The organism is Salmonella sp. NW645 (genome assembly GCF_051703725.1).
In the GTDB taxonomy this organism is placed as follows: Bacteria; Pseudomonadota; Gammaproteobacteria; order Enterobacterales; family Enterobacteriaceae; genus Salmonella; species Salmonella enterica.
Genome location: NZ_JAMMKR010000011.1, coordinates 1 through 57,671 on the forward strand (window position 1 = coordinate 1; position 57,671 = coordinate 57,671).

Sequence of the window (57,671 nt, forward strand, 5' to 3'; positions counted from 1 at the left end):
AATCGGTGGAGCTGCATGACAAAGTCATCGGGCATTATCTGAACATAAAACACTATCAATAAGTTGGAGTCATTACCGCTTATGTGTTGGCTACGGATTATTTTGGGTATAAACGCGGATGTCTCTTTGCAATAACCTGCCCTATTTGGTTAACCATGACCGCTAACCCACGGTGGCATGACAGATAACGACGTTACTGTTTATAGAGCAATATCTCTTGTATCGACGCGTTACCAGCCCCCTTTAAATAGGGGGGATAACTGAATATCCCAATAATAATTGAATGTTATGTGAATAATAATAAAATCAGGTCTATGCCTGATTTAATATATCCCCCACTAACAATAATATTTTTACAAATAATTATAAATTACATCATATTCGCTACTTTCACCTACCAGGAAACAGAGCAAAATGAATATATGTGTAAATTCACTTTACCGATTGAGCACACCGCAATTTCACAGTTTATATGCAGAAGAGGTGAGCGATGAGACGCTTGCGTTGTTGATTGGCGAAGTAGAGAATGGTAATCAGAATTGTATTGATCTGTTATGCAATCTTGCGTTACGCAACGATGACCTGGGACATAAAGTTGAGAAATTACTTTTTGATCTCTTTAGCGGAAAAAGATCGGGATCACCAGATATAGACAAAAAAATCAATCAGGCTTGCCTTGTATTACATCAAATCGCCAATAACGATATAACAAAAAATAATACTGAGTGGAAAAAGCTACATGCCCCTTCCAGATTACTTTATATGGCCGGTTCCGCGACAACCGACCTTTCTAAAAAAATAGAAATAGCACATAAAATTATGGGCGACCAGTTCGCTCAGACAGATCAAGAACAGGTAGGAGTTGAAAATCTTTGGTGTAGTGCGCGAATGTTGTCGTCAGATGAGCTGGCAGCTGCAACGCAAGGCCTGGTTCAAGAATCACCTTTTCTCTCGGTAAACTATCCTATTGGGCTTATTCATCCTACCACCAAAGAAAATATATTAAGCACTCTGCTACTTGAAAAGATGGCTCAATCAGGATTATCTGAAAATGAAGTCTTTCTGATAAATACAGGAGATCACTGGCTTATCTGTTTATTTTATAAACTTGCAGAAAAAATAAAATGCCTTATATTTAATACTTATCATGATTTAAATGAAAATACTAAGCAAGAGATTATAGAAGCAGCAACAATTGCAGGCATATCAGAAAGCGATGATGTTAATTTTATCGAAATGAATTTACAAAATAATGTACCCAACGGCTGTGGTCTATTTTGTTACCATACAATTCAACTCTTATCGAATGCCGGACAAAACGATCCTGCTACCACACTACGAGATTTTGCGGAAAAGTTCTTAACGCTTTCAGTAGAGGAACAAACACTATTTAACACCCAAACCCGGCGACAAATATATGAATACAGTCTCCAGTAATGGTGAGTACTTAGAGCCTATCCCATTAGGCTATTTTATTCGCCATTTTGGGACCGGGCAGTGCTCAAAATCCTCACGTACTACGTGTACGCTCCGGTTTCTGCGCGCTGGCCGGCCCCACAATTACGCCTGGTGGGATAGGCTCTTATCCTGAAATGATGCTCTGCGAAGAGTTTATAAGTATATAAGGGTGGGAAGGCCAGGCCTTCCCACTAAAAGTTCTATGCCGTCAATGATTCAACCACGTCTATCCAGCCATGCTCGCTGGTAATGTCCTCGCCATTAAGCCAGCGGCGCAGCATATTTAGCGCCATCATCGCGCAGACCTCCTGACGTATTGCCAGACTATACCGATTGGCGCTAAAACGCACGCGTAAGGCATACGTGCCATCCGGCGTCGCCAGCGCGAAATTAAGATGTTCGTTTTCCAGCCCCGACACGGCCAGCGCCAGACCGGCATAATGATTGCTGCGCCGTTCTGTCGTCCAGTGCGCCGTTTGCGCCAGCGTCTCTTCCTGAGAAGGAACGACTTCGCTGGCAAGAACAGGCGCCCCGGCGCGAGAAAGCTGTAGCGCCAGTAAGCCGCTGGTGTATTGCTCGCTCAACGTCAGACTCAACTGCCTTTCCTGCAGGCGGCGGGCTATTTGCGCCGGCAGGTTTTCCGTACCTTCAAAAATCAGGTTCTGCCCGGCAACCCGTTTGACCTCTGGCCATAACGCCAGCATCGCCTCCCGTTGCGTCGCCGGGCCGGTCAACTTCAGTTCAATGATAGGCATTGATGAGCGATACCCCATCGTCACGCCGGGCGGCAACGGCAGTGAATCGAGACGCTGCGCGAGGTCACTTTCTGAACGTCCAAAAGTCGTTAACCGCAGGCAAAGCGGCGGCTCCGGCAGCGAAAAACGCGCGCGTAACCGCGGTAAGATTTCCTTCTCCACCATAACCTTAAATTCAGACGGTACGCCGGGGGTGAAAAACATCAGGCAGCGGTTGAGCTGTAGCGCAAATCCACAGGCAGTGCCGACCGGATTATTAATAAACTCCGCGCTGGCAGGCAGTTCCGCCTGTTTACGGTTGCTCGGCGCCATCACACGACCGCGCTGCTGAAAGTAACGTTCCATTTCGGTCAGCCACGCCTGGTGCAGTACTAATCCTTCGCCTTTTGCCGTTGCCGCGGCGAGCGCGCTTAAATCATCGCTGGTCGGCCCTAACCCGCCATTAACAATCAAAACATCAGCATGTTGACTGCGTTCACGCAAGATAGCGACCAGACTGTCCAGGTTATCGCCTACCGTATTTCGCCGTGATAACGGAACGCCCTGATGAAAGAAAAAATCAGCCAGCCAGGCGGCATTGGTGTCAACGATTTGTCCGTGCAACACCTCATCCCCGGTGGATAGCATTTCCACATTTAGCATTGTGTTCTCCTGCTCTTATGATGAAAACACTATAACGCAAAGACGAATATGACGTGGAAAGAAGAATGACGGGAAAAGGAGGAATATGGCGCGACGATTGCCGCGCCGTTAGCATCAAAAGCTGGCGTTTACGCCAACATAAGGGCCGTCAGCAATCGCATTATCGCGGTTGCCGTCTTTACCCGCCAGGTTCAGGTAACGATAACCGGCTTCAATGCTCAGCGGGCGCATAATGGTGAAACGCGCGCCTGCATTCGCTTCTTCATAACTTTCGATACCGCTGGACAGCGAATCTGGTGAATAATAATACTCGCCGAACAGACGGAAGCTGTCGCCGATTTTCCATTGTAACCCACCGCCGACAGCCGCCGCATAGCCTTCATCACTGTCTTTCGGATTGGTATAAATACCTTTACCGCCGACCGTCGCCAGCAGCGGTCCCACCGGAATGTTCAGCCCCAGACCCACGCCCGCAGCATCGCCATCATCATCGTTGTGCATCCAGTTACCGCTTAGCGCCAGTCCCGTCGATTCCGTACCAAAACCCACGCCAATGTTGGTGTAATCTTCGCCCGCCTGGCCGCTAATACTGATAGCCTGCGCCGATGCAGAAACGAACAGCATTCCGGCAAAACCTAATAATATGCTTTTTTTCATTTTTACCCTTTCCAGCAAGCACATAAAGAAAAACTCCCCAAAACGGCAGAATTGTACTGCCAGACGCTGAGGAATCAATGCACTAAGAAACCATTCCAAAAACATATTGTAACGAAATACTACTTTCGCCATGACGCATCATTGCGCCATCACATGGCGACGCCTGCATCAACAAAATTAACCAAAAACGCAGTCTGCGTTATCGCTTCCATTTTTCACAAAGAATTTCGCACAATGATTTGTTAAGCTGATGACCTAGTGGTTTAAGGAAGCGACTTATGCGTCAACGAACTATAGTTTGCCCATTAATTCAAAATGATGGCTGTTATCTGCTGTGCAAAATGGCCGACAACCGCGGCGTCTTTCCCGGTCAGTGGGCGCTGTCGGGCGGTGGGGTCGAGCCAGGCGAACACATTGAAGAGGCGCTGCGTCGGGAGATTCGGGAAGAACTCGGCGAACAACTGATTCTGAGCGATATTACGCCATGGACCTTCCGCGACGATATCCGTGTTAAAACGTACGCTGATGGCAGACAAGAAGAGATTTATATGATTTATCTCATCTTCGACTGTGTTTCCGCTAATCGCGATATATGTATTAACGACGAATTTCAGGACTACGCCTGGGTCAAGCCAGAAGAACTGGCGCTGTATGATTTGAATGTAGCGACACGCCACACATTAGCATTGAAAGGGTTATTATAATGACGACAGCCGCTTCAGGCTGTCTTTACGCTTTTAACATGCCGGCTAGCCGGGAACAAATTCACCATCTAAAAAGAGTTTTCCGTTTTCCGCATGCATAACGAGCGCATCAAGATAGTCCGGATCAAACTTTACGCCGCGCTTATTTTTTGCAATATACGTCAAACAATGATTATGGGTAAAAATGACTATATTTTTATTCTGCGACTTTTTCAGCAACGTATTGATTGAAGCATAAATACCGCTGCCGCAATCCATCATTTTTTTATCCACCGTAAGCGACCTGCCCGCAGAAAACCAGGTTGCCGACTGGATGGTGCGCACCGTATTACTGGAATAGAGATTGTAATTTTGTATATCGGCACTAAAGGCTTTACCCAGCGCTCTGGCGTCTTGCGCACCGTTGACCGTAATCCCCGTGCTGTCTGACAGGCAGGTATTATCGGAACGATCGCACCGCTCGGCATGGCGGAATAACACGACTACCGGATGCTGTTTCGCCAGCGCCGCCAGCGCTTTACCGTTAATCTGCGGTAGACCGTTACCACTCCAGGCATGTTGTGAGGTCAACCCGGCGATAATAACCAACGCCCCCGCCAGAGTCGCGAGATAGCGTTTGTTTTTAATAAAGCGTAGGGTAAATGCCAGCACATTAACCTCTCAGGCAGACAGTGCAGCTAACTTAATAGCAATACGATTAAAATGAAATTCCGCAACGGAAGACCAGGCCAGAAACATAAAAACAGCTTTTGGGCATGCATAAAATGCCTTAAACTTTCGGCGAAAGCAAAGCATAATTCCGTTAAAAATTATCTTTTTACTTCACCTTAATTTCTTAATGTTAATTTAATATTCATCCAGTAGGGTTCAGTTAAATGCGTTAAAAAATAAGCCCTTTTCTATTCCCGAAATATTTGAAAAGCGGCTTTCAATAGCTGAAGGAAAAATGATGTCGGACTTTTTGCCTTTCTCTCGTCCGGCGATGGGCGCGGAAGAGCTCGCTGCCGTTAAGACCGTACTGGACTCAGGTTGGATAACAACCGGCCCGAAAAATCAGGAACTGGAAGCGGAGTTTTGTCGGCTAACAGGCAATCAATATGCCGTTGCCGTCAGTTCAGCCACTGCCGGTATGCACATCGCGTTGATGGCGCAGGGCATTGGTGAAGGCGACGAGGTCATTACACCGTCAATGACGTGGGTTTCTACGCTAAATATGATCGTTTTACTCGGCGCGAACCCCGTCATGGTCGATGTCGATCGCGATACGCTGATGGTCACGCCTGAACATATTGAAGCCGCGATTACGCCACAAACCAAAGCAATTATCCCCGTCCACTACGCTGGCGCGCCCGCCGATCTGGACGCTATTTACGCTCTTGGCGAGCGTTATGGCATTCCGGTGATTGAAGACGCGGCGCACGCGACAGGAACCAGCTACAAAGGTCGCCACATTGGCACCCGGGGCACCGCGATTTTCTCCTTCCACGCCATTAAGAACATTACCTGCGCTGAAGGCGGTATCGTCGTCACGGATAACCCGCAATTCGCCAATAAACTGCGCAGTCTCAAGTTTCACGGGCTTGGCGTTGATGCCTGGGATCGACAGAGCGGAGGACGCGCGCCACAAGCGGAAGTCCTGGCGCCGGGCTACAAATATAATTTGCCCGACCTCAACGCCGCTATCGCGCTTGCCCAGTTACAGAAACTGGATGCGCTTAACGCTCGCCGCGCCGCCATCGCAGCGCAGTACCACCAGGCAATGGCAGACCTGCCTTTTCAGCCTCTGAGCCTTCCGTCGTGGGAGCATATTCACGCCTGGCATTTATTCATTATCCGGGTCGATGAAGCCCGCTGCGGTATTACCCGGGATGCTCTGATGGCATCGCTGAAAACGAAAGGCATCGGCACAGGGCTGCATTTCCGCGCCGCGCATACGCAAAAATATTATCGCGAACGTTTCCCAACGCTCACGCTGCCTGACACCGAGTGGAACAGCGAGCGGATCTGCTCACTGCCGCTCTTCCCGGACATGACCGAGAGTGACTTTGATCGGGTCATTACCGCCCTTCATCAGATAGCAGGACAATAAGCATGTTTGACGCCGCCCCCATAAAAAAAGTCTCGGTGGTTATTCCTGTCTATAACGAACAGGAAAGCCTGCCGGAATTGATAAGACGCACCACCACCGCCTGCGAGAGTCTGGGCAAAGCGTGGGAGATTTTATTGATAGATGATGGTAGCAGCGATAGCTCGGCGGAGCTGATGGTTAAGGCGTCCCAGGAGGCCGATAGCCATATCATCTCTATTTTACTCAACCGTAACTACGGTCAACATGCAGCGATTATGGCGGGGTTTAGCCATGTAAGCGGCGATCTTATCATTACGCTGGATGCCGATCTGCAAAACCCGCCGGAAGAGATCCCACGTCTGGTGGCGAAAGCCGATGAAGGGTTCGATGTGGTAGGCACCGTGCGACAGAACCGACAGGACAGCCTGTTTCGCAAATCGGCGTCAAAAATCATTAATCTGCTGATCCAGCGCACAACGGGCAAAGCGATGGGCGATTACGGCTGCATGTTACGCGCCTATCGCCGCCCTATTATCGATACCATGTTGCGCTGCCATGAACGCAGCACCTTTATCCCTATTCTGGCCAACATTTTCGCTCGTCGGGCTACCGAGATCCCGGTGCATCACGCTGAACGTGAATTTGGCGACTCTAAATACAGTTTTATGCGTCTCATTAACCTGATGTATGACCTGGTGACCTGCCTGACGACGACGCCGCTGCGCCTGTTGAGCCTGCTGGGCAGCGTTATCGCCATCGGCGGGTTTAGCCTGTCGGTATTGCTTATTGTACTTCGCCTGGCGCTGGGGCCGCAGTGGGCGGCGGAAGGCGTATTTATGCTCTTTGCCGTCCTGTTTACCTTCATCGGCGCGCAATTCATCGGTATGGGACTGCTGGGCGAATACATCGGTCGCATTTATAACGATGTCCGCGCCCGCCCCCGCTATTTTGTTCAACAAGTTATCTACCCGGAAAGCACGCCGTTTACTGAGGAAAGTCACCAATGAAAGCCGTTATTTTTGCCTATCACGATATGGGATGTCAGGGCGTGCAAGCCGTACTGGATGCCGGGTATGAGATTGCCGCGATTTTCACTCATGCCGATAATCCTGCGGAAAACACCTTTTTTGGCTCCGTCTCCCGGCTGGCGGCAGAATTAGGTATTCCGGTTTATGCGCCGGATAACGTAAATCATCCTATCTGGGTCGACCGCATCGCTGAACTTGCGCCGGATATTATTTTTTCGTTCTATTACCGTAACCTGTTAAGCGAAGAAATTCTGCACCTCGCCCCGGCTGGCGCGTTCAATCTGCACGGTTCTCTATTGCCTGCCTATCGTGGCCGTGCGCCGCTAAACTGGGTTCTGGTTAACGGCGAAAGCGAAACGGGCGTAACGCTACATCGTATGGTCAAACGTGCCGACGCCGGAGAGATTGTCGCCAGTCAACGCGTCGCTATTGCGCAGGACGATGTTGCGCTTACCCTGCATCATAAGCTATGTCAGGCCGCGCGCCAGTTGCTTAATAGCATCCTGCCCACCATGAAATGCGGCGATATACCTTCTGTTCCCCAGCGAGAGTCTGACGCTACATATTATGGTCGCCGCAGGCCGGAAGATGGCCTTATCGACTGGCACAAACCGGTTTCCACGGTGCATAACCTGGTGCGGGCGGTAGCCGCCCCCTGGCCCGGCGCGTTCAGCTATAACGGCTCGCAAAAATTCACTATCTGGTCTTCCCGAATTTGTCCGGATGCGCAGGGCGCGCTTCCCGGCTCGGTAATTTCGGTCTCTCCGCTGCGGGTCGCCTGCGCCGATGGCGCGCTGGAGATTATTACCGGCCAGGCCGGAGACGGTATTACTGTACAGGGCTCGCAGCTTGCACAGACGCTTGGTCTGGTGGCGGGCGCGCGTTTGAACCGTCCACCAGCGACCAGCGGTAAACGTCGCATTCGCGTTCTCATCCTCGGCGTCAACGGTTTTATCGGCAATCATTTGACCGAACGGTTACTGAATGAAGAGAATTACGAGGTCTACGGTATGGATATCGGCAGCAACGCCATTAGCCGATTCCTGCTCCACCCTCGCTTTCATTTCGTGGAGGGAGATATCAGCATCCACTCAGAATGGATCGAATATCATGTCAAAAAATGCGATGTCGTACTGCCGCTGGTAGCGATTGCTACCCCGATTGAATACACCCGCAACCCGCTGCGCGTCTTTGAACTTGATTTTGAAGAAAACCTGCGGATTATCCGTTATTGCGTGAAATACCGTAAACGCGTGGTTTTCCCGTCTACCTCTGAAGTGTACGGCATGTGTACGGACGCCTCTTTTGACGAGGACAAATCGAATCTGATCGTCGGGCCGGTGAATAAGCCACGCTGGATTTACTCCGTTTCCAAACAGCTTCTCGATCGGGTGATTTGGGCTTATGGCGAAAAAGAGGGATTGCGCTTCACGCTTTTCCGTCCCTTTAACTGGATGGGGCCGCGGCTGGATAGCCTGAACGCGGCGCGTATCGGCAGTTCACGCGCGATAACGCAGTTGATTCTGAACCTGGTAGAAGGGACGCCGATCAAGCTTATCGACGGCGGTCAGCAGAAGCGCTGTTTCACCGATATTCGCGATGGGATCGAAGCATTATTCCGCATTATTGTGAATGATGGCGATCGGTGCGATGGCAAAATCATTAATATCGGCAACCCTGACAACGAAGCCAGTATTCAGGAACTGGCGACGCTGTTGCTCGACAGTTTTGATAAGCATCCGCTGCGCTGCCATTTCCCACCGTTTGCCGGTTTCCAGGTCGTCGAAAGCCGTAGTTATTACGGCAAGGGTTATCAGGATGTCGCACACCGGAAACCCAGTATCGACAATGCCAGGCGCTGTCTGGACTGGGAGCCGTCTATTGCGATGCGTGATACGGTTGAAGAAACGCTGGACTTCTTTCTGCGTAGCGTCGATATCGCGGAACGCGCATCATGACGAAAGTCGGTTTACGCATTGACGTTGATACCTTGCGAGGAACGCGTGAAGGTGTTCCCCGGCTGCTGGCGACATTGCATCGCCACGGCGTTCAGGCCAGCTTTTTCTTCAGCGTCGGGCCGGACAATATGGGACGTCATCTTTGGCGTCTGATAAAACCGCGATTTTTATGGAAAATGCTACGTTCAAACGCCGCTTCACTCTACGGCTGGGATATCCTGCTGGCCGGTACCGCCTGGCCGGGAAAAAATATCGGCAACGCCAATGCCGGGATTATTCGTGAAACGGCAACATACCATGAGACGGGACTACACGCCTGGGATCACCATGCGTGGCAGACTCACAGCGGCCACTGGAGTATCCGCCAGCTTGAAGAAGATATTGCGCGCGGCATAACGGCGCTTGAGGCCATTATCGGAAAACCCGTCACCTGCTCAGCCGCGGCCGGCTGGCGAGCGGATGGGCGCGTTGTTCGTGCGAAAGAACCGTTCAACCTGCGGTATAACAGCGATTGCCGTGGAACCACCTTATTCCGTCCGCTACTGATGCCGGGCCAGACAGGGACGCCGCAAATCCCCGTCACCTTACCCACATGGGATGAGGTTATCGGCCCCGCCGTTCAGGCACAGTCGTTCAATACCTGGATTATCTCCCGTATGTTGCAGGACAAAGGCACGCCGGTATATACCATCCATGCGGAAGTCGAAGGTATTGTCCATCAGCCGCTGTTTGAAGATTTGCTCGTTCGTGCACGTGACGCGGGGATCACCTTTTGTCCTCTGGGCGAACTGCTGCCGACATCGCCTGAGTCTCTGCCGTTGGGGCAAATTGTACGTGGACACATCCCTGGCCGTGAAGGTTGGCTGGGGTGCCAACAGGCAGCGAGCGCCTCATGATGAAATCGATACGCTATTATCTGGCTTTCGCCGCATTTATCGCGCTCTACTATGTTATTCCTGTCAATAGCCGCCTGCTCTGGCAGCCGGATGAAACGCGCTATGCCGAAATAAGTCGGGAGATGCTGGCGTCTGGCGACTGGATCGTGCCGCATTTTCTGGGATTACGTTATTTTGAAAAACCGATAGCCGGTTACTGGATAAACAGTCTGGGTCAGTGGCTTTTTGGCGCTACCAATTTTGGCGTGCGGGCTGGCGCTATTTTAACGACATTGCTGGCCGCAGCGCTGGTGGCGTGGCTGACGTTCCGCTTATGGCGGGATAAACGTACCGCGTTGCTCGCCTCCGTTATATTTCTCTCCCTCTTTGCCGTTTACAGTATCGGGACGTATGCGGTACTCGACCCGATGATCGCCCTTTGGCTTACGGCCGGGATGTGTTGTTTCTGGCAGGGGATGCAGGCCACGACCCGAACGGGCAAGATTGGGATGTTTTTGCTACTGGGCGCAACCTGCGGTCTGGGTGTATTAACTAAAGGCTTCCTCGCCCTGGCCGTACCGGTGGTGAGCGTGTTGCCGTGGGTCATTGTTCAGAAACGCTGGAAGGACTTTTTGCTTTACGGCTGGCTGGCGGTCTTGAGCTGCTTTGTGGTTGTCCTTCCCTGGGCGATCGCCATTGCGCGACGCGAAGCCGATTTCTGGCATTACTTTTTCTGGGTGGAGCATATCCAGCGATTCGCCATGAGCGATGCCCAGCATAAAGCCCCTTTCTGGTACTATCTGCCGGTACTGCTCGCGGGAAGTTTACCGTGGCTGGGGTTACTGCCTGGCGCGCTTAAACTGGGCTGGCGCGAGCGAAACGGCGCATTCTATTTGCTCGGATGGACGATCATGCCGCTTCTCTTTTTCAGCATTGCGAAAGGGAAACTGCCTACCTATGTTCTTTCCTGTTTCGCACCGATAGCGATACTCATGGCGCGCTTCGTCCTGCATAACGTAAAAGAAGGCGTCGCCGCGCTACGTGTCAACGGCGGGATCAACCTGGTGTTCGGGTTAGTCGGGATCGTCGCAGCGTTTGTCGTCTCCTCATGGGGCCCGATGAAATCGCCGGTGTGGACGCATATCGAAACCTATAAAGTTTTTTGCGTCTGGGGCGTCTTTACTGTTTGGGCGTTTGTGGGCTGGTATAGCCTCTGTCATAGCCAAAAATACCTATTACCCGCGTTTTGTCCGCTGGGACTGGCGCTGCTGTTCGGCTTTTCCGTCCCCGACAGGGTGATGGAGTCCAAACAGCCACAGTTTTTTGTCGAAATGACCCAGGCGCCTTTGGCATCAAGCCGCTATATTCTTGTCGACAACGTGGGCGTCGCCGCCGGGCTGGCCTGGAGTCTGAAACGAGACGATATTATGCTCTACGGACACGCGGGCGAACTCAGGTATGGTCTTAGCTATCCTGATGTGCAGGATAAATTCGTTAAAGCCGACGATTTTAACGCCTGGCTCAACCAGCATCGTCAGGAGGGCATTATTACGCTAGTACTTTCAATAGCCAAAGATGAAGACATCAGCGCTCTTTCCCTTCCCCCTGCGGACAATATTGATTATCAGGGGCGTCTGGTGTTAATTCAGTATCGGCCTAAATGATCGGCGTCGTTCTGGTGCTTGCCAGTCTGCTCAGCGTTGGCGGTCAGCTCTGCCAGAAGCAAGCGACACGGCCATTGACGACAGGCGGACGCCGCCGCCACCTGATGCTGTGGCTGGGCCTAGCGCTGATATGCATGGGTGCAGCGATGGTGCTGTGGCTGCTGGTGCTACAAACCCTGCCGGTGGGAATTGCTTACCCGATGTTGAGTCTGAATTTTGTCTGGGTCACGTTGGCGGCATGGAAAATCTGGCATGAACAGGTTCCGCCCCGCCACTGGTTGGGCGTCGCATTGATTATCAGCGGCATTATCATTCTGGGGAGTGCGGCATAATGGGCGTAATGTGGGGACTGATAAGCGTTGCGATTGCCTCCCTCGCCCAGTTGAGTTTAGGATTCGCCATGATGCGGCTGCCATCGATAGCGCATCCACTGGCGTTTATTTCCGGACTGGGCGCATTTAATGCCGCGACCCTGGCGCTATTCGCCGGTTTGGCGGGGTATCTGGTTTCCGTCTTCTGCTGGCAGAAAACATTACACACGCTCGCGCTCAGCAAAGCCTATGCGCTGCTGAGTCTCAGCTATGTGCTTGTCTGGGTAGCCTCAATGCTGTTACCCGGTTTGCAAGGCGCCTTCAGCCTAAAAGCGATGCTCGGCGTATTGTGTATTATGGCGGGGGTAATGCTGATTTTTCTGCCCGCCAGATCATGAAGGCTTGCGCGTCAACCGCTGCCATTCGTCGCAGGAATAACAGCGTGCATCAACGATTTTTAAGGTCTGGTGTTTTTCCCGATTAATACAATACTGCGCATCCTGTAAAGGCGACAGGATATCGCCGGGACTCAGTAATATCATGGAATTCGCCTCGGCGATCATTTTTAGCGAACCGCCGCTATCGCACAGCACCAGAACATGGCACGCCCTCTTTTTGACATAATGCGATTTCTTAACCAACCATTCCATAGCGCCCCCGTTTCACGCTGATTGTTCATAACACGTTACACATCAACGGATAAACAAAACGGCAATAGCGATGGAATGGTTGTATATTAACCTAACATTAATTTTTACAGCTCTCACACACCCACTGCTGGAGCGCACGGCGAGATATTTTAATCCCTCCGTTTTTCAGTTCTGACGGCAGCGTTAGCCAGCGAACCGGCTGCTGAAAACGCGCCAGCTTATCACGGACCCATTCAGCGAGGTTCACGTCTCCGGCCTGCGATGCATACTCCACAACCGCAACGGGACGATGACCAAACTCTTTATCTTCTACCGGCACGACGAAGGCTTGTTGCACCAGCGGATGCGCGTTAATAACGCGTTCGACTTCCTCCGGCTGAATGCCTTCGCCGCCGCTAAAGAACAGGTTGTCCAGCCGCCCGGCGATGGTTAGCCTGCCGTGGTTCAGCTCGCCGCGATCGCGCGTGGCAAACCAGCCCTCGTCATTAACCAGCGGGATCAGCTTGCCATCACGCCAGTAACCTTCTGCCATACTGGCGGCACGCAGCCAGACTTCATTATCGACGATTCTGATCTCTCTGCCGGGGAGCGGCGCGCCCACATCATCCGAACCATCGGCCTCTTTGGCGCATACCGTAGACGCGAACTCCGTGAGCCCATACCCGCACCAGCAGCGAATCCCTTGTTTGCTGGCCTGGTCGGTGAGTTCAACCGGAATCACCGCGCCGCCGAGCAAAACGGCTTTTAGCGTCACCGCCGCCCGATTCGCCAGCAACCGCCATAGCTGCGTCGGCACCAGCGAAGCATGAGTACACCCTGCCAGCATCTGCTCCAGCGGTTGCTTATCGCGTACCGTCATGCGCGCCCCGGCGAAGAGCCAACGCCACATAATACCCTGCCCGGATACATGAAACAGCGGCAGCGATAGCAGCCAGTCATCCTGAGGGCCAAACGGCATTAGCGAAAGCACCCCCTGCGCGCTGGCAAGATGCGCCTGGCACGTATGTACAGCCGCTTTTGGCAATCCTGTGGAACCCGATGTCAGCGTCATAGAAACCAGACGCTGCGGTTGCCAGGCCACGGCATACGCCGCTGTACTCTTTTGTATCTGCAACGCGGTTAACCCGGAAAATACGTTTTCGCCTTCCAGTGTCAGCGCAAAACGCAGCGTTAACTCCGGTAACAGCGCCTCCAGCAACGTCTGGGGCAACTGCGGGTTGACGGGCAGAACCCGCGCGCCGCACTGCATCAGCGCAAGCCATGCCAACAGAGTGCGCGGCTGATTCCCGGCGCGCAGCAGGACACCGTCGCCCTCCCGTACGCCCTGCGCGGCAAACCCATCCGCCAGCGCATCAATACGCTCACAGAGGGCGCGCCAGCTTAGCACTTCATCGTTCAGGCGCAGAGCGGGCGCCTGACTGCGAACCTGACGCCAGTGGCGCCACGGCCAGTCCGTGAATGTCATAACAGTCGTTCCAGCTCATCACGCTTCAGACAAGGCAACGCGCTACCGGGCCAGGGGCGAACCTGTTGCGCCTGCATCAGATGCAAGGTATCCAGTCCGGGCAGCGTTCCCGGCGTCAACCAGGCGGCAATCCGCGCCAGTTGCGTCAGGCCGAGGCTGGACTCGATCGAAGAGCTGATGACCGCCGTCAGTCCCAACGCATGGGCGGCAGCGACTTGCTCACGCACTTTATCAAGCGATCCGGTCAGCGTAGGTTTGATAACCACAGCCCTGACGCCCTCTTCGGCTTCAAAGGTGAAATCCGCTTCGCGCAGACTTTCGTCCCAGGCAATCGCGATGCCGGTTTCACGGGTAAAGGCGCGGGAATCATCCCGCGTCTTACACGGTTCTTCGAGAAAGGCGATACGAGCGCGGTAGTCCGGATTAACATACTTTGCGAACTGTTGGGCTTTTAGCGGCGTCCAGGCGCGATTCGCATCCAGACGCAGATGCAGATCCGGGATCGCCTCCAGCAGCAAATTAACCACCATGCCGTCACGTACCGCTTCATAGAGACCCACTTTGACCTTAGCGATTTTCTCACCGGGCATATCGGCAAGCCGCAGCACCAAATCGTCAGGATCGCCAGTGCATAACGGCGCGGCGCGATAGTCCGCCGCCTCCGGCAAGACGCCAGTCAGTTCCGCCAGCGCGCAGCTTGCGCCAAACGCGACCGAAGGCATCTCCGGTAATCCCTCGCTCCCCTGAAGCCAGTCGTTCACCCATGTCAGGAGCGCCGTCTGCGCCTCTTCCCACGTTTCCTGACTGAACCCCGGCAGCGGAGAGATCTCTCCCCACCCTTCACGCTCGCCGTCACGCAGACAAACATACAGCCCGTCGCGAGTTTTTAACCGCCTGTCGCGCAGAACCACCCCCGCGTCCATGGGGATCTGCCAGCGGTATACCTGCGCGCTACGCATTATGGGTTCCGTTTGAATTTGCTGAAGTCAGGCTGACGCTTCTGGTTAAAGGCGTTACGGCCTTCCTGCCCTTCTTCGGTCATGTAGAACAGCATGGTAGCGTTGCCCGCCAGCTCCTGCAGCCCGGCCTGACCGTCACAATCGGCATTCAGCGCCGCTTTCAGGCAACGCAGCGCCATCGGACTGTTTTGCAACATTTCGCGACACCAGCGCACGGTCTCTTTTTCCAGGTCCGCCAGCGGAACGACAGTGTTAACCAGCCCCATGTCCAGCGCCTGTTGCGCATCGTACTGGCGGCACAGGAACCAGATTTCACGCGCTTTCTTCTGACCAACGATACGCGCCATATACGAAGCGCCCCAGCCGCCGTCAAAGGAGCCGACTTTCGGACCGGTCTGGCCGAAGATGGCGTTTTCCGCCGCGATGGTCAGGTCGCACATCATGTGCAGCACATGCCCACCGCCGATGGAGTAACCCGCGACCATCGCGACAACCGGTTTTGGACAGGTACGAATCTGGCGCTGGAAATCCAGCACGTTCAGGTGATGCACGCCGGAGTCATCCTGATAACCGCCGTAATCGCCGCGCACCTTCTGGTCGCCGCCCGCGCAAAACGCTTTATCGCCTTCGCCGGTCAGAATAATCACGCCCACGTTGTCGTCGTAACGGGCATCCGCCAGCGCCTGAATCATCTCTTTGACGGTCAACGGACGAAATGCATTGCGCACCTGCGGACGATTAATGGTGATTTTTGCAATACCGTCGGTGGATTTTTCATAACGAATGTCGGTGTAACCCTCCGAGCAGTCGTGCCATTCTACCGGTGCGTAAAGCATTGTTTCATCAGGATAGATCATAGTGTGTCCTTTAGTCAGAGACGCAGAATCTGAGCCAGACTGTCTACCACGCCAGCGGGGTTTTCCCGATGCGCGTTGTGTCCGGCGTTACGAATAACATGGCATGTCGCCGCCACTTCCTGCGCCAGGGCGCGGAATTTGCTGTCGCGTTCGCCACATAAATAATAAAACGGAAATGCCAGCGCGTTGAGCGCCTCGCGTAAATCCGGCTGGGCGGCAAGCGATGTCGCCTCCAGCATCGCAGCCAGCGTTTCGCCGTTATTCTGGCTACGCAGCGCCGTCAGCGCCTGCCTTTGCTGCGCCGTCAGCGAGGCGAACACCGGCTGCTGATACCAGTCGTGAAAAACCTCAGTCAGGGGTTCACGACGAAAACGCTCTGCCCAGCGCCCGTCGGACAATCGTCTTTCAGCGCGCGCCTGTTCATTTTGCAGCCCCGGATGACCGCCTTCGACCACCAGGCCGCACAGGCCTGGTATTCCCTGGCAGGCTGCCATCATCGCCACCCGGCCGCCAAGGGAGTATCCCACCAACCAAAACTTTAGGATGTTGTAACTAATTAACGTAGCGCGCAGCAATCTGATGACATCGGCAAATCCGCCGACCGGAATAGCCGCAGATCCGCCATGTCCCGGTAAGTCAATATAGAGCCGCGAACAGCCGTGAAACTGTTCACCAACCGGCTGCCATTCACGGCAATCGCCAGAAAAACCGTGCAGGAAAACCAGCGAGGGCGCCCCAGGCTGTCCGGGCATGTGCTGCGCGTGCAACATCATAGATGGCTTACCTGAGCCAAAAGTTGCTGCAACGTCTGCGCGCCGTCCGTATCGTTTACCACCAGCTCGATCACCGTCGTCGCCGGGGTTCGCCACGCGCCAGCCAGCGCAGATTCCAGTTCTTCCCAGTTTTCCGGGCGATGATAGCGCAGGTTAAACATGGCGGCCGCATGGTCAAAATGGACGTTTTGCGGCATCAGATAAAAGCGCTCACGCTTACTTTGCGGCGTCGGCAGCAGGGAAAAGATCTGCCCGCCGTTATTGTTGACCACAATCAACACAAACGGCGCGGATACCTGACGTAGTAACGCCAGCGCGTTAAGATCGTACAGCGCGGATAAATCGCCGACGATAGCCAACGTCGATTTGGCGCTGGCGCGCTGCACGCCCGCCGCCGTGGAAAGCAGGCCGTCAATGCCGCTCGCTCCGCGATTGCTGTATACCGGATAGCCGGCCGGCAACTGTGACAGCGCGTCGATCAGACGCACCACCAGACTATTGCCCACGAACAATTGCCCCTGCTCCGGCAAATAATCGCGGATACGGTGCGCCAGCTGCGCTTCGCCAAAGGTGTCTCGCTGCGCGACCACCCGTTGCCACGCCAGTTCCGCCAGACGCGGGATCTCTACACACCATGGTTTACGTTTTTCCGCCGGATGCATCTCCAGCCAGTCGGCGATTTTCGCTACCAGTCTGCGTCCACGATGGTGCGCCGGGTCCAGACGACCTTCAATATTGTCGATTACCCAATACTCTTCCGGCTCGCAGGTTGCCTGCCATTGCAGTAAGCGTTTTCCGGTAAGGCTACTGCCAAGCTGGACGACAATCTGCGCCTGCTGCAGTTCGGTCACCGCTTTGGCGTTGCCGAGCCACAGGTCGGCGCACGGCAGCGGCTGCCCGGTTTGCGACAATACGTCGCCAATTAATGGCCATCCCAGAGTTTGCGCCCACTGCGCCACTTTTTTGCCTTCTTCCGCGCTCATACGCCCGGCGACGACAACGCCGCGTTTTTGTCGCCAGAAGAACCAGTCGCGCTGTTTGTCGCTTTCCAGTCGACGCGCTTCGCGCAGCCAGGGTTTTTCATCCTGCCACCAGTCGCCGAGACGCTGCTGCCAGACCAGACCGGTGTCATTCATATCGCCATACAGCGGTTCGGCAAAAGGACAATTAATGTGCAGCGCGCCCGCATGAAGCATGGCGAGCGCATTATCGATGGTCGACACCAGCCAGCGCGCCGGAATATCCTGCGTGGGACGCGGCAACGACAGAGTTTGGGAGGGGTGCGAGGCAAACATCCCCGCCTGACGGATCGCCTGGTTGGCGCCGCAGTCAATCAGCTCCGGCGGGCGATCGGCGGTAAGTAAAATGAGCTTCTCGCCCGTCAGACCCGCCTCAATCAACGCCGGATAGAGGTTCGCCACGGCAGTACCTGAAGTGACAATAACGGCAACAGGCTGTTGGCTGACTTTCGCCAGCCCTAACGCCAGATGACCAAGCCCACGCTCATCAAAGTGCGTATGGTGGATAAAAGCAGGATTCTCTGCCGCCGCCAACGTGAGCGGCGTGGAACGGGAACCAGGGGCGATACAAACATGCCTGACGCCATGACGGGTTAAGGCTTCCAGGATGACCGCCGCCCAGCGCCGGTTAAATGCACTTACTGACATGAGTTTGTCCGGTATCAATCATTGGGACTAAGTATAAAGAGCTGCAAAAATGGATTATTGATATGGGTCGGGAATATGTGACTCATTACACATCCATCTGCAATAAGGTACGTAACCCGGCCGCTTTATTATCTATTTCCTGCCATTCCTGTTCCGGATCGGAGCCGCGGACGATTCCCGCGCCGGCATACAATCGCACCACATTGGCCGTCACTTTGGCTGAACGTAACGTCACGCAAAACTCACTTTGCCGCGTGGAGAGATAGCCTGCCGACCCGGCATACCATTCACGTTCGAACGGCTCATGTTGTTCTATAAAACAACGCGCGGGTTCACGAGGGATCCCCGCGACCGCTGCGGTAGGCTGTAACTGGTGCAGGCAGAGCGTGTCGTCCGCCTGATTAAGCGCCGTCCAGATACAGCGGCGCAAATGCTGTACCTTGCGCAGTCTGAGCACCTGCGGCGGCAGCACATCCAGCGAGTGGGTGCAGTTTTGCAGTCGCTGGCAGATGTCTTCGACAACCAGCATATTTTCTCGCTGGTTTTTATCGTCTTTCATTAACCATTCGCCAAGCTGCCAGGCTTTATGGTTATCCGGATGGTTCGCCACCGTCCCGGCCAGAGCTTCGGTACGTAGCGCCGTTTCACGCCGCCGCCAGAGCCGCTCCGGCGATGATCCCAGAAAGGCGGTATCGGCGGAAAAGGCCATAAAAAAGTGGTAGCAGTTGAGATTTAAACGACGACTGGACGCCATCATCGCGGCGGCATTGACCGGACGGGAGAATTGTAAGTCGGTGGCCCGCGCCAGCACAACTTTATCAAACGCCTCTTGCGCAATGGTGTGGGTGGCCTGCTGAATCAGCTTCACCCAACCGTCTTTGTCCGGCCAGTGCTGTTCGCTCGTGAGCGAAAGGCGCAGCGCCGGAACAGGCTTAATACCGACCAGAGAAGCGAGAAACGCTTTCGCCTGGCGCGCATCATCGCGTAGCGAAACGTCACTGTGCAGATGTAAGCGTAAGGTCGCCGTACCACCGCTACGTCGCCACTCCAGCCGCGGCAGCAATAAGTAGCCCTCTTTCGGCTCGAACGCATTCAGCCCCCAAATACGCAGGTCAGGCTGCGCGTGCTGACGTAAAAACCGTTGCGCCAGATCGAGCGATGAAAAGACGGTGATTGCCCCGAGAACGGCAGCTTCTTCGTCGCCATTGCGCTGTTGCCAGTAGAATTGCGGAAAGGATGACTGGCTGGCCAGCCAGCTCAATGCATCGAAGGCATCGTTTAAAGGGAAAGGCGCATCGAAAACGCAAAGCCCTGGCGTCGCCGGTATCTCTTGCGATAGCTGACGCGTCAGATTTTCCAGCGCAGTAGTAATAGAATGCACGCGGACCCTCCCTGTTAAAAACCCCACATTATACGGGGTACTGCCCTAAAAAAGCAGTACCTCATTTAGGGAGGGTTGCAATTCTGTTCAGTGGGGGGATTTAGCGCCGCGCCAGCAGCAGTCCAAGTACCAGTCCTACCGCCGCGCCTACGCCAATACCCTGCCAGGGTTTTTCATGAACGTAGTCATCCGCTTTATAAACGGCCTGCTTTGCCCGGTAATAATAGCTATCCGACGCATGGCTTACGCGGTTTTTCACCTCTTCCAGCGCTTGTTCCGCGCGGGCTTTCAGCTCAATGTATTTTTGATCGGCGGGATCGCCTGAGGAACGTAAAACCTCTTCCAGCGTTTCGCTGAGCAAAGTCAGATCATCATCAACACGTGATTCACCAAATTGATATGACATTCTCATTCTCCGTTGTGTTAACACCTGCTCCTAACTATAGTCAACGGTTTCGGTTTATGCCTGATGAACCTCCCGCGCCATTCCCCGGTGCGGAATGCCATCTTCGTCATAAACATCGGTGACCGGAATAAAACCAAACCGCGCATAAAAAGGTTGCAGATGCGCCTGCGCCCCCAGATATAGCGGCTTATCCGGCCAGTGCCGCCCACAAGATTCCAGCGTTTTCGCCATTAATTGCTGGCCCAGTTTCGCCCCTCGCCAGGCATCGCTGACGATCACCCGGCCAATAACAACCGGGTCTGATTCGTTATCGCTTTTCAGAATCCTCGCATACGCCACCAGCTCATCCTGATGCCAGCCCAGAATATGCCGATTGTCGCCGACTAAATCATCGCCATCCACATCCAGGTAAGGACAGCGCTGTTCTACCACAAAGACCGCGCAGCGCAATTTGAGTAACGCGTAAAGTTGAGGAACGGTAAGTTCGCTATGGTGGAGATCCTGCCAGTCAATCATGATGCGCTCCTGTGTTGTGGTAATCTTGGGTTAAACGATAACCAAACGTGTATGGACAAGATGGAATTAATTTTTTTAGGTACGTCCGCAGGCGTTCCCACGCGCTCACGCAATGTAACGGCAATTTTATTACATCTGCAACATCCAACGCAGCCGGGAGTGTGGCTTTTTGATTGCGGCGAAGGGACACAGCATCAAATGCTTAATACCGCGTTTCATCCCGGTAAGCTTGAGCGCATTTTTATCAGCCATCTTCACGGAGATCATCTGTTTGGCCTGCCGGGTCTGCTATGCAGCCGGTCGATGGCGGGGAATCCTTATCCGCTAACCGTATACGGGCCTCAAGGCGTGCGTGAGTTTATTGCAACCACACTGCGCCTTAGCGGTTCATGGACCGATTTTCCGTTGCAAATTGAAGAAATTAGCGCAGGAGATATTCTTGACGACGGTCTGCGTAAAGTGACCGCGTTCAGGCTGGAGCATCCACTGGAGTGCTACGGATATCGCGTTGTTGAACATGACAAGCCTGGCGCGCTGAATGCCAGGGCGTTAAAAGCCGCAGGCGTTACGCCCGGCCCGCTATTTCAGGCGTTGAAGGCAGGAAAAACCGTCACGCTTGCCGATGGAAGGCAGATCAATGGCGCCGACTACCTTGCTCCCGCCGTGGCCGGGAAATCAGTGGCGATTTTCGGCGATACCGCGCCCTGCGAGGCCGCCCTCGCGCTGGCGCAAGGCGTGGATGTGATGGTACATGAAACCACGCTGGATGCGTCAATGGAGGAGAAAGCCAACGCTCGCGGACACAGCTCCACCCGTCAAACCGCGACGCTGGCGCGGGAAGCTGACGTCGGTCGGCTGATCATGACCCATATTAGCTCACGCTATGACGATAAAGGCTGTCAGCGCTTACTGGCGGAATGCCGCGCTATTTTCCCGGCGACGGAACTGGCTTACGATTTTTCTGTTTTCCCGGTTTAGCGCTCCATTTTTTGTCCTCATTGCCGATAACACTAAAAAAGGCAGGCTTTCATAATGAGGTGAGGATGGACAATTTTCAGAAAGATATTGATGACAGGGCGAATTTAACCCTGTCAAACCGTTTTGAGCTGCTGTTATTCCGTCTTGGTACATCGCTGCATGAACAGAAGTCAGAGCTGTTCGGCATCAATGTATTTAAGCTGCGCGAAATCGTACCGATGCCCGCCTTTACGCGCCCGGCAGGCATGAAAGCGCCGCTATTGGGCATGGTCAATATTCGGGATCAGGTCATTCCGGTGATTGATTTGCCAGCGGTAGCGGGCTGCAAGCCGGAAACCGGGCTGAACATTTTGCTGATCACCGAATATGCGCGCAGCGTACAGGCATTTGCCGTCGAGTCGGTGGAAAATATTATGCGTCTTGACTGGCAGCAGGTGCATACCGCCGAGAAAGCCGTCAACGGTCGCTACATCACCAGTATTGCCTGCCTGGATGACAACAAAGAAACCAACAACCTGGCGCTGGTGCTCGACGTTGAGCAGATCCTTTATGATATTGTCCCCTCCAGCCACGATCTGCGCGCCACCAATCTGAAGACCAATAAATTTTATATTACCCCAGGCGCGGTAGCCATTGTGGCGGAAGACTCCAAAGTCGCCCGCGCGATGCTGGAAAAAGGGCTGAACGCAATGGGAATTCCGCATCAGATGCATGTGACCGGCAAGGATGCATGGGAGAGAATCCAGCAACTGGCGCAGGAAGCGGAGGCCGAAGGTAAGCCAATTAGCGAGAAAATCGCGCTGGTCCTGACAGATCTTGAGATGCCGGAGATGGATGGCTTTACGTTAACGCGTAAAATTAAAACCGATGAACGGCTGAAAAAGATCCCGGTCGTTATTCACTCTTCCCTTTCCGGCAGCGCCAACGAAGATCATGTGCGTAAGGTGAAGGCCGACGGCTACGTCGCCAAATTTGAAATCAATGAACTCTCTTCAGTGATACAGGAAGTGATGGAGCGCGCGGCGCAAAACGTCAGCGGCCCGTTGGTAAGCCGGCAGTTGCTAAGTTAAATTCCGGTCGCTGAGACCTTACCTGCCGGATGGCGGCGCAAGCGCCTTATCCGGCCTACAATCCATAGTTATTTCAACGCATTACATCAGATAATAAAAAACCCGCTTCGTGAAGCGGGTTTTTCGTTTTTACTTATTGCTTACATCAACGGCGTCGCTAACTGCACAAGGCTAATCAGCGGCTGCGGCCAGACGCCCAGTACCAACACCAGCAACGCGGAGATCAGCACCACGATCCCGCCTGCGCTGTACTGCCAGTTTGTCGGCGCGTCGCGTCCCGGTTGCTGCGGCGCGTGCAGGTAGAGACTCACCGCAACGCGCAGGTAGTAGTACAAACCAATCGCGGAACCCACCACCACGGCGGCGACCAGCCACCACAGACTGGCCTGAACGCCGACCGCCAGCACGTAGAATTTGCCGATAAAGCCCAGCGTCATCGGGATACCTGCCAGCGACAGCATCATCACCGTCATCACTGCGGCAAGAACCGGACGGTGCCAGAACAGACCACGGTAAGAGTACAGAGAATCCGCATCCGGGCCGCGGAACGGGCTGGACATCAGGCTGACCACGCCAAACGCGCCGAGGCTGCTGAACAGATAACCGGCCAGGTAAACGCCAACCGCTTCCATCGACATCTCGCCGCTCTGCAGGGCAATCAGCGCCACCAGCAGATAGCCGAGGTGAGAGATAGAAGAGTAACCGAGCAGACGTTTGATGTTGGTCTGGCTCAGCGCCATCAGGTTACCGAAGATGATAGAGGCAAAGGCGATAATGCCCAGCACCACGCGTACCGCTTCGCTGTCGCCTACCGGCGCATAGAGGAACAGACGCATCACCACGCCGAAGATAGCGATTTTGCTCGCCGTCGCCAGGAAGGTGGAAACCGGCGCAGGCGCCCCCTGGTATACGTCTGGCGTCCACAGGTGGAACGGCACCAGAGAGAGTTTAAAGCCCAGACCGACAATCATCAGGCCAAAGCCCGCCAGCAGCAACGGCTCGTGCAGCATACCATCGCCGAGGCTCTTACCGAGCGCTTCGAAAGACAGGTTGCCGGACTGCGCATAGACCAGCGCCATCCCGAACAGCAGGAAAGACGAGGCGGCGGCGGAGAGGATGGTGTATTTGATACTGGCTTCCAGCGAGCGCTTCTGGCGGAAAGCATAACCAATCAGGCCGAACAGCGGCAGCGAGATCAGTTCAATACCAAGGAACAGCGCCGCCAGATGGTTAGCGTTCGCCAGTAGAATTCCCCCCAGGCTGGCGATTAACACCAGCAGGTAGAACTCTTCCTGGTTATCGTTATAGCCTTCCAGCCACGGGTAGGCAAAGGTACAGGTGGCGAGGCTCGCCAGCAGCACCAGCCCGGTGTAGAGCATCGCAAAGCCGTCAACGCGCATCAGCGGCGTGACGTCCATTGCCCCGGCCTGGCCGACAAACCAAAGCGAAACCAGAGCAGCGTTAAGCCCAATGACCGACAACGTGGCATTGAGGAAGTGATTGCGTCGCCACGCAATGGAGAGCATCACAACCACCACCGTCAAGCCGACGATCAGCAGCGGTAGCAGCGCAATCAGGTGTTGTGGAGTTATTGTCATGGCGATTTACGGCCTTGTAGTAGTAACGGAATTAACAAACCACTGCTGGATGTTGCTCATCGCAGAATGCGAGGTATCCAGAATCGGCTGCGGATAGAAGCCAAGCAGTACCAGAAGCACCACCAGCAACAGAATGATAAACAGCTCGCGCAGCGACATCCCTGGCAGTTCCTGGCTGGCAATCTGGCTCTTCGCTTTACCGAAGTAAGCGCGATGCAGCATCGCCAGCGAGTATACAGAGGCGAATACCAACCCAAAGGTGGAGATCACGGTAATCACCGGCACCACCTGGTAGCTGCCGAACAGAATCATAAATTCGCCGACAAAGTTACCGGTGCCCGGCATACCGAGCGTCGCCACCGCAAAGAACATGGACAGCGCAGGCAACCACTTCATCTTGCCCCACAGGCCGCCCATCATACGCATGTCACGCGTATGCAGACGTTCGTACAACTGGCCACACAGAATGAACAGACCGGCTGCGGACAAACCGTGCGCAATCATCTGAATCACCGCGCCCTGGTACGCCAGTTGGCTACCGGTGTAGATAGCGATCAGCACGAAGCCCATATGCGAAACGGAGGTATAGGCAATCAGGCGCTTGATGTCGTATTGGGTAAAGGCCATCCACGCGCCGTAGAAAATGCCGATAACGCCCAGCCACATGGCGATCGGCGCAAACTCCGCCGACGCGTTCGGGAACAATGGCAGGGAGAAACGCAGCAGACCGTAAGCGGCGGTTTTCAGCAAGATACCGGCCAGGTCGACGGAACCGGCGGTCGGCGCCTGGGAGTGCGCATCTGGCAGCCAGCCATGCAGCGGCACCACCGGCATTTTCACCGCGAAGGCGATGAAGAAGCCCAGCATCAGCAGATATTCCACACCGTGGGACATCGGCGTGTTCAGCAGCTCTTCATAGTTGAAGGTCCACACGCCGGTCGCGTTGTAGTGCACAAAGACCAGCGCCAGGATGGCAATCAACATCACCAGACCACTCGCCTGGGTATAAATGAAGAACTTGGTTGCCGCCGTGATACGCGTTTTCCCGTCAGAAGCTTTATGCCCCCACAGCGCTATCAGGAAGTACATCGGCACCAGCATCATTTCCCAGAAGAAGAAGAACAGGAACATGTCGATGGCCAGGAACACGCCGATAACGCCGCCTAAGATCCACATCAGGTTCAGGTGGAAGAAGCCCTGATATTTTTCGATTTCTCGCCAGGAGCAAAGCACCGCCAGAACGCCGAGCAGGCCGGTCAGCACCACCATTAGCAGCGACAGTCCGTCGAGCGCCAGATGGATAGAGATGCCAAAACGCGGGATCCACGGCAGGACAAATTCAGATTGCCACTGTGGAATACCGGCGGATTGCGTCAGTGAGTAGCCGCCCTGCAACCACAATTGCAGACCGAGCGCCAGCGTCAGCCCCATGGTAATCAGCGCTATCCAGCGCGGCACCTTCACGCCAAAGCGTTCGGTCTGCCAGCACAGAAAGCCGCCGATAAAGGGAATCAATATTAGCCAGGGTAGTAACATGGCGATTTTTATTCCTTTTTAAGGCCTCTGACAGAGGCCTGATTTTCAACGAATTTGGATAAAATTCACTTTACGATCAACGCAGTGCCATCAGCAGCGCCAGCACCACAACCGCGCCGATGCTCATGGATGCCACATACCAGCGCAAATAACCGTTCTCGCTCAGTACCAGGCCTTTGCCTGCAAAACGGGAAAGGATAGCCGGAATGTTCATCAACGCATTAAGCGGGTCGCGCTTCAGCAGCCAGGCGATACCGAGGAATGGCTTGACGAATACTTTGTCGTACAGCCAGTCAAAGCCCCAGGCGTTATACCACCAGGTCCCCAGCAGACGGCCCGGCGCGCTGTTGGCGATCGACGTCACCAGCGTGCGTTTACCCAGCCACAGCCATGCGGCAATCAGGATGCCGGCAATCGCCACTACGCCAGAGGTAATTTCCAGCGTCATGACGCGACCATGCGCCAGTTCAGTTGTCTGCGGCAGCACCCCCTGCAATGGCGGCACAATCAGCGCGCCAACAAAGGTAGACAGAATCATCAGGACAATCAGCGGCAGATGGTGGGTAATCCCCTTCCCTGCATGAGCGTGAATTTGTTCTTTACCGTGGAAGACGATGAAAATCATCCGGAAGGTGTACAGGGAGGTCATGAACGCGCCGACCAGGCCCGCCACCATCAGATTGATATGACCGTTCGCCATCGCGCCAGCCAGGATCTCATCCTTACTGAAGAAGCCCGCAGTGACCAGCGGCAGCGCCGACAGCGCCGCGCCCCCCACCAGGAAGCAGGCATACACCAGTGGAATCGACTTACGCAGACCGCCCATCTTAAAGATGTTCTGTTCGTGATGGCAGGCCAGAATGACCGAGCCGGACGCCAGGAACAGCAGCGCTTTAAAGAAGGCGTGCGTCATCAGGTGGAAAATCGCCGCATCCCACGCCTGTACGCCGAGCGCCAGGAACATGTAGCCAATCTGGCTCATGGTGGAATAGGCCAGCACGCGTTTGATGTCGGTCTGCACCAGCGCGGCGAAACCCGCCATGACCAACGTAATCGCCCCGATAATGCCCACCAGATGCAGAATCTCCGGGGTCATCAGGAACAAACCATGGGTACGAGCGATCAGGTAGACACCGGCGGTCACCATGGTAGCGGCGTGGATCAGCGCGGAGACCGGCGTCGGGCCGGCCATCGCGTCGGCAAGCCAGGTCTGCAACGGAAGCTGCGCAGATTTACCGACCGCGCCGCCCAGCAGCATCAGCGTCGCCCACATCAGCATGTTGTTGCCGTCAGCAAAGTGCGCTGGCGCCAGCTCGACCATTTCGCGGAAGTTCAGCGTGCCCAGTTCGTTGTAGAGGATGAACAGCGCGAAGGCGAGGAATACGTCACCGACACGGGTCACCACGAAGGCTTTCATTGCCGCTGCGCCATTCTTCGGATCGCTGTAATAGAAGCCGATCAACAGATAAGAGCACAGGCCCACGCCTTCCCAGCCGAGGTACATCAACAGCAGGTTATCGGACAGCACCAGAACAACCATGCTGGCGATAAACAGGTTGGTATAAGCGAAGAAGCGGGAGTAACCCTCTTCTCCACGCATGTACCAGGACGCGAACATGTGGATCAGGAAGCCGACGCCGGTGACCACAGAGAGCATGGTCAGCGACAGGCCGTCCAGCACCAGGTTAAAACCGATGTTGAAGTTACCGACCGACATCCACGTCCACAGCGGCTGGCTGAACGCCTGTTTGCCGTTGGCGAAGAAATCCATCCCGACAAACGCTGTCACCAACGCCGCCAGACCAACGGAGCCCACGCCAATGGTCGCGGAGAGATTTTCCGACCAGCGTCCGCGAGAGAACGCCAGCAGTACAAAGCCAATCAATGGCAGAATAATGGTTAAGGCAAGCATGTTCATCCACGCATCTCACTTACTGAATCGATGTTCAGGTTCTGGCGACGGCGATGGAGTTGCAGCAACAGCGCAAGTCCAATACTCGCTTCCGCAGCCGCAAGGCTGATGGCGAGAATGTACATCACCTGACCATCGGTCTGGCCCCAGTAGCTCCCGGCGACCACAAAAGCCAGCGCGGAGGCGTTAATCATGATTTCCAGCCCAATCAGCATAAACAGCAGATTGCGGCGGATAACCAGACCGGTTAAACCCAGGACGAATAAAATCGCAGCGAGGATCAGTCCATGTGTTAAGGGGATCATGCGCGCTCCTCCGTTTTTCTTTTCACGCGGTCATCGGCGCGGTTGCTTAGCACTTCGCCCGCACGCTCTTCACGACCGACGTGGAACGCCACCACCAGGCCTGCCAGCAGCAGCATAGATGCCAGTTCGACCGCCAGAACATAAGGCCCGAACAGCGTAATGCCCACCGCTTTCGCGCTAATCGGCGTGCCGTCGATGCCCTGGTCGTTAACGCCCAGAATGGCGTACACAATGACCGCCAGCATAATGGCCGACAAAACCGCCGGACCAATCCACACCTGCGGCTTCAGCCACTGGCGTTCCTGTTCAATTTCGCTGCCGCCGAGGTTGAGCATCATCACCACGAACACAAACAGCACCATGATGGCGCCTGCGTAGACGATAATTTCCAGCGCACCGGCAAAATAAGCGCCCAGCGAAAAGAACACCCCGGAAATCGCCAGTAGCGATATCACCAGATACAACAGCGCGTGTACCGGATTGGTATGGGTGATCACTCGCAGGGTCGCGAGGATGGCTATCAGGCCACAGATATAAAAAGCGAATTCCATTGCCCTCTCCTTACGGTAACAGGCTCTTGACGTCGATAGGCTTGGCTTCGTTCTCTGCTTCGCCTTTATCTTTGCCGTCGATTGCCATACCCGCCATCCGGTAGAAGTTATATTCCGGGTATTTGCCCGGACCGGAAATCAGCAGATCCTCTTTTTCGTACACCAGATCCTGACGTTTGTATTCGCCCAGTTCGAAGTCCGGGGTCAACTGAATCGCCGTGGTCGGGCACGCTTCTTCGCACAGGCCGCAGAAGATGCAGCGTGAGAAGTTAATGCGGAAAAATTCCGGATACCAGCGGCCATCTTTGGTCTCCGCTTTTTGCAGAGAGATACAGCCTACCGGACAGGCTACCGCACACAGGTTACAGGCAACGCAGCGCTCTTCACCGTCCGGGTCGCGCGTGAGCACGATACGGCCACGGTAACGGGGCGGTAAATAGACCGGCTCTTCCGGATACATCCGCGTTTCGCGTTTGGCGAACGCATGCAGGCCGATCATCCAGATACTACGTACCTGAGTGCCGAAACCTACTAATAATTCTTTTAAGGTCATGGTCTTTGTGTCCCTTATTGCGCCTGCCACAGAATGACAGCCGCCGTTACCAGCAAGTTGATGAGCGTCAGCGGCAGGCAAACTTTCCAGCCGAAGGACATTACCTGGTCATAACGCGGACGCGGTAACGACGCACGAATCAAAATGAACATCATCATGAAGAACGCGGTTTTCAGCGCGAACCAGACGAATGGCGGTAAGAACGGGCCATGCCAGCCACCGAAGAACAACGTTACCATCAGCGCGGAAACGGTGACGATGCCGATGTACTCCCCCACAAAGAACAGACCGAATTTCATACCGGAATATTCGATGTGGTAACCGTCCGCCAGTTCCTGCTCGGCTTCCGGCTGGTCAAACGGGTGACGGTGACAGACCGCTACGCCCGCGATGGCGAAAGTAACAAACCCAAAGAATTGCGGAATCACGTTCCACAGATGCGCCTGGTTATTGACGATATCGGTCATATTAAATGAACCGGCCTGCGCCACCACGCCCATCAGGGAAAGACCAAGAAACACTTCGTAGCTCACCGTCTGGGCAGACGCACGCATCGCGCCCAGCAGCGAGTATTTGTTGTTGCTCGACCAACCGGCGAACAGCACCGCGTAAACCGCCAGACCGGCCATCATCAGGAAGAACAGAATCCCGATGTTTAAATCGGCCACCACCCAATTAGGGCTAACCGGCACAATGGCGAAGGAGAGCAGCAGCGAAGTAAACGCGATCATCGGCGCCAGGGTAAAGATGACGCGATCCGAGAATTTCGGGATCCAGTCTTCTTTAAAGAACATCTTGATCATGTCCGCGACCAGCTGGAGCGAGCCGCCCCAGCCAACGCGGTTTGGTCCATAACGGTTCTGGAACAGACCCAGCAGACGACGTTCGCCAAAGCTCATGAAGGCCCCGCAGGTGACGACCACCAGCAGAATCACCACCGCTTTGAGAATGCTCAGCAGGATCTCAATCAGATCCGGTGTAATCCAACTCATTGTTGCGCCTCCCGCAGATCCTCAAGACGCGCGCCAGCCAGAACCGGCGCGATGCCAGGCATACCCATCGGCAGCCCTACCTGCCCTGCCGCTAACCCTTCAGAGATTTCAACCGGCAGCGTCACCGTATTGCCATCGTAGCTAAAGGAGACGCGCGTCCCGGCATTGACACCCAACTTCGCGGCATCCGCCGGGTTAAGTTTGATATACGGCTGCGGCATACGGCTCTGGAAGACCGGAGAACGCTGAGACAATTCGTCGCTGCCAAACAGGTGGTAATACGGCGCAATACGCCACTGACCGTCCTGCGCCTGGAAGCTTGCCGGCACGGTAGTGAAATAATCCAGACCGCCCTCAGTCGCTTCAATCAAACGCACGCCCGGATCGCCGTGACGCAGTTTGCCGCCCACTTCATCCTGGAATTTGTTCCACGCCTGCGGGGAGTTCCAGCCCGGTGCCCAGGCGAACGGAATTTCAGATCGCGGGGCAGTCGGTTGGTTATTCCCTTCCATTGAGAAGGCGAACATGGTGTCTTTATCCTGCGGCTGACGTGGTTCATGCACGCTGATATTGGCGCGCATCGCCGTACGGCCACTGTAACGATGCGGTTCGCGCGCCAGCTTCTGCCCACGAATGCGGAAGGTCGCATCCGGCGCGGCGTCTTTAATGCCGGCAAATTGCGGCATGGCGGCAATGACCGCGTCGATCACATGGTCAAGCTGTGTCCAGTCCACTTCGCGGTTTTCGACGGTGCTGTGCAGCGAATGCAGCCAGCGCCAGCTTTCCAGCATAATCGTCTTGTTATCGTAGTAGGCCGGGTCATAAACCTGGAAGAAGCGCTGCGCGCGGCCTTCGTTGTTGATGACCGTACCATCGCTTTCGGCGAAGCTTGCCGCGGAAAGCACCAGATGCGCGTTTTCCATAATCGCCGTGCGCTGATGGTCAACCACCATCACCAGCGGCGCTTTGGCGAGCGCAGCGTTCACGCGCGTAGCGCTTGCATGACGGTGGAGATCGTTTTCCAGCACCACCACCGCGTCCGCACTGCCGGTTTCCAGCTCGCCCAACGCATCATCAAGCGAACCGCCGCCCATCATACCCAGCCCCATGCTGTTCACGGAACGAGCAATCATAGTAATACCGACGTCGGCGCCACGGCCTTTCAGCGCTTTCGCCACGTTGGCGGCCGCCTGAATCACCTCACTGCTACCGGCGTTAGTGCCGGAGATAATCAGCGGTTTTTTCGCGCCGGCCAACGCCTGCACAATGACATCAATTTTGTTTTGTAAGTCGCTGTCGATACCGTCAACCGCAGGCGCTGTATTGTCCAGCGCATGAGCAATCGCAAAGCCCAGGCGCGCCTGATCTTCCACCGGCGCGCGATAGGTCCAGGCGGCGATATCATCCAGACGGGTGCCGTCCACGTTGGTCACGAACAGCGGATGTTTGGCACGCTGGCCGATGTTAAGGATGGCCGCAATCTGCCAGTCGGCTACTTTCTGCGCCGCCGCCATTTCACGCGCTTTACCTTTCACCGCCTGGCGTACCGCCAGCGCAACGCGCGCGCCGGTCTGGGTAACGTCTTCGCCCAATACCAGTACCGCGTCATAAGATTCGATTTCCCGCAGCGCCGGGGTGTAAATTCCGCCTTCACGCAACACTTTCAGCGCCAGTTGCAGACGTTCCTGCTCGCCGCGCGCGATACCGGTGTAGAAGTTTTCCGCACCAACCAGCTCACGCAGCGCAAAGTTGCTCTCAATGCTGGCGCGTGGCGAACCGATACCGATCACTTTCTTCGACTGGCGCAGAATATCCGCCGCGCCCTGCATCGCCTGCTCGGCGTTGAGAGTAATAAAGTCATCGCCACGGCGCTGAACCGGCTGACGCGGACGGTCTTTCAGGTTCACATAGCCATAGCCGAAACGACCGCGGTCGCAGAGGAAGTAGTGGTTAACGGTACCGTTGTAACGGTTTTCGATACGGCGTAATTCGCCATAGCGCTCGCCCGGGCTGATGTTACAGCCGATGGAACACTGCTGGCAGATGCTCGGCGCAAACTGCATGTCCCATTTACGGTTGTAACGCTCGGAGTGCGTTTTATCGGTGAAGACGCCGGTCGGGCAAATCTCGACCAGGTTACCGGAGAATTCGCTTTCCAGCGTACCGTCTTCCGGACGCCCGAAGTAGACGTTGTCATGCGCGCCATAGACGCCCAGATCGGTGCCGTCGGCATAATCTTTGTAGTAACGCACACAACGGTAGCAGGCGATGCAGCGGTTCATTTCGTGAGAGATGAACGGCCCCAGATCCTGGTTGCGGTGGGTACGTTTGGTGAAACGGTAGCGACGGAAACTGTGACCCGTCATCACGGTCATATCCTGAAGATGGCAGTTACCGCCCTCTTCACAAACCGGACAGTCGTGCGGGTGGTTAGTCATCAGCCACTCCACCACGCTTTCACGGAACTGTTTCGCTTCTTCGTCGTCAATAGAGATAAAGGTACCGTCGGTGGCTGGCGTCATACAGGACATCACCAGGCGACCACGCGTATCTTCCGCGTTTTGGTATTGCTTCACCGCACACTGGCGGCAAGCACCGACGCTTCCCAGCGCCGGGTGCCAGCAAAAATACGGAATATCAAGGCCCAGGGACAGACATGCCTGTAGCAGGTTGTCCGCGCCGTTGACCTCGTATTCTTTGCCGTCTACATGAATCGTAGCCATTAGCATGCTTCCAAATTAAAAATCGTTAACTCACCAGCGCTCTTTGAGCAGGTTCGGCTGAATACCATTGATTAAATGGGTATTACTGAACGGCTGCTTGATGCCAGCTTCGAATTCTTCGCGGAAATACTTAATTGCGCTTTGCAGTGGCTCAACCGCGCCCGGCGCATGCGCGCAGAAGGTTTTACCCGGTCCGAGGAAACGACACAGTTGCTCAAGTGTCTCGATATCCCCCGGCTGGCCTTCGCCACGCTCCAGCGCGCGCAGAATTTTCACGCTCCACGGCAGACCGTCGCGGCATGGCGTACACCAGCCGCAGGATTCGCGGGCAAAGAACTCTTCCAGGTTACGCACCAGCGATACCATGCCGATTTCGTGGTCTACCGCCATCGCCAGCGCGGTGCCCAGACGGCTGCCTGCTTTACCGATGCTTTCGAACTCCATCGGCAGGTCAAGATGCGCCTCGGTCAGGAAGTCGGTTCCCGCCCCGCCCGGTTGCCAGGCTTTGAATTTCAGGCCATCGCGCATACCGCCCGCGTAATCTTCTAGAATCTCACGCGCGGTGGTGCCGAACGGTAATTCCCACAGGCCCGGATTCTTCACGCGGCCTGAGAAGCCCATCAGCTTGGTACCCGCATCTTTGCTTTTCGAAATGTTCTGGTACCACTCCACGCCGTTGGCGAGGATTGCCGGGACGTTGCACAACGTTTCGACGTTATTCACACAGGTCGGCTTGCCCCATACGCCGGAGGTCGCCGGGAAGGGCGGCTTGGAGCGCGGGTTCGCGCGGCGGCCTTCGAGGGAGTTAATCAGCGCCGTTTCTTCACCACAGATGTAACGCCCTGCCCCGGTGTGGACAAACAGTTCAAAGTCGAACCCGGTGCCCATGATATTTTTGCCAAGCAGCCCGGCCTCGGTTGCTTCAGCAATCGCACGGCGCAGATGTACAGCCGCTTCGATATATTCGCCGCGCAGGAAGATGTAACCACGATACGCTTTCAGCGCGAACGCGGAGATCAGCATGCCTTCCACCAGCAGGTGCGGCAGTTGTTCCATCAGCAGACGGTCTTTATAGGTGCCCGGCTCCATTTCATCGGCGTTACACAGCAGGTAACGGATGTTCATGGATTCATCTTTCGGCATCAGGCTCCACTTCAGACCGGTGGAAAAGCCCGCGCCGCCGCGCCCTTTCAGACCGGCGTCTTTTACCTGGCTGACGATTTCATCCGGAGACAGGCCGGTCAGCGCCTTACGCGCGCCTTCGTAGCCGTTTTTGCTACGATATTCATCCAGCCAGACCGGCTGTTTGTCATCGCGCAGACGCCAGGTCAGCGGATGGGTTTCGGGAGTACGGATAACGTTTTTCATTTATACCGCTCCAGTAGTTCAGGAATGGCTTCCGGGGTCAGATGGCTGTGAGTATCCTCATCAATCATCATGTTCGGCCCTTTATCGCAATTCCCCAGGCAGCAGGTCGGCAGCAGCGTAAAGCGACCATCAAAGGTCGTCTGCCCCGGTTTGATGTTGAGATTTTTTTCCAGCGCGGCCTGAATCCCCTGATAGCCGGTGATATGGCACACCACGCTGTCGCAGTAGCGAATCACGTGGCGACCGACCGGCTGACGGAAGATCTGGCTGTAGAATGTGGCGACGCCTTCGACGTCGCTCGCCGGAATACCCAGCACATCGGCAATAGCGTAGATCGCGCCGTCCGGCACCCAGCCACGCTGCTTCTGAACGATTTTCAGCGCTTCAATGGACGCCGCACGCGGGTCTTCGTAGTGGTGCTTCTCGTGCTCTATCGCTTCACGCTCTGCCGCACTCAGCTCAAAAGCCTCGGTTTGTGGTTGTTGATTCTCGTGCATAATTAGCGGTCCACATCTGACATAACAAAATCGATACTACCCAGATAGACAATCAGGTCGGAAACCAGGCTACCGCGGATCGCCGAGGGAATCTGCTGCAGGTGCGCAAAGCTCGGCGTGCGCACGCGGGTACGGTAGCTCATAGTGCTGCCGTCGCTGGTCAGGTAGTAACTGTTAATCCCCTTCGTCGCTTCCACCATCTGGAAGGACTCCTGCGCCGGCATCACCGGGCCCCAGGAGACCTGCAGGAAGTGGGTGATCAGGGTTTCGATATGTTGCAGCGTGCGCTCTTTCGGCGGCGGCGTGGTCAGCGGGTGATCCGCTTTGAACGGGCCTTCCGGCATGTTATCGAGGCACTGCTGAAGAATGCGCAGACTCTGGCGCAGCTCTTCCACTTTCAACATCACGCGGGTATAGCAGTCGGAAACACCGCCGCCCACCGGCACTTCAAAGTCAAAGTTTTCGTAGCCAGAGTATGGACGCCATTTACGCACGTCGAAGTCGATCCCGGTCGCGCGCAGCCCTGCGCCGGTGGTGCCCCACTCCAGCGCTTCTTTCGCGCCGTAAGCGGCAACGCCCTGCGAACGCCCTTTCAGAATGGTGTTACGCAGCGCGGCTTTCTCGTAAGAATCCAGACGCTTCGGCATCCACTCAAGGAACTCTCGCAGCAGGCGATCCCAACCGCGCGGCAAGTCGTGCGCGACGCCGCCGATACGGAACCAGGCCGGGTGCATACGGAAACCGGTAATGGCTTCCACCAGGTCATAAATTTTCTGCCGGTCGGTAAAGGCAAAGAAGACCGGCGTCATCGCGCCGACGTCCTGAATAAAGGTCGAGATGTACAGCAGATGACTGTTAATGCGGAACAGTTCGGAGAGCATCACGCGGATGACGTTCACCCGATCCGGGACGGTGATCCCTGCCAACTTTTCTACCGCCAACACGTACGGCATTTCATTGACGCAACCACCGAGGTATTCGATACGGTCGGTATAGGGAATGTAGCTATGCCAGGACTGGCGCTCGCCCATTTTTTCGGCGCCGCGATGGTGATAGCCGATATCCGGCACGCAGTCGACGATTTCTTCGCCGTCAAGTTGCAGGATAATACGAAACGCACCGTGCGCAGACGGGTGGTTCGGGCCGAGGTTGAGGAACATAAAGTCCTCGTTGTCAGTCCCGCGCTTCATCCCCCAGTCTTCCGGCTTAAAGGTCAGCGCTTCCATTTCCAGATCCTGCTTGGCTTTGGTCAGCTCAAACGGGTCGAATTCGGTCGCGCGCGCCGGATAATCTTTACGCAGCGGATGGCCTTCCCAGGTTTGCGGCATCATGATGCGCGTCAGGTGCGGGTGGCCTTCGATATCAATGCCAAACATCTCCCAGGTCTCACGCTCGTACCAGTTGGCGTTAGGGAAAAGTTTAGTGAAGGTCGGCACGCGCAGGTCGTTTTCAGACAACGCCACCTTGAGCATGATATCGCGATTACGCTCAATGGAAATCAGGTGGTAGAAAACGGAAAAATCCGCGGCGGGTAACCCGTCACGGTGCGTACGCAGGCGTTCATCCATGCCGTGTAAGTCAAACAGCATGACGTAAGGTTTCGGCAGTTTCTTTAAGAAATCGCCAACCTCCAGTAGTTGTTCACGCTTGACCCAAACAACGGGGATACCGGTGCGGGTCGCCTGAACGGTAAAGGCATCCGGCCCAAAACGGTTGCGCAGTTCGCCGATAACCGGATCATCAAGATGATCGCGGGTACTCCATGCAGCGTCTTGCGCGGTTAAGTCGGTCATATTGTTCACCATTGCAAATGGTCCGTGGTGGTCGGCAGTGCTTCGCGCTATTAAAATAGTGGTTAGCGAAGTGAAGTGCTGCTGCCGACAGGCGCAAATTAAATCTCGTCCGGGGTACGCAGGTTCGTGACGGCAATACGCTCGCCGCGTTTACGTTCGCGTTCTGGCTGCATATTGGCGCGATACACGCCCTGATCGCCCACCACCCATGAGAGCGGACGGCGCTCTTTGCCAATCGATTCTTGCAGCAGCATCAACGCCTGCATATACGCTTCCGGACGCGGCGGACAGCCAGGGATATACACATCCACCGGGATAAACTTATCAACGCCCTGCACTACCGAATAAATATCGTACATGCCGCCGGAGTTGGCGCAGGCGCCCATAGAAATGACCCATTTTGGCTCCAGCATTTGGTCATACAGACGCTGAATAACCGGGGCCATTTTGGTAAAGCAGGTACCGGCCACCACCATCAGGTCAGCCTGACGTGGCGACGCACGCAGCACTTCCGCGCCGAAACGGGCGACGTCATGCACTGCGGTAAAAGAGGTCACCATCTCTACATAGCAGCAAGAAAGGCCGAAGTTGTAGGGCCAAATTGAGTTTTTACGGCCCCAGTTAACCATGTCATGCAGTTTGCCCATGAACACGTTTTTGTTAACTTCCTGCTCCAGGGGGTCAGTTACGATCTCCTGTTTTTGCAGGGGGTAACGGTCATTCTCACCGTTAGGATCTATGCGGGTGAGCGTATAATCCATCTTAATGCCTCGCGGTTAGCGTTGACGATTAGCGATACTGTTCGTTTCCGGGTTCATACGCTCGCGGCGTGAACGCGCGGGCGTCCAGTCCAACGCGCCAATACGCGCCAGATAAACCAGACCAGCCAGTAACACAAAAATAAAAATTGCAGCTTCCACAAAGCCAACCCAGCCGCTTTCGCGGATAGAAGTCGACCATGCGAACAGATACAGCGCTTCAACGTCGAAGATAACGAAGAACATGGCTACCAGGTAAAACTTGGCAGACAAGCGTAAGCGGGCGGTGCCGACCGAGTCGATACCTGATTCAAACGGAACGTTCTTGTGCCTCGCGCGTGCGCGACCGCCCAAAAACCAACCGCCTACCAGCATCAGGCAGCACAGGCCAATGGCAACGATAAGAAAGATAGCGAATGCCCAGTGATGAGCGATGACTTCAGTGGATGTTGACATACTCATTGCTTACTCATCAAAAGTAGCGCCAGTTTCTCTGCTCTTTACGGCAGATGGGCGCCACATCGATTCATGGGGAGGAATAAAAAAAACCCTACAATTACTGTAGAAAATGATAAAAACAGCTAATTGATGTGGTTTTTTACTCCTTTCTATAACCTTTTGTCAACTTTAACAAAAGTTCCTTCACATTAATTTACATCAATTCATCACCATTAACATTAAGTGCCATCCTGGAGAAAATGACTCTTCGGCCAGGGGGGATTTTATGTTGTTGAATCGTGTCCGTTGTGAAGCAAAAGAAATAACACACACCTATTTTGACAGGAATTTGTGAAGATGCCTCCCCCTAAATGGGAGTATTTTCTTGATCTGTGACACGCTTTTGTTAATTCACCCCCTAAAACAGCAACAATTTCTCTAGTTTTTTAACATGCAAATTCATAAAATGGATGTTCTGGTTATTTTTTACCCACATTGAACTGCGAATCGCTACTGGCTGATTTACCGCAACTTTTACAATTTGTGCGGTTAAGCGCGTACAGATGGGCACAAAAAAAGAGCCACTGAGCGTTTTTTCATCGCCAGCGGCTCTTTTTTACATTTACGACTTAGCGCCTTTTGCCTGCGAGCTACTCAAAACCCCCTTCCACCATCAGCGGATCATCTCCGCCCTCTGCAGAAAACTGGTTGTAATGCCATGGGTTTTGATAGCTTTCCATCGCATGGAAAATCACCATCGCCAGCTCGTTCTGGCTATTGGGATCGCGGCACAACAGATATTCCGTATCCGGCAAAGGCGGTAATCCGTCTGCGGCACCCAGCACGCGAAGGTCGGGACTCATCATTTCGACAGGTCGAGCCGTTACGCCAAGACCGGCTTTAACGGCCGCGCGTACCGCCGGTAATGTAGACGCCACATAGGCCAGCCGCCAGGGAATACCCGCTGCATTTAGCGTCTCCAGCACCATATCGCGGAATGGGCTGGGATCGTCCAGCAGGACTAATGGTACGGGCTCTCCCCTTTGCAAAACATACTCAGCCGCACAATACCAATGGGTGGGCGAGGTCCGCAAATTCAGACAATCCAGCGAATGAGGTTGGTTAGTCGTCACCACCAAATCTACTTCCTGCGATTTAACCATGTCCACCATATAGGCGTTGCGTTTTACCCGTACATCAAGCGCGAGTTTCGGATAAACCGAGCTGATTCGGCTAAGCAAAAAAGGCAGGATAGTATCAGCTGATTCATCAGAAGCGCCAATTGTTAACACTCCCTGAAGATTACTGAACATTAATGATGAACACGCCTCATCATTAAAACGCAGGATTTTTCTGGCGTACCCCAGAAGCTGGATACCGTGTTCGGTCAAAAGCTTGTTACGACCATGGCGGGCGAACAATTCCTTTCCCACGAGTTGCTCAAGACGCTGCATTTGCTGACTGACCGCAGACTGAGTACGACATACCGCCGCCGCCGCCGCGGCGAAGGTGTTCAGATCGGCAACGGCCACGAACGTTCTCAGCAGATCGAGATCGAGGTTAATTATCGGACGATTTGCATTTATCATAATTTTTCACTTACTGGCGGGTCATATCGGGCTGACCTGGTTAATGCTGTGCATTCAGAAACAAGCAATTCCATTTGTAATGTGCATCCTTCGCAGTACCGCCTGGTTACCCAGGTAAATGTTAGAATGTAATTGAAAATACGACCAAAACACTTCTCTTACTTACTGATATAATACCAAATGCAACTGATCGGGATATATCAAAGAGAATGTGTCATACCTTTAGGCGTCTACAGATTTCTGCTAATGATGGACGTGTAAATCTTGTAACAGCGTCAAATAGTTTACCGAGACGCACAGATACAAAAACAATATATTGAACAATAGGTTATGTATAAAATCGCGTCATGAAAATTAGCAGACAACGCAGACTACGCCCCCGTTTCGGATCATTATCTTAACCTAAAACCGCTATATTTATAAGTATTATTACGAATAATCTTAACCTGGGATATGTTATACTAATCGGACCAGAAAGATATTATTACGACTTTAGTAAATGCTTTTTAAATATTAAATAATAATTAATTAAGATTTCTACCATTCATTAATTATACTTAACAATAGTTTCACACCCCCCGCCGCCGGAAAGGTCTAACCTTCTCATTTTACCTTTAATACTCAGTATTTCCGAAATAGCCAGCGCGACACTAATGATGAATGCTTATCTCTCATAAAACAGATAATTTCTAACAACATAAAAAACCACATTACGCGCAATTACATAGAATAAAACACTATACATACAGACAAAAATAGAAAATGCATCTAACCAAATGATTTTATGAAGTTTTAAACAGTACGAAAGCGCGTTAAAAATAAACAAAATCTTCTTCTGTTCACTCTTCAAAACTCACCGTCGTGGGAGTACATTGTTTCGTGCTGACTTCCACGGCAGGGAGTGGCAATAACAGCTAAAAGGTCAAGATTCATGTCCCCCATTGAAAAATCCAGCAAACTCGAAAATGTCTGTTATGACATTCGTGGCCCCGTTCTGAAAGAAGCGAAACGCCTTGAGGAAGAAGGTAATAAAGTTCTTAAACTGAATATCGGCAACCCCGCCCCCTTCGGATTCGAAGCGCCGGACGAAATTCTGGTCGATGTCATTCGTAATTTGCCGACGGCGCAAGGATATTGCGACTCGAAAGGGCTTTATTCCGCCCGTAAAGCAATTATGCAGCATTATCAGGCCCGTGGAATGCGCGATGTAACCGTGGAAGATATCTATATCGGTAACGGCGTTTCCGAGCTGATCGTTCAGGCGATGCAGGCGTTGCTTAACAGTGGCGATGAAATGCTGGTTCCCGCGCCCGATTATCCGTTATGGACAGCGGCGGTATCGCTCTCCAGCGGCAAGGCGGTACATTATCTTTGCGATGAATCTTCCGACTGGTTCCCGGACCTTGACGATATCCGCGCCAAAATCACCCCACGTACGCGTGGTATTGTCATTATTAATCCAAACAACCCTACTGGCGCCGTCTATTCTAAAGAATTGTTGATGGAAATTGTCAACATTGCGCGCGAGCATAATCTCATCATCTTCGCCGATGAAATTTATGACAAGATTCTCTATGACGATGCCGAGCATCACTCTATCGCCGCACTGGCGCCTGATCTGCTGACCATCACCTTTAATGGGTTGTCTAAAACCTATCGCGTCGCCGGCTTCCGCCAGGGCTGGATGGTGCTGAACGGGCCGAAAAAACATGCGAAGGGCTATATTGAAGGACTGGAGATGTTAGCCTCAATGCGCCTGTGCGCCAACGTCCCGGCGCAACATGCTATTCAGACCGCGCTCGGCGGCTATCAAAGCATTAGCGAATTTATTCTGCCGGGCGGCCGACTGTATGAACAGCGTAACCGCGCCTGGGAGTTGATTAACGATATCCCCGGCGTTTCCTGCGTAAAACCGCGCGGCGCGTTGTACATGTTCCCCAGGATCGACGCTAAACGTTTTAATATTCACGATGACCAGAAGATGGTGCTGGACTTCCTGCTACAGGAAAAGGTGCTGCTGGTGCAAGGTACCGCCTTTAACTGGCCGTGGCCGGATCACTTCCGCATTGTGACGCTACCGCGTGAAGATGACCTGGAGATGGCCATCAACCGTTTTGGGCGTTTCCTCTCAGGTTACCATCAATAATCTTAAATTCAGGCTACTTCGGTAGCCTGAATTGCATCTTCATCTCCCTCCCCGCACAATGAAGTCTGCCGCAGTGAAAACAAAAGGTAATCTATGAAGCAGAGCCATTTTTTCGCCCATCTCTCCCGCATGAAGTTGATTAACCGCTGGCCGCTGATGCGTAACGTGCGTACGGAAAACGTCTCCGAACATAGTCTGCAGGTGGCGATGGTCGCCCATGCGTTGGCGGCGATAAAAAACCGTAAATTTGGCGGTCAGCTCAATGCTGAACGCATCGCGCTTCTGGCGATGTATCATGATGCCTCGGAAGTACTGACCGGCGATCTGCCGACGCCGGTAAAATATTTTAATTCCCAGATAGCCCAGGAATATAAAGCGATCGAAAAAATCGCCCAGCAAAAGCTGGTTGATATGGCGCCGGATGAATTGCGCGATATTTTCGCACCGCTTATTGATGAGAATGCCTGGAGCGAAGAAGAACAGGCAATCGTAAAACAGGCCGATGCGCTTTGCGCCTACCTGAAATGCCTGGAGGAGCTATCGGCGGGAAACAATGAGTTTGGACTGGCAAAAACGCGGCTGGAAAAAACGCTGGAATTACGTCGCAGCCAGGAGATGGACTATTTTATGGCGGTGTTCGTACCAAGTTTCCATCTCTCTCTTGACGAGATAAGCCAGGATTCACCGCTTTAAACGGTTGTGCCGGATGACGACGTCAACGTCTTATCCGGCCTGGACGTAGCGTGATATCCGCAGGCCTGATAAGCGCAACGCCATCAGGCCTTTTCCTGTCTGGGGTTAAAACGGAAACAACATCGGAATCATCACAATACAAACCGCCATCACAATAAGCGTGAACGGCACGCCAAGCTTCACAAAATCGCTAAAGCTATAGTTTCCCGGCCCCAGAACCAGAGTATTGACCGGCGATGAAACCGGCGTCATAAAGGCGGCGGAGGCTGCCATCGCCACCGCCATCGCAAACGGATAGGGCGACACCCCCATCGATTTCGCCGCCGCCAGCGCAATCGGCGCCATCAGCACCGCCGTTGCCGTGTTAGAAATGAACAGTCCTATGACGGCGCACAGCACGAACAGGCATCCCAGCATCATATACGGCCCATAGCCGCCGCCGATATCCATTAACCCTTGCACGACCAGAGAGACGCCGCCGGTTTTTTGCAACGCCAGCGCAAACGGCATCATACCCACAATCAAGATAATACTCGGCCAGTGGATCGCTTTATACGCGCTTTCAGCATCAATACAGCGAAATTTTCCCATCAGCAGGCAGGCGATAATCGCCGCGATCGGGTTGGGAATTTCATCGGTCAACATCAGCGCCACCATCAGTACCAGGCAGAAAATGGCGTGCGGCGCCTGGCTGTGCGCAGGAGAGGCTTCGCTGACCTCGACCGGCATATTCAGCACCACAAAGTCGCGGCCTTTTTGCCCCAGCAGGCTGATTAACTTCCAGTTCCCCACGACCAGAATGATATCGCCCATCAATAACGGCTCATCGGCCAGCGACCCTTCCAGCGCGACGCCGTCGCGTTTCAGGCCGACCACATTCAGCCCGTAACGTGTACGGAAGGCGATTTCACGCACCGACTTGCCAATCAGTTCAGACTCCGGAATAAGCGAAATTTCCGCCATCCCGACATCCAACGCCTGATCGGAAAAATATTCTCCACGCAATACCATCGGTTCCAGCAGTTGCTCGGCGCAGAACTCTCTGAGGTCAACCTCCGCCGCCGACATATCAATCAGCAGAACGTCGCGAGCGCGAAACTCCGATACGCCGTTCACATTGACGATAACCCGCCGAAAGCGCCGCCAGCGTTCAACGCCGATGACATTGGCGCCGTAACGTTCGCGCAGTTTAAGGTCGTCCAGTCGCTGTCCCACCATCGGCGAACCGGGGCGAATCGCCAGACGGCGAGCGCGCCCCGTCAGACGGTACTCGCGGATAAGATCGCGGAAAGTGCGCCGCTTACCGGCCTGTTGTCCGGGCGCATCGCCTTTTAGCATGAAGCGCATCACCAGCATATAAACAATGCCGAGCGCCAACACCACTACCCCCAGCGGCGTCACGCTAAAAAAGTTGAACCCGTGCAGGCCTTCACGCAGCAGTTCACTGTTAACCACCAGGTTCGGCGGCGTCGCCACCAGCGTCATCATTCCGCTGATAAGCCCGGCAAAACTCAGCGGCATCATCAGGCGCGAAGGCGAGGTCTGCATATGCATAGAAACGCTAAGAACAACGGGGATAAAAATCGCCACCACGCCGGTTGAACTCATGAAAGCACCAAGTCCGGCGACAGTGATCATCAGTAAAACCAGCATTTTGATTTCACTGCTGCCCGCCATTTTAACCAGCCAGGTACCGACCACCGTAGCAACGCCGGTGCGCACGAGGCCGTCGCCAATAATAAATAAGGCGGCGATAAGAATGACATTCGGATCGCTAAAGCCGGAGAAGGCTTCCGGAAGGGTCAAGGTACCGCTAAGGACAAAAGCAACAATGACGAATAAAGCTACCGCATCCATACGTACTTTGCCCGTCGCAAACAACACGACGGCAATCGCCAGTAAAGAGAGAACCCAAATCAATTCACCGTTCACAACATATCCTTGTCAGATGAGAAGATAACGAGATTCTGCCATAAATATGCCCCGCCAAAGCGGGGCGATATCATGATCAGGTCTTTCTTAACACCACCACATCGCCGTTTGGTTGTTTAGCGACCGATAATTGCGTCAGGCTATCCAACGCAAAATCAACATCCGCCAGACGCGGCGTGTCGGCCGGCGCATTGACCGCAATGACGTGGCAGCCCGCAGCCAGTCCGGACAGCACGCCAGCCGGGGCATCTTCTACTACGACGCACTCCTGAGGGGCCAGGCCAAGCAGTTGTGCGCCCAGCAAATACGCATCCGGCTCCGGTTTGCCGCGTTTGACTCGTTCGGCGGTGACAAACACCTCTGGCGCTGGAAGGCCCGCGACCTGATGGCGCGCACGCGCGACCGGCATTGAACCGGAGGTGACGATAGCCCACGGAATGCCCGCTTTATTCAGGTGATTGAGTAAATCGACTGCCCCCGGCAGCGCGGTGATCCCTGCGGTTTCAGTGGCTTCTATTTGCTCCAGGCGCGTAAACTCAGCGGCAATTTCCGCCTCCGATTTACCCGCCATAAAATGCCGCAACGAGGTGATCGCCTGTTTGCCATGAATAAAGCCCAGCACCTCATCATGAGCAAGGTTAAAACGATCGGCCCAGCTACACCACGCGCGTTCGACGGCAGGTAATGAGTCAACCAACGTTCCATCCAGATCAAACAGAAAACCTTTACACTGCACGCGAGCCTCCTCAGGCATTAATGATTTGATTGATTTCATTCGCGCTCAGGTGGTACTGACGCGGGCAGGCATGCCAGACATTCAACATCCGCTGGTATTTTTCCCACATCGGCGTCTGGGCATTAAAGCCGTGCGTCCCGGCGTCAAAGTGAGTGTAGCGTCCTTCTATATTCACCATAAAACGGACATAGCCGAGGTAACGCGCTTCCGTCGCAGCGTCAAACCCCAGGAAGGTGACGCGACGTTCGTCGATGGCTTGCGTATCTTTGAGGTTGGTCCAGGAGACGTGCAGCGCATGGTACATCTCCATAATATCGATGATGGTACGACAGGTCTCTTCCGTCAGCTCGCCAAACTCGCGATCCAGCTCGCGCATCTGCAGGCCGTAGCCGCGTTCAATAATTGTTTGTAAGCGACGGTAACGCTCGGCGTTGGTGGGATCGAGCATCGTCATCATTTTGTACTGGTTAGACAAAATCAGACGTTGCGCGTTGGTCATTTCCATTTTGAACTCCTGTATCACGCTATAGCGATGAAAAAAAGAAGGCATTGGTATGCCTTCTTTTATATGCGTAATCCGGGGTCAATTACAAATCATCCAGGAAAGTTTTATCCAGTTGTTTGAAGGCGCGCTTAAGCGTGTCAGCTAATGCCTGGTAATCCGGCTTTCCTTCTACCGGCGCCAGCGCTTGTCCAGCCTCCTGCAATTTACCGCGAACTTCGTAAAACCAGTTAAGGATTGAAGGCGGCAACGGCGTCACGGAACGTTTCCCTAACCACCATAATCCCTGCATAGGCAAGCTCAGGGCGAACAGGGCGGTCGCCACGGCCGGACCTAACTGACCGCCCAGCGCTATCTGCCAGCATAATGTAAAAACGGCGACAGGCGGCATAAATCGTATGGCATAGCGCGTCATACGAATGACGCGGTTTTCGACGAAAACGGGCGCCAACCGTTTTTCCATCGGCCACGTCTTCGCGTAGTGCTGCCCCCGGCGAAATAAGCTAAAAAAATTTACGGAGCGATTATCCGGTGTCGACATGGCCTACCTCAACTTCACATATAAAATTTAAAAAATTTGTGCAAAACAACAACTGCGAGGGACAACGTTCAAAACATTTTGTCTTCGATACCCACTATCAGGTATCCTGTGTCGGCCTGTCAAAGGCCGGTAGTTTAAAATCATTGAGTCGTCAATATTACACATAGTATGCCATTGGCTGAAAAATACGCAAAATGGCATAGACTCAAAGGTATTTCTTCCATCATGCCCAAAAAAACTCCTGCGCATGATGTTAATCATAAATGTCAGGGCTATCATGCGCTACGCTCTATGGCTCACTGACGTTTTTTTAGCCACGTATCATAAATAGGTACTTCCATGTCGAGTAAGTTAGTACTGGTTCTGAACTGCGGTAGTTCTTCACTGAAATTTGCAATTATTGATGCAGTTAATGGTGATGAATACCTTTCTGGTTTAGCCGAATGTTTCCATCTGCCAGAAGCACGCATCAAATGGAAAATGGACGGCAGTAAACAAGAAGCGGCTTTAGGTGCAGGCGCCGCTCACAGTGAAGCGCTGAACTTTATCGTTAACACTATTCTGGCACAAAAACCAGAACTGTCTGCGCAGTTAACTGCAATTGGTCACCGTATCGTACACGGCGGCGAGAAGTATACCAGTTCCGTAGTCATTGATGAGTCCGTCATTCAGGGCATCAAAGATTCCGCCTCTTTCGCACCGCTGCATAACCCGGCTCACCTGATTGGTATCGCCGAAGCGCTGAAATCTTTCCCGCAGCTGAAAGATAAAAACGTTGCAGTATTCGACACCGCCTTCCATCAGACCATGCCGGAAGAATCTTACCTGTATGCCCTGCCGTACAGCCTGTATAAAGAACACGGCGTTCGTCGCTATGGCGCACACGGCACCAGCCACTTCTATGTAACTCAGGAAGCGGCAAAAATGCTGAACAAGCCGGTAGAAGAACTGAACATTATCACCTGCCACCTGGGCAACGGCGGTTCTGTTTCTGCTATCCGTAACGGTAAATGCGTGGATACCTCTATGGGTCTGACCCCGCTGGAAGGCCTGGTCATGGGTACCCGTTCCGGCGATATCGACCCTGCGATTATCTTCCACCTGCACGACACTCTGGGCATGAGCGTAGATCAGATCAACAAAATGCTGACCAAAGAGTCCGGTCTGCTGGGTCTGACTGAAGTGACCAGCGACTGCCGTTATGTTGAAGACAACTACGCCACCAAAGAAGACGCAAAACGTGCGATGGACGTTTACTGCCACCGCCTGGCGAAGTACATCGGTTCTTACACCGCTCTGATGGACGGTCGTCTGGATGCAGTCGTGTTCACCGGCGGTATCGGTGAAAACGCCGCGATGGTTCGCGAACTGTCTCTGGGTAAACTGGGCGTGCTGGGCTTTGAAGTCGACCACGAACGTAACCTGGCGGCCCGCTTCGGCAAATCTGGTTTCATCAACAAAGAAGGTACCCGTCCGGCGGTGGTGATCCCAACCAACGAAGAACTGGTTATCGCGCAGGACGCGAGCCGTCTGACTGCCTGATTTGACACCGCCAGCCTCGCTGGCGGTGCTGTTTTGTAACCCGTCTCCAAAAGACGGTAACGAAAGAGGATAAACCGTGTCCCGTATTATTATGCTGATCCCTACCGGAACCAGCGTCGGCCTGACCAGCGTCAGCCTCGGCGTCATCCGTGCTATGGAACGCAAAGGCGTTCGTCTGAGCGTCTTTAAGCCTATCGCCCAGCCTCGCGCTGGCGGCGATGCGCCTGACCAGACCACCACTATCGTTCGCGCGAACTCTACCCTGCCGGCGGCTGAACCGCTGAAGATGAGCCACGTTGAATCTCTGCTCTCCAGCAACCAGAAAGACGTGCTGATGGAAGAGATCATCGCGAACTACCATGCGAATACCAAAGACGCGGAAGTGGTGCTGGTTGAAGGTCTGGTTCCGACCCGTAAACATCAGTTCGCTCAGTCTCTGAACTATGAAATCGCGAAAACGCTGAATGCGGAAATCGTTTTTGTCATGTCTCAGGGGACCGACACGCCAGAACAGCTGAACGAGCGTATCGAATTGACGCGCAGCAGCTTCGGCGGCGCGAAAAATACCAACATCACCGGCGTTATCATCAACAAACTGAATGCGCCGGTTGATGAACAAGGCCGTACTCGCCCGGATCTGTCGGAGATCTTTGACGACTCTTCCAAAGCACAGGTGATCAAAATCGATCCTGCTAAACTGCAGGAATCCAGCCCGCTGCCGGTTCTGGGCGCGGTGCCGTGGAGTTTCGACCTGATTGCGACCCGCGCTATCGATATGGCGCGTCACCTGAACGCCACCATCATTAACGAAGGCGATATCAAAACCCGCCGCGTTAAATCCGTCACGTTCTGCGCGCGTAGTATTCCGCATATGCTGGAACATTTCCGCGCAGGATCGTTGTTAGTGACCTCCGCTGACCGTCCGGACGTACTGGTCGCAGCTTGCCTGGCCGCGATGAACGGCGTAGAAATCGGCGCCCTGCTGCTGACCGGCGGCTATGAAATGGACGCGCGCATTTCTAAACTGTGCGAACGCGCATTCGCCACCGGTCTGCCGGTCTTTATGGTGAACACCAACACCTGGCAGACTTCACTGAGCCTGCAAAGCTTCAATCTGGAAGTCCCGGTTGATGACCATGAGCGCATTGAGAAAGTTCAGGAATACGTCGCGAACTACGTTAACGCTGACTGGATCGAGTCGCTGACCGCCACTTCCGAGCGTAGCCGTCGTCTCTCTCCGCCGGCGTTCCGCTACCAACTGACTGAGCTGGCGCGTAAAGCCGGTAAACGCGTAGTGCTGCCGGAAGGCGACGAACCGCGTACCGTCAAAGCGGCGGCAATCTGCGCTGAACGCGGCATCGCCACTTGCGTACTGCTGGGCAACCCGGATGAAATCAACCGTGTCGCGGCATCTCAGGGCGTTGAGCTGGGCGCAGGTATTGAAATCGTCGATCCGGAAGTGGTGCGTGAAAGCTATGTCGCTCGCCTGGTTGAGCTGCGTAAGAGCAAAGGCATGACCGAACCGGTTGCCCGCGAACAGCTGGAAGACAACGTGGTGCTCGGCACGCTGATGCTGGAGCAAGACGAAGTCGACGGCCTGGTTTCCGGCGCGGTTCATACCACCGCCAACACCATCCGTCCGCCGCTGCAGCTTATTAAAACGGCGCCGGGTAGCTCCCTGGTCTCTTCTGTGTTCTTTATGCTACTGCCGGAACAGGTTTACGTTTACGGCGACTGCGCAATCAACCCAGACCCGACTGCAGAGCAGCTGGCAGAAATCGCGATTCAGTCTGCGGATTCCGCCATTGCCTTCGGCATCGAACCGCGTGTGGCAATGCTCTCCTACTCCACCGGCACCTCTGGCGCAGGCAGCGACGTAGAGAAAGTACGTGAAGCGACGCGTCTGGCGCAGGAAAAACGTCCTGACCTGATGATCGACGGTCCGTTGCAGTACGACGCCGCGGTCATGGCTGACGTCGCGAAATCCAAAGCGCCGAACTCGCCGGTTGCGGGTCGCGCTACCGTGTTCATTTTCCCGGATCTGAACACCGGTAACACCACCTACAAAGCGGTGCAACGTTCTGCCGACCTGATCTCCATCGGGCCGATGCTGCAGGGTATGCGCAAGCCGGTGAACGACCTGTCCCGTGGCGCGCTGGTTGACGATATCGTCTACACCATCGCCCTGACGGCGATCCAGGCTTCTCAACAGCAGCAGTAACAGTAAAAGCCAATGCCGGATGGCGGCGTGAACGCCTTGTCCGGCCTACAGGGGAAATACCGTTGTAGGCCGGATAAGACGCGTTAGCATCGCCATCCGGCATTCTGCTATTTACCCTGCAAAGCGGAATTTTTTGCTTAACTGCGCTGCATCAATGAATAACTATTCCCTTCTTCTCATACTTAGCCTCTTTGCTTTGCAACAGGGATAGTCTGTCATGTCTGTCGTTACAGAATCAAAAACAGCCAGAAAATGGGCAATGCCCGATACGCTGGTCATCATCTTTTTTGTCGCCATTTTAACCAGTATCGCCACCTGGGTCGTCCCCGTTGGGATGTTTGATAGCCAGGAAGTGCAGTATCAGGTCGATGGCCAGACAAAAACCCGCAAAGTCGTCGACCCGCACTCTTTTCGCATTGTGACCAATGAGGCCGGGGAAGCGCAGTATCATCGCGTACAATTTTTCACTACCGGCGATGAAAGACCAGGGCTGATGAATTTTCCGTTTGAAGGGTTAACATCCGGATCGAAATTCGGCACTGCCGTCGGCATTATTATGTTTATGTTGGTGATTGGCGGCGCATTCGGCATCGTGATGCGTACCGGCACCGTGGATAACGGCATTCTGGCGCTTATTCGCCACACGCGGGGCAACGAAGTCCTGTTTATTCCGGTGCTATTTGTCCTCTTTTCGTTAGGGGGCGCCGTATTTGGCATGGGCGAAGAGGCGGTCGCCTTTGCAATTATCATAGCCCCGCTGATGGTCAGGCTGGGCTATGACAGCATTACCACCGTCCTGGTGACCTATATCGCCACCCAAATTGGCTTTGCCAGTTCGTGGATGAACCCTTTCTGCGTAGTCGTCGCCCAGGGGATTGCCGGCGTGCCGGTACTTTCCGGCTCCGGGCTGCGTATTGTGGTCTGGATTGTCGCCACGCTGATTGGGCTGGTTTTTACGCTGGTCTACGCCTCACGCGTGAAAAAGAACCCGCTGCTTTCCCGCGTCCACGAATCCGATCGCTATTTCCGCGAACAGCAGGATGAAGTCGTCCAGCGCCCTTTCACCTTCGGTGACTGGCTGGTACTGCTGGTCCTGACCGGCGTAATGATTTGGGTCGTCTGGGGTGTGATTGTCCACGCCTGGTTTATTCCGGAGATCGCCAGCCAGTTTTTCACCATGGGCGTGGTGATCGGCCTCATCGGCGTTATCTTCCGCCTCAACGGTATGACGGTCAACGTGATGGCGTCCTCATTCACCGAAGGGGCGAGGATGATGATCGCGCCCGCCTTGCTGGTGGGTTTTGCCAAAGGCATTCTGCTGCTGGTCGGCAACGGCGAAGCCGGGGAACCCAGCGTGCTCAATACGCTGCTTAACAGTATCGCGCATGGCATCAGCGGGCTTAATAATGCTATCGCCGCCTGGTTTATGCTGCTCTTCCAGGCGGTATTTAATTTCTTTGTCACGTCCGGTTCGGGTCAGGCGGCATTAACCATGCCATTACTGGCGCCGCTCGGCGATCTGGTCGGTGTTAACCGTCAGGTGACTGTTCTGGCCTTCCAGTTTGGCGATGGCTTCAGCCATATTATCTATCCGACATCAGCTTCGCTGATGGCCACGCTGGGCGTGTGCCGGGTCGATTTTCGCAACTGGCTGAAAGTGGGAGCGTCGCTGCTGGGACTACTGTTTATTATGTCCAGCGTGGTCGTCATTGGCGCGCAGATGATGGGATATCATTGATCCAAAATGCCGGATGAGCATCAGCGCCATCCGGCAATATCTCCATGATTAAAGCAGTGATTTCGCGGCTTCTACAATCGCTGCGGCGGTGAGTCCGTACTCTTGTTGTAAGAAATCCTGCGTTCCTACCTGCCCATAACGCTCTTTGACGCCAACACGGCGCATCGGCACCGGGCAGTTTTCCACCAGCACTTCCGCCACCGCTGATCCCAGTCCATTATGGATGCTGTGGTTTTCACACGTGACGATACGCCGCGTTTTTTCCGCGTAGTTTTTCACCAACATGCGATCGATAGGCTTTAAGGTGAACATATCAATGACTGCGGCGCTCACGCCTTCCTGCTCCAGTTGGCGCGCCGCCTCCAGCGCCTCCGCCACCATAATGCCGTTGGCGATAAGCGTAATATCATCGCCCTCGCGCAGTACGTTGCCCTTGCCAATGGTAAAGGTAGAGCCTGGCGCATAGATACTCCGCGCCTGCTTACGGATGGTACGTAGCCAGTAAAAACCGTCCAGGTCCATTAGCTGGCGTAAAATATCCGCGAACATCACCGCATCCGTCACCTCCAGTACTACGGAGTGCGCCAGCCCGCGAACAATCCCCATATCTTCAAAAGACATATGGGTGCCGCCGTTATGGCACGCTGTCACTCCGGCATCGGAGGCGATCACTTTGACGTTGTTACGCTGATAATCCAGCGCCATAAAAAGCTGATCAAAACAGCGGCGGCTGGCAAAAGCGGTAAAAGTATGCACAAACGGTTTACGACCGGTCAGCGCCAGCCCCGCCGCAGTGCCAATCACATTCGCCTCCATAATACCGCAGTTAATGACATGCTGCGGGTAGTCACGCGCCACGCTGTCCATCGCCATTGAGCTCATTAAATCAGCCTCAAGCGCAATAATTGGGCTTCCGGCCTCAATCTGCCCGGCGACAAAACCGGCGTAAACTTTGCGCATTTCGATATCGTCTTTAAGCCCTGCGGGCGCAAGCTTAATCATGCATGACCTCCAGTTGATGAATGGCCTCATTGAGCGTCTGCTTCATGCCATCCGTCAGGCGTAAGTGGTGAGAATTCGTTAACTGCTCCAGGCATGGCACCCCCTGCCCTTTAATGCTGTCAAGGATCACAACCCGTGGCTGGGCATCGGCGGGTGGCACAGGCTGAACCACCGCCAGTAGTCCGGCGATATCATCGCCTTTGACTGTGACGACATCGAAACCAAACGCGCGGAATTTCCCTTCCAGATCGAATGGATTGATAATCTCCTCCAGCTCGCCGTCAAGCTGCTGTTTGTTCCAGTCAATGAAAACGGTCAGATTATTCAGGCGGTGGTGGGCAATAAACTGAAACGCCTCCCAGCACTGCCCTTCATTGAGCTCGCCATCGCCGACAATGCAAAATACCCGGTTGGATCGCCGCGCCAGTTTATGCGACAGCGCCATACCGCCCGCAATAGAGATGCCCTGTCCCAGTGAGCCGGTCGTGGCGTCCACGCCGCGCGTTTTTAGCCGATCCGGATGGCTGGGAAGACGGGTGCCGTTCTGGTTAAGCGTATTCAGCTCTTCGCGCGGGAAATAGCCTTTAATCGCCAGGGTACTGTACAACGCGGGGCCCGCATGGCCTTTCGACAGTACGAAGTAATCGCGCTCCGGCCAGTCCGGGTCGGCAGGGTCGATTTTCATCACCGCGCCGTACAGAACCGCCAGAGTTTCCACTACCGACATGCTGCCGCCATAGTGACCAAAGCCAAGATGGTTTAAGGATTTGAGCGTGGCGACGCGAATGTCGCGCGCCAGTTGGGTGATTTCGGTTACGTTCATTCTTTCGCTCCGCTATTTTCCTGCACTTCGGCAGTCGCTTTTTTGTTTTTGGCCAACACGTTGTACGCCACCAGTAGCGCGAATAGCGCCACCACCAGCCCCGTGATAGCCATCGGCGACAGATAACGCGCCAGGTTACCCAGCAAAATACCGATTACGCCAAAGTCAGCATCCGAGAACGTGGTATTGGCGAAGCCGATCGCGCCGAGAACCGGCAGTAACAGCACTGGCAGGAAAGTGATTAATAGACCATTAGCAAATGCGCCGATCATCGCCCCGCGGCGACCGCCGGTGGCATTGCCAAAGACGCCTGCGGTCGCGCCGGTAAAGAAGTGCGGCACAACGCCTGGCAGGATCAACACAAGCTTCATCTGTCCAAGCAGGAACAACCCCACCAGCCCACCGAGAAAACTGAACAGGAAGCCAATCAGTACCGCGTTAGGGGCATAGGGATACACCACCGGGCAGTCCAGCGCCGGACGCGCGTTTGGCACCAGTTTTTCTGAAAATCCGGTAAAGGCCGGAACAATTTCCGCCAGAATCAGACGGACGCCTTGCAGAATGATGAATACGCCGGCGGCGAAGGTGATTGCCATGATGATGGCGTACACCAGATAGTTTTGCCCGCCGCTAAACGTCGCTTCGACATACTCACGCCCTGCGCTGACTGCCATGATCAGATAGATAATCATCATGGTCAGCGAAATCGAGATAGAACTGTCGCGTAAAAAACTGAGGTTTTTCGGCAGGTTCATCTCTTCCGTGGAGCGGGAACCTTTACCACACAGGCTGCCAATCCAGCCGGAAAGCACATATCCCAGGGTACCGAAGTGACCAAACGCAATGTCATCGGTACCGGTAATCCGCCTCATATAACGTTGGGCCAACGCCGGGAAGAAGGCCATCACCAGCCCCAGGATCAGCGATCCGGTGAAGACCAGCCCTACACCCTCAAACCCCGCCACGGTCAGGATTACGCCAATCATACAGGCCATGTAAAAGGTGTGATGCCCGGTCAAAAAGATATATTTAAGACGCGTAAAGCGCGCCACGACAATATTGGCCACCATACCAAATGCCATAATTAACGCCGTGGACGCGCCATATTTTTCCAGCGCGATTGAAACTATCGCTTCATTATTAGGAATAATGCCCTGAATATTAAAAGCGTGTTCAAACATACCCCCTAGCGGGTTTAATGAACCCACCAGTACGGTTGCGCCACCGCCAAGCACAATAAAACCTAAAATAGTTTTAATCGTGCCTTTTACCACATCGGAAAACGCTTTTTTCTGCGCCACCAGACCAATCAGCGCAATTAACCCTACAAGCACCGATGGCACTTTTAAAATATCAACAACAAAATTCAGCGTTTCAAGGATAAACATATCCACCTCGCCAGCAATAATTATTGTTTAGCGAACCATGCGCGCAGCTGCGTTTCCAGTTCGTTGATGTCGATGATGTTATTGATCACCACCAGTTGGCTTTCCGGTACGCTAGCGCTGGCCGCAATATCTTTGGCCATTACAAAAAGATCGGCGGCCCCGGGCGTGGCCGATGAGAGATCGGAGTGTTCCACTTCAGCGTCAATATTGAGTTTCTTTAATACTTTTTTAATGTTCATTTCTACCATAAAACTACTACCCAGGCCGGAACCGCAAATTGCCATGATTTTCATTATTGTCACCTTTTAAAAGTAGAGTTGGTCTGCATCACGCACGGGCGTAATGTTATTTACCGCAAGAAAATGGAATAAAATCAGAAACGGTCAATAATCGTTTTAATGTCCTCCAGGTTTTTTGCCTGATGTAATTTTTCCATATCTACATCACTGGAAAATAATTCCGCCAGCGCCGATATCATTTCGATATGACTGTGCTTATCAGGCGCCGCCAGCATAATAATGATGTCAACCGGATCGAATTCGTCTGCGCCAAATGAAACGCCGCGCTGTAGTTTCAGTAACGATAAACCTAACCCTTTCGCCCCCTCTTCCGGCCTCGCATGCGGCATCGCTAACCCTGGCGCTAATACATAATACGGCCCAAGCTTTTGGTGCTGCTGAACAATCGCCGTAATGTATTCCGGTGCGATAACACCTGCGTCCAGCAGGGGTTTGCCGCAAATTTCCAGCGCCTGCGGCCACGTTTCCACGCTCTCCTGTAGCGTGATGGTTGCGTCAGATAACCAGGTTCCCAGCATGTTATTCGCCCCCACGGTGTATGAAATTATGAACAAACTTTATTCAAGCCATTCGATATTAGCTGCGATCGTTATCACAAAGATAGCGCTACCAGCGACTATTACTCAGAATTGTGATAGCGCTATCAAATTAAAATCATGGTGTGAAATCACAGCAAAAAAGCGGATTTAAGGCGTATACTGCCAATTATGCGAAGCAAAGAACGACAATAAAAAAGCATCTCAACATGTTGTAATGACGCAGGAATTTGTATGTCGATACCCCGTAAACGGCGCAGTACCGGTAAAGTGACTATCGCCGATGTAGCCCAACTTGCCGGTGTAGGCACGATGACCGTATCACGAGCCTTACGCACGCCGGAACAGGTCTCTGATAAACTCCGGGAAAAAATCGAAGCGGCAGTGCATGAGCTGGGCTATATGCCTAATCTCGCCGCCAGCGCGCTGGCGTCTGCCTCCTCGCACACCATCGCGATGGTCGTACCGAACCTTGCGGAAGCGGGGTGTTCTGAAATGTTCGCCGGGCTGCAACAAATTTTACAGCCCGCTGGCTACCAGATTATGCTGGCGGAATCGCAGCATCGCGTGGAACAAGAGAAGAAGCTGCTCGAAACGCTGCTGGCCTCCAACATTGCCGCGGCGATTCTGCTTAGCGTCGAACATAGCACTACCGTGCGCCAGTGGCTGAAAAATGCCTCTATCCCGGTGATGGAAATGGGCGCGATTCGCAGCGATCCTATTGATATGAATATCGGTATTGATAACGTTGCGGCAATGTATGAGCTGACGGAAATGCTGATTCAGCGCGGTTATCAGAATATCGGGCTACTATGCGCCAATCAGGAGCAGTGGATTTTTCAGCAACATCTGCACGGCTGGTACAAAGCGATGCTTCGCCACCATATGTCGCCAAACCGGGTGATTAATGCCGCCTTGCCGCCCAATTTTTCTACCGGCGCGTCGCAACTGCCGGAGTTTTTACTGGCGTGGCCGGAGCTGGACGCGCTGGTATGCGTATCGGATGAGCTGGCCTGCGGCGCGTTATACGAGTGCCAACGACGGCGGATCAAAGTTCCGGACGATTTAGCGGTGGTCGGGTTTGGCGATAGCGATGTCAGCCGGGTCTGCCAGCCGCCGTTAACCACCATGGCCGTACCGCACCGTAAGATTGGCAGTGAAGCCGGACGGGCGCTGTTGGAAAGGTTAAATCAGGGAAACTGGAGCGATCGAAAATCCATCGCCTCCAGTTTATGTATGCGGGAAAGCTGCTAAAACGCTTATTCCGTCTCTTCCGGTTTCTCCTGGAGCGCGGCTTCGTTTTTGGCGTTGCGGGTCATCCACAGCGCCAGCGCTTTGAGCGAGTCCGGCGTAAACTCATCACAGCGCGCGGTGATCTCCTCCGGAGTCAGCCAACACACTTCGCTGACTTCATCTTCCTGAAGCGCGAAAGGCCCGTGGGAAACGCAGCTAAACAGAGCGCCCCAAACCCGGCAATGTGGGTCTTCAAAGTAAAACAGACCGTGTTCGGCAAACGGCACGCCTGCAATACCCAACTCTTCTTCCGCTTCGCGGCGGGCAGATTCCAGTAGCTGCTCATCAGCCTGGACCACGCCGCCTGCGGTAGCATCTAACATACCGGGCAAAAAATCTTTTGTTTCGGTACGACGCTGCACCAGAATTTTACCCATACCATCATGAACGACGATATACGTCGCACGATGCCGTAAGCGTTGCGCACGCATCTGTTCCCGGCTGGACTGTGCAATGACTTCATTGTCTTCATTCACAATATCCACCCATTCCGTACTTGCCAAACGACGCTGTTCCACCATCAGGAAACCTTCTTATTTCTGGCGCTCTTACGGCGCATTTACGTTTGTGAGGTAAATTACGAGTTAATTGCAACCTGCGCAATGATACTTTGATCATTGAGTGCGATTACGCTCAACACATTATCATCCAGAATACCGTAGCTTGCCGCATACCCGCCTTTCGGGATGCTCACTGACCCAGGATTAAAGTGATACAGTCCTTCCTGCTGTTGCGCCACCGGCAGATGCGTATGACCATAGACCAACACATCGCCAGTATGCAGAGCGGGCAGATTCGTCGGCCCGAAGAGGTGCCCATGCGTT

The 57,671-nt window shown here is 54.0% G+C and carries 56 protein-coding genes (1 of these 56 running past the window's edge); 18 read left to right on the forward strand and 38 right to left on the reverse strand.

Annotation, left to right across the window (positions count from 1 at the left end; all coding sequences use genetic code 11):
* Together NA389_RS19600 and sseL are read left to right on the forward strand one after the other, a co-directional pair.
* Positions 1 to 62, forward strand: a 62-nt coding sequence (locus NA389_RS19600) for an IS1 family transposase (protein ID WP_071528444.1), incomplete at its 5' end; no start/stop codon positions are given.
* 352 nt (positions 63 to 414) lie between these two features.
* The gene (gene sseL, locus NA389_RS19605; RefSeq protein WP_001017730.1) at positions 415 to 1,437 is read left to right on the forward strand and encodes an SPI-2 type III secretion system effector deubiquitinase SseL; all 1,023 of its coding nucleotides are present in this window, start codon (positions 415 to 417) and stop codon (positions 1,435 to 1,437) included.
* 221 nt (positions 1,438 to 1,658) lie between these two features.
* Here sseL and NA389_RS19610 read toward each other — a convergent pair whose 3' ends face one another.
* Both NA389_RS19610 and NA389_RS19615 read right to left on the reverse strand, forming a co-directional pair.
* A complete protein-coding gene (locus tag NA389_RS19610; protein ID WP_000935684.1) occupies positions 1,659 to 2,855 on the reverse strand; it encodes a nicotinamide mononucleotide deamidase-related protein YfaY in 1,197 nt (398 codons plus the stop codon).
* Between the two features lie 114 nt (positions 2,856 to 2,969).
* Positions 2,970 to 3,512, reverse strand: a complete 543-nt coding sequence (locus NA389_RS19615; RefSeq protein ID WP_001562414.1) for a YfaZ family outer membrane protein — start codon at positions 3,510 to 3,512, stop codon at positions 2,970 to 2,972.
* A 278-nt stretch (positions 3,513 to 3,790) separates the two neighbouring features.
* Here NA389_RS19615 and nudI point away from each other — a divergent pair, with 278 nt between their 5' ends.
* Positions 3,791 to 4,216 carry a nucleoside triphosphatase NudI gene (gene nudI, locus NA389_RS19620; protein ID WP_001249896.1) on the forward strand — a complete coding sequence of 142 codons (426 nt, stop codon included), beginning with the start codon at positions 3,791 to 3,793 and terminating at the stop codon, positions 4,214 to 4,216.
* Between the two features lie 45 nt (positions 4,217 to 4,261).
* Here the strand turns inward: nudI and pmrG are convergent, their stop codons facing one another.
* Positions 4,262 to 4,867, reverse strand: coding sequence for a lipopolysaccharide core heptose(II)-phosphate phosphatase PmrG (pmrG, locus tag NA389_RS19625; protein WP_000879257.1), 606 nt, complete (start codon positions 4,865 to 4,867; stop codon positions 4,262 to 4,264).
* A 298-nt stretch (positions 4,868 to 5,165) separates the two neighbouring features.
* Between pmrG and arnB the strand changes: the two genes are divergently transcribed.
* From arnB to arnF, 7 genes are read left to right on the forward strand one after another with little or no spacing between them, the layout of a single operon-like run.
* Complete coding sequence (gene arnB / locus NA389_RS19630; protein ID WP_001279306.1) at positions 5,166 to 6,305, forward strand: UDP-4-amino-4-deoxy-L-arabinose aminotransferase; 1,140 nt, start codon at positions 5,166 to 5,168, stop codon at positions 6,303 to 6,305.
* Positions 6,306 to 6,307: 2 nt separating this feature from the next.
* Positions 6,308 to 7,291, forward strand: coding sequence for an undecaprenyl-phosphate 4-deoxy-4-formamido-L-arabinose transferase (gene arnC / locus NA389_RS19635; protein WP_000458893.1), 984 nt, complete (start codon positions 6,308 to 6,310; stop codon positions 7,289 to 7,291).
* Positions 7,288 to 9,270: a bifunctional UDP-4-amino-4-deoxy-L-arabinose formyltransferase/UDP-glucuronic acid oxidase ArnA gene (gene arnA, locus NA389_RS19640; protein ID WP_000648762.1), complete on the forward strand. Its 1,983-nt coding sequence runs from the start codon at positions 7,288 to 7,290 to the stop codon at positions 9,268 to 9,270. The genes arnC and arnA overlap by 4 nt, the downstream gene beginning before the upstream one ends.
* A complete protein-coding gene (arnD, locus tag NA389_RS19645; protein WP_000169760.1) occupies positions 9,267 to 10,166 on the forward strand; it encodes a 4-deoxy-4-formamido-L-arabinose-phosphoundecaprenol deformylase in 900 nt (299 codons plus the stop codon). The genes arnA and arnD overlap by 4 nt, the downstream gene beginning before the upstream one ends.
* The gene (gene arnT / locus NA389_RS19650) at positions 10,163 to 11,809 is read left to right on the forward strand and encodes a lipid IV(A) 4-amino-4-deoxy-L-arabinosyltransferase (protein WP_000978057.1); all 1,647 of its coding nucleotides are present in this window, start codon (positions 10,163 to 10,165) and stop codon (positions 11,807 to 11,809) included. Before arnD ends, arnT begins: the two co-directional genes overlap by 4 nt.
* Positions 11,806 to 12,141, forward strand: a complete 336-nt coding sequence (gene arnE, locus NA389_RS19655) for a 4-amino-4-deoxy-L-arabinose-phosphoundecaprenol flippase subunit ArnE (protein ID WP_000580688.1) — start codon at positions 11,806 to 11,808, stop codon at positions 12,139 to 12,141. Before arnT ends, arnE begins: the two co-directional genes overlap by 4 nt.
* Complete coding sequence (gene arnF, locus NA389_RS19660) at positions 12,141 to 12,518, forward strand: 4-amino-4-deoxy-L-arabinose-phosphoundecaprenol flippase subunit ArnF (protein ID WP_000538694.1); 378 nt, start codon at positions 12,141 to 12,143, stop codon at positions 12,516 to 12,518. The genes arnE and arnF overlap by 1 nt, the downstream gene beginning before the upstream one ends.
* Here the strand turns inward: arnF and pmrD are convergent.
* The 9 genes from pmrD to NA389_RS19705 all read right to left on the reverse strand — a co-directional run bounded on the left by pmrD (position 12,513) and on the right by NA389_RS19705 (position 20,794).
* Positions 12,513 to 12,770: a signal transduction protein PmrD gene (pmrD, locus tag NA389_RS19665; protein ID WP_000455132.1), complete on the reverse strand. Its 258-nt coding sequence runs from the start codon at positions 12,768 to 12,770 to the stop codon at positions 12,513 to 12,515. The genes arnF and pmrD overlap by 6 nt on opposite strands.
* Before the next feature lie 97 nt (positions 12,771 to 12,867).
* Positions 12,868 to 14,235 (reverse strand): o-succinylbenzoate--CoA ligase, encoded by a 1,368-nt coding sequence (gene menE / locus NA389_RS19670; RefSeq protein WP_000144653.1) that lies wholly within the window; start codon positions 14,233 to 14,235, stop codon positions 12,868 to 12,870.
* Positions 14,232 to 15,194, reverse strand: a complete 963-nt coding sequence (menC, locus tag NA389_RS19675) for an o-succinylbenzoate synthase (protein ID WP_001255564.1) — start codon at positions 15,192 to 15,194, stop codon at positions 14,232 to 14,234. The genes menE and menC overlap by 4 nt, the downstream gene beginning before the upstream one ends.
* Complete coding sequence (menB, locus tag NA389_RS19680; RefSeq protein ID WP_000640013.1) at positions 15,194 to 16,051, reverse strand: 1,4-dihydroxy-2-naphthoyl-CoA synthase; 858 nt, start codon at positions 16,049 to 16,051, stop codon at positions 15,194 to 15,196. Before menB ends, menC begins: the two co-directional genes overlap by 1 nt.
* Positions 16,052 to 16,065: 14 nt before the next feature.
* On the reverse strand, positions 16,066 to 16,824 hold the full coding sequence (gene menH, locus NA389_RS19685; RefSeq protein WP_000979134.1) for a 2-succinyl-6-hydroxy-2,4-cyclohexadiene-1-carboxylate synthase: 759 nt from the start codon (positions 16,822 to 16,824) through the stop codon (positions 16,066 to 16,068).
* Entirely contained in the window at positions 16,821 to 18,491 is a 1,671-nt protein-coding gene (gene menD / locus NA389_RS19690; RefSeq protein WP_000116395.1) for a 2-succinyl-5-enolpyruvyl-6-hydroxy-3-cyclohexene-1-carboxylic-acid synthase, read from the reverse strand. Before menD ends, menH begins: the two co-directional genes overlap by 4 nt.
* 85 nt (positions 18,492 to 18,576) lie before the next feature.
* Positions 18,577 to 19,872 (reverse strand): isochorismate synthase MenF, encoded by a 1,296-nt coding sequence (gene menF, locus NA389_RS19695; protein WP_000555675.1) that lies wholly within the window; start codon positions 19,870 to 19,872, stop codon positions 18,577 to 18,579.
* A 100-nt stretch (positions 19,873 to 19,972) separates the two neighbouring features.
* Positions 19,973 to 20,278 (reverse strand): stress response protein ElaB, encoded by a 306-nt coding sequence (gene elaB / locus NA389_RS19700; RefSeq protein ID WP_001522308.1) that lies wholly within the window; start codon positions 20,276 to 20,278, stop codon positions 19,973 to 19,975.
* A gap of 54 nt (positions 20,279 to 20,332) precedes the next feature.
* Positions 20,333 to 20,794 carry a GNAT family N-acetyltransferase gene (locus NA389_RS19705; RefSeq protein WP_000568155.1) on the reverse strand — a complete coding sequence of 154 codons (462 nt, stop codon included), beginning with the start codon at positions 20,792 to 20,794 and terminating at the stop codon, positions 20,333 to 20,335.
* Positions 20,795 to 20,854: 60 nt separating this feature from the next.
* Between NA389_RS19705 and rbn the strand changes: the two genes are divergently transcribed.
* The gene (rbn, locus tag NA389_RS19710) at positions 20,855 to 21,772 is read left to right on the forward strand and encodes a ribonuclease BN (protein WP_000419099.1); all 918 of its coding nucleotides are present in this window, start codon (positions 20,855 to 20,857) and stop codon (positions 21,770 to 21,772) included.
* A 65-nt stretch (positions 21,773 to 21,837) separates the two neighbouring features.
* Positions 21,838 to 22,842: a chemotaxis protein gene (locus NA389_RS19715; protein WP_000368564.1), complete on the forward strand. Its 1,005-nt coding sequence runs from the start codon at positions 21,838 to 21,840 to the stop codon at positions 22,840 to 22,842.
* A gap of 140 nt (positions 22,843 to 22,982) precedes the next feature.
* On the opposite strand, the gene nuoN is transcribed toward NA389_RS19715, so the two are convergent.
* The 15 genes from nuoN to lrhA form a co-directional block, all read right to left on the reverse strand.
* Complete coding sequence (gene nuoN / locus NA389_RS19720) at positions 22,983 to 24,440, reverse strand: NADH-quinone oxidoreductase subunit NuoN (protein ID WP_000156669.1); 1,458 nt, start codon at positions 24,438 to 24,440, stop codon at positions 22,983 to 22,985.
* Positions 24,441 to 24,446: 6 nt separating this feature from the next.
* Positions 24,447 to 25,976 carry an NADH-quinone oxidoreductase subunit M gene (gene nuoM / locus NA389_RS19725; protein WP_000926430.1) on the reverse strand — a complete coding sequence of 510 codons (1,530 nt, stop codon included), beginning with the start codon at positions 25,974 to 25,976 and terminating at the stop codon, positions 24,447 to 24,449.
* Positions 25,977 to 26,052: 76 nt separating this feature from the next.
* Positions 26,053 to 27,894, reverse strand: coding sequence for an NADH-quinone oxidoreductase subunit L (gene nuoL / locus NA389_RS19730; RefSeq protein ID WP_001056581.1), 1,842 nt, complete (start codon positions 27,892 to 27,894; stop codon positions 26,053 to 26,055).
* Positions 27,891 to 28,193 carry an NADH-quinone oxidoreductase subunit NuoK gene (gene nuoK / locus NA389_RS19735; RefSeq protein WP_000612687.1) on the reverse strand — a complete coding sequence of 101 codons (303 nt, stop codon included), beginning with the start codon at positions 28,191 to 28,193 and terminating at the stop codon, positions 27,891 to 27,893. The genes nuoL and nuoK overlap by 4 nt, the downstream gene beginning before the upstream one ends.
* Positions 28,190 to 28,744: an NADH-quinone oxidoreductase subunit J gene (nuoJ, locus tag NA389_RS19740; RefSeq protein WP_000393523.1), complete on the reverse strand. Its 555-nt coding sequence runs from the start codon at positions 28,742 to 28,744 to the stop codon at positions 28,190 to 28,192. Before nuoJ ends, nuoK begins: the two co-directional genes overlap by 4 nt.
* Before the next feature lie 10 nt (positions 28,745 to 28,754).
* Positions 28,755 to 29,297: an NADH-quinone oxidoreductase subunit NuoI gene (gene nuoI / locus NA389_RS19745; protein WP_000172747.1), complete on the reverse strand. Its 543-nt coding sequence runs from the start codon at positions 29,295 to 29,297 to the stop codon at positions 28,755 to 28,757.
* A gap of 14 nt (positions 29,298 to 29,311) precedes the next feature.
* Positions 29,312 to 30,289, reverse strand: coding sequence for an NADH-quinone oxidoreductase subunit NuoH (nuoH, locus tag NA389_RS19750; protein ID WP_000118515.1), 978 nt, complete (start codon positions 30,287 to 30,289; stop codon positions 29,312 to 29,314).
* On the reverse strand, positions 30,286 to 33,012 hold the full coding sequence (gene nuoG / locus NA389_RS19755; RefSeq protein WP_001528469.1) for an NADH-quinone oxidoreductase subunit NuoG: 2,727 nt from the start codon (positions 33,010 to 33,012) through the stop codon (positions 30,286 to 30,288). The genes nuoH and nuoG overlap by 4 nt, the downstream gene beginning before the upstream one ends.
* A 30-nt stretch (positions 33,013 to 33,042) precedes the next feature.
* Positions 33,043 to 34,380 carry an NADH-quinone oxidoreductase subunit NuoF gene (nuoF, locus tag NA389_RS19760; protein ID WP_000800048.1) on the reverse strand — a complete coding sequence of 446 codons (1,338 nt, stop codon included), beginning with the start codon at positions 34,378 to 34,380 and terminating at the stop codon, positions 33,043 to 33,045.
* Positions 34,377 to 34,877: an NADH-quinone oxidoreductase subunit NuoE gene (gene nuoE / locus NA389_RS19765; protein ID WP_000545038.1), complete on the reverse strand. Its 501-nt coding sequence runs from the start codon at positions 34,875 to 34,877 to the stop codon at positions 34,377 to 34,379. The genes nuoF and nuoE overlap by 4 nt, the downstream gene beginning before the upstream one ends.
* A 2-nt stretch (positions 34,878 to 34,879) precedes the next feature.
* Positions 34,880 to 36,682 (reverse strand): NADH-quinone oxidoreductase subunit C/D, encoded by a 1,803-nt coding sequence (nuoC, locus tag NA389_RS19770; RefSeq protein WP_000247855.1) that lies wholly within the window; start codon positions 36,680 to 36,682, stop codon positions 34,880 to 34,882.
* 86 nt (positions 36,683 to 36,768) lie between these two features.
* Positions 36,769 to 37,431 (reverse strand): NADH-quinone oxidoreductase subunit NuoB, encoded by a 663-nt coding sequence (gene nuoB, locus NA389_RS19775; RefSeq protein ID WP_000386728.1) that lies wholly within the window; start codon positions 37,429 to 37,431, stop codon positions 36,769 to 36,771.
* Positions 37,432 to 37,446: 15 nt separating this feature from the next.
* Positions 37,447 to 37,890: an NADH-quinone oxidoreductase subunit NuoA gene (gene nuoA, locus NA389_RS19780; protein WP_000062993.1), complete on the reverse strand. Its 444-nt coding sequence runs from the start codon at positions 37,888 to 37,890 to the stop codon at positions 37,447 to 37,449.
* Between the two features lie 394 nt (positions 37,891 to 38,284).
* The gene (locus NA389_RS19785; protein WP_001121022.1) at positions 38,285 to 38,437 is read right to left on the reverse strand and encodes an STM2329 family putative cytoplasmic protein; all 153 of its coding nucleotides are present in this window, start codon (positions 38,435 to 38,437) and stop codon (positions 38,285 to 38,287) included.
* Positions 38,438 to 38,516: 79 nt separating this feature from the next.
* On the reverse strand, positions 38,517 to 39,455 hold the full coding sequence (gene lrhA / locus NA389_RS19790) for a transcriptional regulator LrhA (RefSeq protein WP_000606288.1): 939 nt from the start codon (positions 39,453 to 39,455) through the stop codon (positions 38,517 to 38,519).
* 931 nt (positions 39,456 to 40,386) lie between these two features.
* On the opposite strand from lrhA, the gene alaA reads away from it, so the two are divergent.
* A complete protein-coding gene (alaA, locus tag NA389_RS19795; protein ID WP_000074540.1) occupies positions 40,387 to 41,601 on the forward strand; it encodes an alanine transaminase AlaA in 1,215 nt (404 codons plus the stop codon).
* Positions 41,602 to 41,694: 93 nt separating this feature from the next.
* Entirely contained in the window at positions 41,695 to 42,294 is a 600-nt protein-coding gene (gene yfbR / locus NA389_RS19800; protein WP_000813882.1) for a 5'-deoxynucleotidase, read from the forward strand.
* Positions 42,295 to 42,399: 105 nt separating this feature from the next.
* On the opposite strand, the gene NA389_RS19805 is transcribed toward yfbR, so the two are convergent.
* The 4 genes from NA389_RS19805 to yfbV form a co-directional block, all read right to left on the reverse strand.
* Positions 42,400 to 44,226, reverse strand: a complete 1,827-nt coding sequence (locus NA389_RS19805; RefSeq protein ID WP_001012861.1) for an SLC13 family permease — start codon at positions 44,224 to 44,226, stop codon at positions 42,400 to 42,402.
* Between the two features lie 76 nt (positions 44,227 to 44,302).
* Positions 44,303 to 44,980: a sugar phosphatase gene (locus tag NA389_RS19810; RefSeq protein WP_001555201.1), complete on the reverse strand. Its 678-nt coding sequence runs from the start codon at positions 44,978 to 44,980 to the stop codon at positions 44,303 to 44,305.
* The gene (locus NA389_RS19815; RefSeq protein WP_000426135.1) at positions 44,973 to 45,467 is read right to left on the reverse strand and encodes a YfbU family protein; all 495 of its coding nucleotides are present in this window, start codon (positions 45,465 to 45,467) and stop codon (positions 44,973 to 44,975) included. The genes NA389_RS19810 and NA389_RS19815 overlap by 8 nt, the downstream gene beginning before the upstream one ends.
* 82 nt (positions 45,468 to 45,549) lie before the next feature.
* Entirely contained in the window at positions 45,550 to 46,005 is a 456-nt protein-coding gene (yfbV, locus tag NA389_RS19820; protein ID WP_000106617.1) for a terminus macrodomain insulation protein YfbV, read from the reverse strand.
* A 339-nt stretch (positions 46,006 to 46,344) separates the two neighbouring features.
* On the opposite strand from yfbV, the gene ackA reads away from it, so the two are divergent.
* From ackA to yfcC, 3 genes are all read left to right on the forward strand, one after another.
* On the forward strand, positions 46,345 to 47,547 hold the full coding sequence (gene ackA / locus NA389_RS19825; protein ID WP_000095689.1) for an acetate kinase: 1,203 nt from the start codon (positions 46,345 to 46,347) through the stop codon (positions 47,545 to 47,547).
* Positions 47,548 to 47,623: 76 nt separating this feature from the next.
* Positions 47,624 to 49,768 (forward strand): phosphate acetyltransferase, encoded by a 2,145-nt coding sequence (pta, locus tag NA389_RS19830; protein ID WP_000086690.1) that lies wholly within the window; start codon positions 47,624 to 47,626, stop codon positions 49,766 to 49,768.
* A 217-nt stretch (positions 49,769 to 49,985) separates the two neighbouring features.
* Entirely contained in the window at positions 49,986 to 51,506 is a 1,521-nt protein-coding gene (gene yfcC, locus NA389_RS19835) for a putative basic amino acid antiporter YfcC (RefSeq protein WP_000117932.1), read from the forward strand.
* Positions 51,507 to 51,554: 48 nt separating this feature from the next.
* Here yfcC and NA389_RS19840 read toward each other — a convergent pair whose 3' ends face one another.
* The 5 genes from NA389_RS19840 to NA389_RS19860 form a co-directional block, all read right to left on the reverse strand.
* Complete coding sequence (locus tag NA389_RS19840; RefSeq protein ID WP_000593025.1) at positions 51,555 to 52,508, reverse strand: transketolase family protein; 954 nt, start codon at positions 52,506 to 52,508, stop codon at positions 51,555 to 51,557.
* On the reverse strand, positions 52,501 to 53,331 hold the full coding sequence (locus NA389_RS19845) for a transketolase (protein WP_001103271.1): 831 nt from the start codon (positions 53,329 to 53,331) through the stop codon (positions 52,501 to 52,503). The genes NA389_RS19840 and NA389_RS19845 overlap by 8 nt, the downstream gene beginning before the upstream one ends.
* Positions 53,328 to 54,719: a PTS ascorbate transporter subunit IIC gene (locus NA389_RS19850; RefSeq protein ID WP_001522266.1), complete on the reverse strand. Its 1,392-nt coding sequence runs from the start codon at positions 54,717 to 54,719 to the stop codon at positions 53,328 to 53,330. The genes NA389_RS19845 and NA389_RS19850 overlap by 4 nt, the downstream gene beginning before the upstream one ends.
* Positions 54,720 to 54,739: 20 nt before the next feature.
* Positions 54,740 to 55,012 (reverse strand): PTS sugar transporter subunit IIB, encoded by a 273-nt coding sequence (locus tag NA389_RS19855; RefSeq protein ID WP_000699818.1) that lies wholly within the window; start codon positions 55,010 to 55,012, stop codon positions 54,740 to 54,742.
* An 80-nt stretch (positions 55,013 to 55,092) separates the two neighbouring features.
* Complete coding sequence (locus NA389_RS19860; RefSeq protein ID WP_000901810.1) at positions 55,093 to 55,536, reverse strand: PTS sugar transporter subunit IIA; 444 nt, start codon at positions 55,534 to 55,536, stop codon at positions 55,093 to 55,095.
* A 252-nt stretch (positions 55,537 to 55,788) separates the two neighbouring features.
* On the opposite strand from NA389_RS19860, the gene NA389_RS19865 reads away from it, so the two are divergent.
* Positions 55,789 to 56,808 (forward strand): LacI family DNA-binding transcriptional regulator, encoded by a 1,020-nt coding sequence (locus tag NA389_RS19865; protein ID WP_000026956.1) that lies wholly within the window; start codon positions 55,789 to 55,791, stop codon positions 56,806 to 56,808.
* Positions 56,809 to 56,813: 5 nt separating this feature from the next.
* Here NA389_RS19865 and yfcD read toward each other — a convergent pair whose 3' ends face one another.
* Positions 56,814 to 57,368 carry an NUDIX hydrolase YfcD gene (gene yfcD / locus NA389_RS19870; RefSeq protein WP_000230214.1) on the reverse strand — a complete coding sequence of 185 codons (555 nt, stop codon included), beginning with the start codon at positions 57,366 to 57,368 and terminating at the stop codon, positions 56,814 to 56,816.
* 56 nt (positions 57,369 to 57,424) lie between these two features.
* Positions 57,425 to 57,671, reverse strand: partial view of a phosphodiesterase gene (gene yfcE, locus NA389_RS19875; protein WP_000772458.1) — the 3' portion only. It continues 305 nt past the right edge of the window; only the last 247 of its 552 coding nucleotides appear in the window; its start codon lies beyond the right edge, outside the window; the stop codon is at positions 57,425 to 57,427.

Coding starts and splice junctions, on each gene's coding strand:
- sseL (WP_001017730.1), top strand. CDS start 415: ATGAATATATGTGTAAATTCACTTTACCGATTGAGCACACCGCAATTT.
- NA389_RS19610 (WP_000935684.1), bottom strand. CDS start 2,855: ATGCTAAATGTGGAAATGCTATCCACCGGGGATGAGGTGTTGCACGGA.
- NA389_RS19615 (WP_001562414.1), bottom strand. CDS start 3,512: ATGAAAAAAAGCATATTATTAGGTTTTGCCGGAATGCTGTTCGTTTCT.
- nudI (WP_001249896.1), top strand. CDS start 3,791: ATGCGTCAACGAACTATAGTTTGCCCATTAATTCAAAATGATGGCTGT.
- arnB (WP_001279306.1), top strand. CDS start 5,166: ATGTCGGACTTTTTGCCTTTCTCTCGTCCGGCGATGGGCGCGGAAGAG.
- arnC (WP_000458893.1), top strand. CDS start 6,308: ATGTTTGACGCCGCCCCCATAAAAAAAGTCTCGGTGGTTATTCCTGTC.
- arnA (WP_000648762.1), top strand. CDS start 7,288: ATGAAAGCCGTTATTTTTGCCTATCACGATATGGGATGTCAGGGCGTG.
- arnD (WP_000169760.1), top strand. CDS start 9,267: ATGACGAAAGTCGGTTTACGCATTGACGTTGATACCTTGCGAGGAACG.
- arnT (WP_000978057.1), top strand. CDS start 10,163: ATGATGAAATCGATACGCTATTATCTGGCTTTCGCCGCATTTATCGCG.
- arnE (WP_000580688.1), top strand. CDS start 11,806: ATGATCGGCGTCGTTCTGGTGCTTGCCAGTCTGCTCAGCGTTGGCGGT.
- arnF (WP_000538694.1), top strand. CDS start 12,141: ATGGGCGTAATGTGGGGACTGATAAGCGTTGCGATTGCCTCCCTCGCC.
- pmrD (WP_000455132.1), bottom strand. CDS start 12,770: ATGGAATGGTTGGTTAAGAAATCGCATTATGTCAAAAAGAGGGCGTGC.
- menE (WP_000144653.1), bottom strand. CDS start 14,235: ATGACATTCACGGACTGGCCGTGGCGCCACTGGCGTCAGGTTCGCAGT.
- menC (WP_001255564.1), bottom strand. CDS start 15,194: ATGCGTAGCGCGCAGGTATACCGCTGGCAGATCCCCATGGACGCGGGG.
- menB (WP_000640013.1), bottom strand. CDS start 16,051: ATGATCTATCCTGATGAAACAATGCTTTACGCACCGGTAGAATGGCAC.
- menH (WP_000979134.1), bottom strand. CDS start 16,824: ATGATGTTGCACGCGCAGCACATGCCCGGACAGCCTGGGGCGCCCTCG.
- menD (WP_000116395.1), bottom strand. CDS start 18,491: ATGTCAGTAAGTGCATTTAACCGGCGCTGGGCGGCGGTCATCCTGGAA.
- elaB (WP_001522308.1), bottom strand. CDS start 20,278: ATGTCATATCAATTTGGTGAATCACGTGTTGATGATGATCTGACTTTG.
- NA389_RS19705 (WP_000568155.1), bottom strand. CDS start 20,794: ATGATTGACTGGCAGGATCTCCACCATAGCGAACTTACCGTTCCTCAA.
- rbn (WP_000419099.1), top strand. CDS start 20,855: ATGGAATTAATTTTTTTAGGTACGTCCGCAGGCGTTCCCACGCGCTCA.
- NA389_RS19715 (WP_000368564.1), top strand. CDS start 21,838: ATGGACAATTTTCAGAAAGATATTGATGACAGGGCGAATTTAACCCTG.
- nuoN (WP_000156669.1), bottom strand. CDS start 24,440: ATGACAATAACTCCACAACACCTGATTGCGCTGCTACCGCTGCTGATC.
- nuoM (WP_000926430.1), bottom strand. CDS start 25,976: ATGTTACTACCCTGGCTAATATTGATTCCCTTTATCGGCGGCTTTCTG.
- nuoL (WP_001056581.1), bottom strand. CDS start 27,894: ATGAACATGCTTGCCTTAACCATTATTCTGCCATTGATTGGCTTTGTA.
- nuoK (WP_000612687.1), bottom strand. CDS start 28,193: ATGATCCCCTTAACACATGGACTGATCCTCGCTGCGATTTTATTCGTC.
- nuoJ (WP_000393523.1), bottom strand. CDS start 28,744: ATGGAATTCGCTTTTTATATCTGTGGCCTGATAGCCATCCTCGCGACC.
- nuoI (WP_000172747.1), bottom strand. CDS start 29,297: ATGACCTTAAAAGAATTATTAGTAGGTTTCGGCACTCAGGTACGTAGT.
- nuoH (WP_000118515.1), bottom strand. CDS start 30,289: ATGAGTTGGATTACACCGGATCTGATTGAGATCCTGCTGAGCATTCTC.
- nuoG (WP_001528469.1), bottom strand. CDS start 33,012: ATGGCTACGATTCATGTAGACGGCAAAGAATACGAGGTCAACGGCGCG.
- nuoF (WP_000800048.1), bottom strand. CDS start 34,380: ATGAAAAACGTTATCCGTACTCCCGAAACCCATCCGCTGACCTGGCGT.
- nuoE (WP_000545038.1), bottom strand. CDS start 34,877: ATGCACGAGAATCAACAACCACAAACCGAGGCTTTTGAGCTGAGTGCG.
- nuoC (WP_000247855.1), bottom strand. CDS start 36,682: ATGGTGAACAATATGACCGACTTAACCGCGCAAGACGCTGCATGGAGT.
- nuoB (WP_000386728.1), bottom strand. CDS start 37,431: ATGGATTATACGCTCACCCGCATAGATCCTAACGGTGAGAATGACCGT.
- nuoA (WP_000062993.1), bottom strand. CDS start 37,890: ATGAGTATGTCAACATCCACTGAAGTCATCGCTCATCACTGGGCATTC.
- lrhA (WP_000606288.1), bottom strand. CDS start 39,455: ATGATAAATGCAAATCGTCCGATAATTAACCTCGATCTCGATCTGCTG.
- alaA (WP_000074540.1), top strand. CDS start 40,387: ATGTCCCCCATTGAAAAATCCAGCAAACTCGAAAATGTCTGTTATGAC.
- yfbR (WP_000813882.1), top strand. CDS start 41,695: ATGAAGCAGAGCCATTTTTTCGCCCATCTCTCCCGCATGAAGTTGATT.
- NA389_RS19810 (WP_001555201.1), bottom strand. CDS start 44,980: ATGCCTGAGGAGGCTCGCGTGCAGTGTAAAGGTTTTCTGTTTGATCTG.
- NA389_RS19815 (WP_000426135.1), bottom strand. CDS start 45,467: ATGGAAATGACCAACGCGCAACGTCTGATTTTGTCTAACCAGTACAAA.
- yfbV (WP_000106617.1), bottom strand. CDS start 46,005: ATGTCGACACCGGATAATCGCTCCGTAAATTTTTTTAGCTTATTTCGC.
- ackA (WP_000095689.1), top strand. CDS start 46,345: ATGTCGAGTAAGTTAGTACTGGTTCTGAACTGCGGTAGTTCTTCACTG.
- yfcC (WP_000117932.1), top strand. CDS start 49,986: ATGTCTGTCGTTACAGAATCAAAAACAGCCAGAAAATGGGCAATGCCC.
- NA389_RS19840 (WP_000593025.1), bottom strand. CDS start 52,508: ATGATTAAGCTTGCGCCCGCAGGGCTTAAAGACGATATCGAAATGCGC.
- NA389_RS19845 (WP_001103271.1), bottom strand. CDS start 53,331: ATGAACGTAACCGAAATCACCCAACTGGCGCGCGACATTCGCGTCGCC.
- NA389_RS19850 (WP_001522266.1), bottom strand. CDS start 54,719: ATGTTTATCCTTGAAACGCTGAATTTTGTTGTTGATATTTTAAAAGTG.
- NA389_RS19855 (WP_000699818.1), bottom strand. CDS start 55,012: ATGAAAATCATGGCAATTTGCGGTTCCGGCCTGGGTAGTAGTTTTATG.
- NA389_RS19860 (WP_000901810.1), bottom strand. CDS start 55,536: ATGCTGGGAACCTGGTTATCTGACGCAACCATCACGCTACAGGAGAGC.
- NA389_RS19865 (WP_000026956.1), top strand. CDS start 55,789: ATGTCGATACCCCGTAAACGGCGCAGTACCGGTAAAGTGACTATCGCC.
- yfcD (WP_000230214.1), bottom strand. CDS start 57,368: ATGGTGGAACAGCGTCGTTTGGCAAGTACGGAATGGGTGGATATTGTG.